Source organism: Clostridium sp. 1001275B_160808_H3, assembly GCF_015550425.1.
Taxonomy (GTDB): Bacteria; Bacillota; Clostridia; order Clostridiales; family Clostridiaceae; genus Clostridium.
Map to the genome: position 1 here is coordinate 115,343 of NZ_JADNAT010000008.1, position 50,288 is coordinate 165,630.

39 protein-coding genes, 5 tRNA genes, 1 rRNA gene, 1 pseudogene and 1 other annotated feature (1 of these 47 cut by a window edge) are annotated in these 50,288 nt (G+C 27.9%); of the genes and pseudogenes, 8 read left to right on the forward strand and 38 right to left on the reverse strand.

Annotated features, from left to right (window positions below; all coding sequences use genetic code 11):
- Together I2A75_RS07830 and I2A75_RS07835 are read left to right on the forward strand one after the other, a co-directional pair.
- Positions 1 to 307: the final stretch of a YjjG family noncanonical pyrimidine nucleotidase gene (locus I2A75_RS07830; RefSeq protein ID WP_195263922.1), read on the forward strand. It extends 383 nt beyond the left edge of the window; the window shows 307 of its 690 coding nt (coding positions 384–690); the start codon falls outside the window, past its left edge; its stop codon occupies positions 305 to 307.
- A gap of 139 nt (positions 308 to 446) precedes the next feature.
- Positions 447 to 1,097 carry a DUF305 domain-containing protein gene (locus tag I2A75_RS07835; protein ID WP_195263923.1) on the forward strand — a complete coding sequence of 217 codons (651 nt, stop codon included), beginning with the start codon at positions 447 to 449 and terminating at the stop codon, positions 1,095 to 1,097.
- Between the two features lie 62 nt (positions 1,098 to 1,159).
- Here the strand turns inward: I2A75_RS07835 and I2A75_RS07840 are convergent, their stop codons facing one another.
- The 5 genes from I2A75_RS07840 to I2A75_RS07860 all read right to left on the reverse strand — a co-directional run bounded on the left by I2A75_RS07840 (position 1,160) and on the right by I2A75_RS07860 (position 6,388).
- On the reverse strand, positions 1,160 to 2,332 hold the full coding sequence (locus I2A75_RS07840) for a serine hydrolase domain-containing protein (RefSeq protein WP_195263924.1): 1,173 nt from the start codon (positions 2,330 to 2,332) through the stop codon (positions 1,160 to 1,162).
- A gap of 120 nt (positions 2,333 to 2,452) precedes the next feature.
- Complete coding sequence (locus I2A75_RS07845; RefSeq protein ID WP_195263925.1) at positions 2,453 to 2,995, reverse strand: sigma-70 family RNA polymerase sigma factor; 543 nt, start codon at positions 2,993 to 2,995, stop codon at positions 2,453 to 2,455.
- Between the two features lie 22 nt (positions 2,996 to 3,017).
- Positions 3,018 to 3,782 (reverse strand): hypothetical protein, encoded by a 765-nt coding sequence (locus I2A75_RS07850; RefSeq protein ID WP_195263926.1) that lies wholly within the window; start codon positions 3,780 to 3,782, stop codon positions 3,018 to 3,020.
- 310 nt (positions 3,783 to 4,092) lie between these two features.
- Entirely contained in the window at positions 4,093 to 5,793 is a 1,701-nt protein-coding gene (locus tag I2A75_RS07855) for an ABC-ATPase domain-containing protein (RefSeq protein ID WP_195263927.1), read from the reverse strand.
- 10 nt (positions 5,794 to 5,803) lie between these two features.
- Positions 5,804 to 6,388 carry a DUF1836 domain-containing protein gene (locus I2A75_RS07860; RefSeq protein ID WP_195263928.1) on the reverse strand — a complete coding sequence of 195 codons (585 nt, stop codon included), beginning with the start codon at positions 6,386 to 6,388 and terminating at the stop codon, positions 5,804 to 5,806.
- Between the two features lie 210 nt (positions 6,389 to 6,598).
- Between I2A75_RS07860 and I2A75_RS07865 the strand changes: the two genes are divergently transcribed.
- Positions 6,599 to 7,246: a hemolysin III family protein gene (locus I2A75_RS07865; RefSeq protein ID WP_195263929.1), complete on the forward strand. Its 648-nt coding sequence runs from the start codon at positions 6,599 to 6,601 to the stop codon at positions 7,244 to 7,246.
- Between the two features lie 48 nt (positions 7,247 to 7,294).
- Here I2A75_RS07865 and I2A75_RS07870 read toward each other — a convergent pair whose 3' ends face one another.
- From I2A75_RS07870 to I2A75_RS07885, 4 genes are all read right to left on the reverse strand, one after another.
- Positions 7,295 to 8,059 (reverse strand): hypothetical protein, encoded by a 765-nt coding sequence (locus tag I2A75_RS07870; protein WP_195263930.1) that lies wholly within the window; start codon positions 8,057 to 8,059, stop codon positions 7,295 to 7,297.
- On the reverse strand, positions 8,059 to 8,934 hold the full coding sequence (locus I2A75_RS07875) for an ABC transporter ATP-binding protein (protein WP_195263931.1): 876 nt from the start codon (positions 8,932 to 8,934) through the stop codon (positions 8,059 to 8,061). The genes I2A75_RS07870 and I2A75_RS07875 overlap by 1 nt, the downstream gene beginning before the upstream one ends.
- 3 nt (positions 8,935 to 8,937) lie before the next feature.
- Complete coding sequence (locus I2A75_RS07880; protein WP_195263932.1) at positions 8,938 to 9,300, reverse strand: GntR family transcriptional regulator; 363 nt, start codon at positions 9,298 to 9,300, stop codon at positions 8,938 to 8,940.
- A 217-nt stretch (positions 9,301 to 9,517) separates the two neighbouring features.
- Positions 9,518 to 10,828, reverse strand: a complete 1,311-nt coding sequence (locus tag I2A75_RS07885) for a sodium-dependent transporter (RefSeq protein WP_195263933.1) — start codon at positions 10,826 to 10,828, stop codon at positions 9,518 to 9,520.
- Positions 10,829 to 11,307: 479 nt separating this feature from the next.
- On the opposite strand from I2A75_RS07885, the gene I2A75_RS07890 reads away from it, so the two are divergent.
- On the forward strand, positions 11,308 to 12,918 hold the full coding sequence (locus I2A75_RS07890; protein ID WP_195263934.1) for an ATP-binding cassette domain-containing protein: 1,611 nt from the start codon (positions 11,308 to 11,310) through the stop codon (positions 12,916 to 12,918).
- Between the two features lie 46 nt (positions 12,919 to 12,964).
- Here the strand turns inward: I2A75_RS07890 and I2A75_RS07895 are convergent, their stop codons facing one another.
- From I2A75_RS07895 to I2A75_RS07915, 5 genes are all read right to left on the reverse strand, one after another.
- Positions 12,965 to 13,423: a GNAT family N-acetyltransferase gene (locus tag I2A75_RS07895; protein WP_195263935.1), complete on the reverse strand. Its 459-nt coding sequence runs from the start codon at positions 13,421 to 13,423 to the stop codon at positions 12,965 to 12,967.
- Between the two features lie 26 nt (positions 13,424 to 13,449).
- Positions 13,450 to 14,781: an MATE family efflux transporter gene (locus I2A75_RS07900; RefSeq protein ID WP_195263936.1), complete on the reverse strand. Its 1,332-nt coding sequence runs from the start codon at positions 14,779 to 14,781 to the stop codon at positions 13,450 to 13,452.
- A 219-nt stretch (positions 14,782 to 15,000) separates the two neighbouring features.
- Positions 15,001 to 15,789 (reverse strand): Cof-type HAD-IIB family hydrolase, encoded by a 789-nt coding sequence (locus tag I2A75_RS07905; RefSeq protein ID WP_195263937.1) that lies wholly within the window; start codon positions 15,787 to 15,789, stop codon positions 15,001 to 15,003.
- 245 nt (positions 15,790 to 16,034) lie between these two features.
- Positions 16,035 to 17,762 carry a ferredoxin hydrogenase gene (locus I2A75_RS07910; RefSeq protein ID WP_195263938.1) on the reverse strand — a complete coding sequence of 576 codons (1,728 nt, stop codon included), beginning with the start codon at positions 17,760 to 17,762 and terminating at the stop codon, positions 16,035 to 16,037.
- Between the two features lie 263 nt (positions 17,763 to 18,025).
- A complete protein-coding gene (locus I2A75_RS07915; protein WP_195263939.1) occupies positions 18,026 to 18,349 on the reverse strand; it encodes a DUF1622 domain-containing protein in 324 nt (107 codons plus the stop codon).
- 142 nt (positions 18,350 to 18,491) lie between these two features.
- Between I2A75_RS07915 and I2A75_RS07920 the strand changes: the two genes are divergently transcribed.
- Both I2A75_RS07920 and I2A75_RS07925 read left to right on the forward strand, forming a co-directional pair.
- Complete coding sequence (locus tag I2A75_RS07920; protein ID WP_195263940.1) at positions 18,492 to 19,379, forward strand: phosphatidylserine decarboxylase; 888 nt, start codon at positions 18,492 to 18,494, stop codon at positions 19,377 to 19,379.
- A gap of 121 nt (positions 19,380 to 19,500) precedes the next feature.
- Positions 19,501 to 20,304, forward strand: a complete 804-nt coding sequence (locus I2A75_RS07925; protein ID WP_195263941.1) for a MurR/RpiR family transcriptional regulator — start codon at positions 19,501 to 19,503, stop codon at positions 20,302 to 20,304.
- A gap of 165 nt (positions 20,305 to 20,469) precedes the next feature.
- Here the strand turns inward: I2A75_RS07925 and I2A75_RS07930 are convergent, their stop codons facing one another.
- The 6 genes from I2A75_RS07930 to I2A75_RS07955 all read right to left on the reverse strand — a co-directional run bounded on the left by I2A75_RS07930 (position 20,470) and on the right by I2A75_RS07955 (position 27,182).
- Positions 20,470 to 21,834, reverse strand: coding sequence for a 6-phospho-beta-glucosidase (locus tag I2A75_RS07930; RefSeq protein ID WP_195263942.1), 1,365 nt, complete (start codon positions 21,832 to 21,834; stop codon positions 20,470 to 20,472).
- A 100-nt stretch (positions 21,835 to 21,934) separates the two neighbouring features.
- Positions 21,935 to 23,077 carry a DUF1887 family CARF protein gene (locus I2A75_RS07935; RefSeq protein WP_195263943.1) on the reverse strand — a complete coding sequence of 381 codons (1,143 nt, stop codon included), beginning with the start codon at positions 23,075 to 23,077 and terminating at the stop codon, positions 21,935 to 21,937.
- A gap of 136 nt (positions 23,078 to 23,213) precedes the next feature.
- Entirely contained in the window at positions 23,214 to 24,629 is a 1,416-nt protein-coding gene (locus tag I2A75_RS07940; protein ID WP_195263944.1) for an FAD-dependent protein, read from the reverse strand.
- 452 nt (positions 24,630 to 25,081) lie between these two features.
- Positions 25,082 to 25,158 (reverse strand) — tRNA-Arg (locus I2A75_RS07945).
- A gap of 82 nt (positions 25,159 to 25,240) precedes the next feature.
- Positions 25,241 to 26,125: a HAMP domain-containing sensor histidine kinase gene (locus I2A75_RS07950; protein WP_243242083.1), complete on the reverse strand. Its 885-nt coding sequence runs from the start codon at positions 26,123 to 26,125 to the stop codon at positions 25,241 to 25,243.
- 295 nt (positions 26,126 to 26,420) lie between these two features.
- Positions 26,421 to 27,182 carry a DUF1189 family protein gene (locus tag I2A75_RS07955; RefSeq protein WP_195263945.1) on the reverse strand — a complete coding sequence of 254 codons (762 nt, stop codon included), beginning with the start codon at positions 27,180 to 27,182 and terminating at the stop codon, positions 26,421 to 26,423.
- A 159-nt stretch (positions 27,183 to 27,341) separates the two neighbouring features.
- Here I2A75_RS07955 and I2A75_RS07960 point away from each other — a divergent pair, with 159 nt between their 5' ends.
- Entirely contained in the window at positions 27,342 to 28,622 is a 1,281-nt protein-coding gene (locus tag I2A75_RS07960; protein WP_195263946.1) for a L,D-transpeptidase family protein, read from the forward strand.
- 166 nt (positions 28,623 to 28,788) lie between these two features.
- Positions 28,789 to 30,135, forward strand: coding sequence for a CCA tRNA nucleotidyltransferase (locus I2A75_RS07965; RefSeq protein WP_195263947.1), 1,347 nt, complete (start codon positions 28,789 to 28,791; stop codon positions 30,133 to 30,135).
- Between the two features lie 161 nt (positions 30,136 to 30,296).
- On the opposite strand, the gene addA is transcribed toward I2A75_RS07965, so the two are convergent.
- From addA to rrf, 18 genes and pseudogenes are all read right to left on the reverse strand, one after another.
- Positions 30,297 to 34,052: a helicase-exonuclease AddAB subunit AddA gene (gene addA / locus I2A75_RS07970; RefSeq protein WP_195263948.1), complete on the reverse strand. Its 3,756-nt coding sequence runs from the start codon at positions 34,050 to 34,052 to the stop codon at positions 30,297 to 30,299.
- Positions 34,053 to 34,054: 2 nt separating this feature from the next.
- Positions 34,055 to 37,486, reverse strand: a complete 3,432-nt coding sequence (addB, locus tag I2A75_RS07975) for a helicase-exonuclease AddAB subunit AddB (RefSeq protein ID WP_195263949.1) — start codon at positions 37,484 to 37,486, stop codon at positions 34,055 to 34,057.
- A 31-nt stretch (positions 37,487 to 37,517) separates the two neighbouring features.
- Positions 37,518 to 38,048 (reverse strand): GNAT family protein, encoded by a 531-nt coding sequence (locus tag I2A75_RS07980; RefSeq protein ID WP_195263950.1) that lies wholly within the window; start codon positions 38,046 to 38,048, stop codon positions 37,518 to 37,520.
- Positions 38,049 to 38,181: 133 nt separating this feature from the next.
- Complete coding sequence (locus I2A75_RS07985; RefSeq protein WP_195263951.1) at positions 38,182 to 38,970, reverse strand: endonuclease/exonuclease/phosphatase family protein; 789 nt, start codon at positions 38,968 to 38,970, stop codon at positions 38,182 to 38,184.
- A 1-nt stretch (position 38,971) separates the two neighbouring features.
- Complete coding sequence (locus tag I2A75_RS07990; protein ID WP_195263952.1) at positions 38,972 to 40,642, reverse strand: PTS transporter subunit IIBC; 1,671 nt, start codon at positions 40,640 to 40,642, stop codon at positions 38,972 to 38,974.
- A gap of 23 nt (positions 40,643 to 40,665) precedes the next feature.
- Positions 40,666 to 42,336, reverse strand: a pseudogene (locus tag I2A75_RS07995) (alpha-glucosidase).
- 91 nt (positions 42,337 to 42,427) lie between these two features.
- Positions 42,428 to 43,372 (reverse strand): ROK family protein, encoded by a 945-nt coding sequence (locus I2A75_RS08000; RefSeq protein ID WP_195263953.1) that lies wholly within the window; start codon positions 43,370 to 43,372, stop codon positions 42,428 to 42,430.
- A 187-nt stretch (positions 43,373 to 43,559) separates the two neighbouring features.
- A complete protein-coding gene (locus I2A75_RS08005; RefSeq protein WP_195263954.1) occupies positions 43,560 to 44,567 on the reverse strand; it encodes a LacI family DNA-binding transcriptional regulator in 1,008 nt (335 codons plus the stop codon).
- 173 nt (positions 44,568 to 44,740) lie between these two features.
- Positions 44,741 to 44,831, reverse strand: a tRNA-Ser gene (locus I2A75_RS08010).
- 24 nt (positions 44,832 to 44,855) lie between these two features.
- Positions 44,856 to 44,946: transfer RNA gene (locus tag I2A75_RS08015), tRNA-Ser, on the reverse strand.
- A gap of 173 nt (positions 44,947 to 45,119) precedes the next feature.
- Positions 45,120 to 45,210: transfer RNA gene (locus I2A75_RS08020), tRNA-Ser, on the reverse strand.
- A 288-nt stretch (positions 45,211 to 45,498) separates the two neighbouring features.
- A complete protein-coding gene (gene serS / locus I2A75_RS08025) occupies positions 45,499 to 46,776 on the reverse strand; it encodes a serine--tRNA ligase (RefSeq protein WP_195263955.1) in 1,278 nt (425 codons plus the stop codon).
- A 65-nt stretch (positions 46,777 to 46,841) separates the two neighbouring features.
- Positions 46,842 to 47,041 (reverse strand) — a binding site (T-box leader).
- 89 nt (positions 47,042 to 47,130) lie between these two features.
- Positions 47,131 to 47,385, reverse strand: a complete 255-nt coding sequence (locus I2A75_RS08030) for a DUF1667 domain-containing protein (protein WP_195263956.1) — start codon at positions 47,383 to 47,385, stop codon at positions 47,131 to 47,133.
- Positions 47,378 to 48,790, reverse strand: coding sequence for an FAD-dependent oxidoreductase (locus I2A75_RS08035; RefSeq protein WP_195263957.1), 1,413 nt, complete (start codon positions 48,788 to 48,790; stop codon positions 47,378 to 47,380). Before I2A75_RS08035 ends, I2A75_RS08030 begins: the two co-directional genes overlap by 8 nt.
- Positions 48,791 to 48,810: 20 nt before the next feature.
- Positions 48,811 to 49,317, reverse strand: coding sequence for a transcription repressor NadR (locus I2A75_RS08040; protein WP_195263958.1), 507 nt, complete (start codon positions 49,315 to 49,317; stop codon positions 48,811 to 48,813).
- Positions 49,318 to 49,332: 15 nt separating this feature from the next.
- The gene (locus I2A75_RS08045; protein WP_195263959.1) at positions 49,333 to 49,836 is read right to left on the reverse strand and encodes an HDIG domain-containing metalloprotein; all 504 of its coding nucleotides are present in this window, start codon (positions 49,834 to 49,836) and stop codon (positions 49,333 to 49,335) included.
- A 124-nt stretch (positions 49,837 to 49,960) separates the two neighbouring features.
- A tRNA-Ala gene (locus I2A75_RS08050) sits at positions 49,961 to 50,036 on the reverse strand.
- Between the two features lie 11 nt (positions 50,037 to 50,047).
- Positions 50,048 to 50,164 (reverse strand): 5S ribosomal RNA (gene rrf / locus I2A75_RS08055).
- Positions 50,165 to 50,288: the final 124 nt, after the last annotated feature.

A 50,288-nucleotide genomic window follows, 5' to 3' on the forward strand; every position in this document is an offset into this window, starting at 1 on the left:
TCAAAGTAATAGAATAAGAAAATCTAGTATAGCTAAATACTTTGATGACATTGTAATATCAGAAGAAGTAGGTATATCAAAACCAACTCCTAAAATATTTGAAATTACTTTGAATAATTTAAATTATAATGATAAAAGTAAAGTCTTAATGGTAGGTGATAGTCTAACATCAGATATTCAAGGTGGAGTGAACTTTGGAATAGATACATGTTGGTACAACCCTAATAAAATTTTAAACAAAACTACACTTAAACCTACTTATGAAATCTCTGAATTATTAGACCTTTATGAAGTTTTAGGAAAATAAAAACATATAAAAGTCTTATATTTTTATGTATATATCAAATCTCATTTAAGTTAGTGTACTATGATGACTAATGTTACTCTTAGTATATATTTATTTTTTTATGAAATAATAACTAGGAATAAATCTTAGGAGGATATTTATGAAAATTTTACTTTTATCACTATTAATATCAACATCACTTACAAACGCTAGCTTAGTTTCACCAATTCAATATGTTTCTAGTGCTATTAATAGTTCCAACACTATTGAAGTAAAACAAGGATATAATGAAGAATATCAAACTATATTTAAAAATATGATGAATGCTATGAATGCTGCTCCTAATACTGGGAATGTTAATTTAGACTTTGTCTTAGAAATGATACCTCATCATGAGGGTGGCATAAATATGGCAAAAGCAATCGTTAAATTTAGTTCTAACCCAGAAGTTAAGAAAATTGCTGAAAATATCATTACTTCTCAAGAAGCTCAAATTCCAATTATGCAAGAGCTAAAAGCTAAATTTGAAAAAGAGAAACCTTCAAGCAAAGCGAACTCTGAGAAATATCTAGAAGAATATAATAAAGTGAAGGATAAGATGTTTAAGGAAATGCAAGATGTTGAAATAACCAACGATATTAATGCTAACTTTCTTCAAGAAATGATATATCACCATGAAGGGGCTATTGGCATTGCAAAAGATGTTTTAAAATATACAAAAGATCCTGAACTTAGAAAACTAGCTGAAAATATTGTAACTACACAAAGTAAAGGTGTTGAAGAAATGACAGCACTATTAAAAAAGTTTTAGGAATATTTGTTTTAAGAAATAGTAGATAAAATTGTGTTTAAACAATTTTATCTACTATTTTGTTATTCTAAAGTTGCATAAGTAGCCATTCTAAGCTTTCTAACAACTGGGGTAACTCCTGAATCACATCTTTGAATAAAATACATAAACACTATATTTTCCTTTTGATCCATAATAACATAGTTACCTGTCCATCCATCCCATCCAAATTCACCAAGACTTGCATTAGTAGCCGCTTCCTCTTTATCTATTAAAATACGCATTAAGGAACCATAACCATATCCCCTTACCCCATCACCTTGATAATTAACCTTTTGCTCTGAAGTCAATTTATCTTGTGCCATAAACTCTATTGTTTTACGTCCTAATATACGTTTTCCGTTATATACACCTTTATTAACCATCATCATAGCAAAATGGCTGTAATCATCAATAGTTGATACAAGTCCTGCTCCACCAGATTCAAATTCTACATCTTCTCCATAATACTCACCTAAATGACTAATATTAAATACGGAAAGTTCTCCTACTTCTTCATCCCATTTATAATTTTTTGCAAAACGATTTAGCTTATCTTTTGGTACAAAGAAACCTGTGTCCATCATATCTAATGGATTAAATAATTCTTCCTTCAAAAACTGTCCGTATTTCTTACCTGATACTACTTCTATTATTCCTCCTAATATATCCGCAGATAATCCATACATCCACTTTTCTCCTGGATGAAATAATAAAGGAACCTTTGCAATAGCTTTTATATATTCCATAGTATCAGGAGAATCTCCTCTTTTTCTTCTTTCTATGAAACCAGTAAATAATTTTTTCATTTGCCTTCCTGGTTCATGATTTTCATCTGGATATGGAATTCCAGAAGTCATATTAAGTAAGTCTTGAATGTTAACCTCTCTTTTTACAGGAACTAATTTCCCATCTGAAGTATATACCACTTGATTTAAAAACTCAGGTATGTACTTGCTTACAGGGTCCCACAAATCAATTTCTCCTCGTTCTACTAAAATCATTGTAGCTACTGCAGTAATTGGCTTAGTCATAGAATACATTCTAAAAATTGTATCTCTCTTCATTTGAATTTTATTTTCCTTATCAGCATATCCAAATGTGTTATGATACATCTCATTGCCATTATGTATAACCAATACATTTGCTCCAACAACATTTCCACTATCTACTTCATCTTTGATTAACTTATCCATGGTATCTTTATATGAAAACATAAAATCTCTCCCTTTATAGCATTTATTAATCTATCTTTTATTAAGTTAAAAATAAATATCCTATAGACCATTTTATAATCTATAGGATAAGTTATTAACCTAAAATATTTAACTACTTTATCATAAATTTTTATACTCTTTATCAATATTATTTCTAATTTTTTCTCTTCCTCTAGCTATTCTTTTATAAATTAAATCTTTACTTAACCCCAAATCTCCTGATATTTTTTCCACTGTCTCATCAAGTAAATATCTTTTTATAAAGATATTTTTATCTTCTTCTTTTAAACTCTTTAATAAATGAAAAAATCCATCATTATCTAGTTCTAAGCTATCTTCAAAAGAACCCTCTACTAACTCTTCTTTAATTTCTAATGATATATTGCTTTTCTTAATTATTCTTTTATAATCAATAGCCTTATATTTAGCTACTGATATTAAAAAATTTCTTAAACTTCCCTTTTCACTATCATAGCAATCTAAATTTCTCCAAAGACTTATTAAAATATCATTAAAGCATTCATCTATTTCATTCATTTCTACATAACTATTTAATATCTTATTTATTACTCCATAAATTAATTTTCCATAAGTGTTTATTAGCTCAGTTAAGGCTTTTTCATCTTTGTTTATTATACCTAAAACAATATCTGTATCATTCAAACTAATGTCCTCCTACCAAAAATTAATTTATACTCGAAAGATATTCGTGTATTTCTTTATAATCCGTATTTCTAATTAATAAATCATAAAATTTTCCATCACTTAATTCGATTAATAATTCTGTGTTAAGACTTCGCCTTGTAGTAAAGAAATATAAAAAAGCTATAATAGAAATCATGAATATAGTTATCCTTATAAAGTTAGATTTATCTGAAAGTATATAAGCAAATTTGGAAAATACATTTGATATTAAATATGCACAAAATACTTGGAATAGAAATTTTAGAACAACTTTAAATCGCTTTGATTTATATCTCTTTAAGTCTAAAAGTATTTTAAATCTATATTTTTTCTTTATCTCTTCTCCCATATCTATCTGTTTAATATCTTCTCTATTATATATCTTAACTCCTTGCATACTATTATGATAATTTGCATTCACTATTATAATTCTTTTGTTTGTACAAAAAATTAATCTATTAAAAGAGTAGCCATCACCAGTCATAAATGGAATTGGCATAACAACATTAACCGCTGTTGCTGCCATAAGCATATCAATATCCGTTCCCTTTATCACTTTTTCTACAACTTCATCTTTCTCTAAAATATTTTCCTCAACATAAATCCCAACTTCTCTAAGCTTATTCTTAGCAAGTTTTGTTCTAATATCACTCGTTATTTTACTTAATTTCCCATTTTCTATATCTGCAAAATTCATATACTCATTAATTTCTTCTTCTTTATAGTTAATTCCATTAAACTCCCTAAATATTTCCTTTTCCCTCATAAGAAACACTCCTATTTTTTTATTTATACTATATACGCAATTTAAGTGTTCATTTTGGACAAAATTTACAAAAACTCCTCTATTAAATTTTCTAAAGGGTATCACGAAACGTGATACCCTATCAAACCATTGATTTTACTTACTTAAATAAATTTCCAAAATTAAATGGAAATTTTTATCTATTATATATATGCCAAAAGTGAAGTTTTAATTAAAACTTCACTTTTCATCGGCTAATATCAAAATCTATTTTGATACAGCTTATTCTTATATGAGTATATAAATAGCATTTATATACTCATGATTCCTCTTATAATATAAGCTTTCTATATCTATTATACGCAGCCATAACTTCTTGTTTTCTTGGCATTGATAAGCTACCAGATCCCCCATATATCTTATCTATAGAAATTAATCCTTTTTTATTTATCTCTTCATATATATAATCAATCATTTCTTCAAAAGGTAATGATTTCTTCATCATATTATCTTCTGCCCACTTCATAATAGCACCAATTGAATTTAGTTGCTCATTATCTACTATTTGCTCAACAGATCTTAAATCTATATTTTCCTTATTTATAATAATTGAGCTTAGTCCCATAGTTTTGATTTTTACACCTTTATAAGTACTTTCTATAGTTCCTCTTTGTACTTTCCTATCAAAACTTATATTTATTTTTATATCTTTTTCTTCTATTCTTTTATTTATTTCGCCTCTCATTAATGACTTTGCTTCTTTAGTTACATCTTTTGCTTCATAATTATCCATTTGAATAACACAATCTGCTACATCAAAATAATCTCCAGAACTTCCTATTACTAAAACCGTAGAAATATCTTTTTGTTTATATAATGGCTTAACTATTTCTATAAATGGAGTTATAGGCTCCTTTTCTTTTGAAACTAATCTTTGCATTAAGTCATCTCTAATCATAAAATTAGTTGCAGATGTATCTTCATCAATTAATAATGTATTTGAACCACTTTCAATTGCTTCTATTATATTTGCTGCCTGTGATGTGCTTCCACTAGCATTTTCAGTTGTAAACTTTATTGTGTCTTTTCCATTTGGCAGATTATCTATAAACAATGATATATCTGTATTTTTAATACTTCTTCCATCTTCTGCTCTAACTTTAACAGATGTATTATCAGTTATAACAAATTCTCTTCCATCACCCTCGATATGATTATATACTCCAAGTTCTAATGAATTTAAAATGGTAGATTTCCCATGATATCCTCCACCCACTATTAGTGTTATTCCTTCTTTTATTCCCATCCCCTTTATTGAGCCTCTATTTGGCAAATTAAATTCTACCTCTAGGCCTTTAGGGGATTCAAATTTTTTAGCATTTTTTAATGGCTTTGAAGAAACTCCACTTTCTCTTGGAAGTATAGAGCCATTTGCTACAAAAGCAATTAATTTATTTTTCTTAAGGTTAGCTCTAATGTATTCTTGATCTTCTATTAATTTAACTCTATCCATAAGCTTATTTTTATTAATATTTGTGTATATTAATGTGCTTTCTACTATACTAGGAACAATATTGTATAATATCTTTTCTAATTCCTTAGCCAATACACTTCTTCCTCTAGCTGGGAATCCAACATAAAATCTTGCTTCTATATTATCTTTATTTATTATTATTGAAGTTCTTTCTAATATCTCTTGAGGACACTTGCTTATTGTAATTAACCCACTTTTTCCTGATCCAAATATCTTTTCACTATACTTGTTTATGTTTGAATAAAATAATCTAGTTATAAAATCCGAAACTGCAATTCTCTTATATTTTTTATCTAATAAATTTTCTGGGAAATTAGCTGTTTTTTTATCAATGATAACCCTAACTCTTGATGGAGATGCAAATGGATCTCCTTGAACATGGTCAATACATAAAATATAATTTTTAAAATCATATTCTCCTTGTAAATCCTTATATGCTTTATATCCTTTGCCATCTATTTTTCTTAATTCTTCTTTTAAAATGCTATAATCTCTCATAAACTACCTCTTATAACTTATTAAAATAATCATCTATTAACTTTTCACCCATTCTTCTATACATATTGCTCATATTAATAAATGAACTAAGCAGTAAAAAGTTTTTTTCAAATTCATCAGAATTTAACTTTCCTTCTTTTTCTATCATATTTTCAATGCTATTATATTTTATTTCAATGGAATTTTCTACGTCCTTTAAATCCTCACCATATTGCTTTAAATATACCTTATATAAATCTCTTATTGGATAATCTTCTTCATTTTCTAATGATGTAACTATCTTATTTAATGAACTCTTTATATCACTTATTGATAATGCTCCTTTTAAATTATAAATAAGACTCATCAAAACTAAATGTTCTTTACTATATTTTTTATTTTTTACAGACATTAAAAGTTTACCCTTAGCATAATTGTTAACCATAGTTTTAGTTAACGCCTTATCATCTTCATTTCTTTTAGTTTCATTAAACTTACTATCAAAAAGCTGCGTTACTTGATCCATATATAAATCTATCTCAGGTATCTCATCTAATGTTAATTGATTTTGCAAATTTAGTTCAGTAAACTTTTCTTTTAATTCATTAATATCCATATGTACCTCCATGTAGTTTTATAAACTACCTATTAATATATCTATATTTAAATATACTAGTATCAGCTAGATATTTCAAGGAATTTAATAAAATATATAAATTTTTCTAAAAATTTAAGGTATTATAGACTTTGACTTTTTTAATCTATATTATTAATATAATAATAACAATACGTAGTTTTTAAAACTACATATAAAGGGGTGTTTGTTTTGGAAAGGCATTTAAGAGAACCTATAAATAGCTTAACTCATTGGGTTGGCGCAATTTTATCACTATTTGCATTAATTGCAATGTTAACAAAAGGATTAATTAATAATGCATCTAATGTAGCAATTGTTTCTGTAGTTATATTTGGTATAAGCTTAATTTTACTATATAGTGTTTCAGCAACTTATCATGGCGTAATAACAAGTGAAAAAGTAATATTTAGACTTAGAAAATTAGATCATTCTATGATATTTATTTTAATAGCTGGCTCTTATGCACCATTTTGCTTAATTGCTCTTGGTGGTTCAAAAGGAACTGTATTTTTTACAACTATAGCGTCTATAGCTTTAGCTGGCATATTATTTAGAATGTTATGGTTTAATTGTCCAAGATGGTTACAAACATCTCTTTATATTGGCCTAGGATGGGCCGCTATATTTATGATTAAACCATTATCACAAGTACTTAGTCCAATAAGCTTATTTTTATTAGTACTTGGAGGCGTTCTTTACACTGTTGGTGGTGTTATATATGGAATAAAGCCTAAAAAACTTCAATTAGGTAAGTTTGGTTTTCATGAAATATTCCATATATTTATTATCTTAGGAAGCTTAAGTCACTTCATATGTGTTTTCACATATCTCATATAAATAAAAAAATGAAATCCTATTAATTAGGATTTCATTTTTTTATTTATACTATTTTTCTTTTATTCTCATTTTTCTTATTAATAAATATGCCACTGTAGCTAATACTACAGATATAATGCTAAAGGTTGAGATAGTCATATATACATTTCTAGGTAAAATCCCCAAAATATAAAATACCCATTCTCCAATTTTTCCTGTTAAATATGGAAAATTTAAGGCCATTATATAAAATCCCATATTAAATATTATAATTAGTAATATTGGGATAATTGATATTACAGTCTTCATTAATTTATTGCATTTATAATAAAGCATAGTTATTACAAACCCTAAAATAAATGCCATTAAATATACAGATGCTTGAAATAAAAACGTATTAAAAAGCGTTTCTATACTATTACTTTGAATCCAACCATTATTAGCATAATTAGAAATATTAATATAATCAGTGTATATCATGTCATAATTAGTTGGACAATTAACAAAAATGTTATATATTCTATTTAGAATTATATCTATAAATGACATCCCTATAGATATTGGAACCATTGATAATACTGTTCCATAAAAGTAACTCTTTCTAGATAAGTTATTTCCCTTTATAAAATAAAAATTTTCCTTAAACATATTTAATCCCACAACAAATATAAATATTGCAGAAGAAAGCTCTATTCCTGATGATGATACCGCTCCATCACTATTATAAGAAAGTATTGTAAGGAGAACGCATATCGAAATGAATACAAAATAAAACATTAATATTGAATTTTTTAAAGAGCTTAAATTATATTTAACTACTGATTTCACCTTCATTATTTAACTTCCTCCTCTCCTGTTAAATGAATAAACAATTTTTGAAGTTCAACTTTTGAAATTTCTAATCCTAATTCTACTATTTCCTTTTTACTTTCTTTAGTTAATCCTCCAATGATTGTAGCTTCCTTAAATCCAGCTATAGTTTCTATATTAATACAATTCTTGCCTGCTAAATATTTATCAACTTTATCAGCGGCACCCGATACTAAGTAAGCTTCTCCTAGTAAGCCTTCTACTTCTCTATCACCTAAAACTTTCCCATCTTTAATTATTATTACTTTTTCCAAAATCTCTGAAACTTCTTCTATAATATGAGTCGAAAGCACTATAGTCTTTGGCTTATCTATATAATTTGCAACTAGTTCTTTATAAAACATATCTCTATGATTTGCATCCAATCCTAAGACTGGCTCATCAAAAAGTAATATTTCAGCTCCTGATGATAAAGTTATTATTATTTTGCATATTGAAGAATATCCAGTAGATAAATCTTTAAATTTTTTATCAACATTAAGTCCAAACTTTTTGCTTAAATTTAATGCATATTCCATATCAAAATTATTATAAAACTCTTTTGTCCATTTAAATAAATCCTTAATTTTTAAACTTGGCGGGTATAAATCTTGCTCTGTCATAAAATAAATCTTATCATTCAACTTATCATTTTCTATAACATTCTCACCATCTATTGTAATTTTACCTTCAGTCGGAAATATTCTATTAGTTATAAGATTTAGTAAAGTTGTTTTTCCTGCACCATTTCTTCCTAATAATCCATATATCTTATTTTCCTCTATTGTTAATGAAATATTGTCTAAAACTCTATGATTTCCATACTCCTTAGTTAAATTAGATATTTTTATTAATGACATTAGCTACTCCCCCTTTTTAATCATTTCTATAATATCTGTAGTGGAAATATTAAGCTTTTTTGCTTCTTCAATTAATGAAACTATATAATTAGAATAAAACTTATCTTTTCTCTTTTGTATTAACTTTTCTTTGCTTCCACTTGAAACAAACATTCCAACACCTCTTCTTTTATAAATAATTCCTTCATCTACTAATAAATTAAAGCCTTTCGCTACAGTTGCTGGATTAATTTTGAATTTTACAGATATCTCTGTTGTTGATGGTATTACTTCATCTTCATTAAAAACTCCATTTAAAATTCCATCTTCTATTGATTGTGCTATTTGAATATATATAGGTATTTCACTAGAAAAATCTAAATTCATAGCTACCTCCTTTTAACTTTCTAATATAATATATGTGAATTATGTTATTTGGTTCATTACTCATGTAATTAACTATATATCTTTCGAGACCTGTTGTCAATACTTGGAAACTAAAAAAAAACCCTATAAATAGACTCTCTTTTATCAGTGTCTATTTATATAGGGTCCATTTTAATAAACATCATCTTCTTTATTGGATTTAAAATTTAATAATCTACTATATACCACCATACATTATTCCAAGTATTATAACTAATGCTGTTATAGTCGTAAAACCATACTTAGCAAATAATAAAAATTTATTTCCAACCTTCTTACTTGCCCCCATGTTTATTTCTTCTAAAACTTCTTCTTTATCTCTCATAAAATAGAAGACTATAAGTACTATCAAAGCTCCAAGTGGAGATATAACTATTGTTATAAAATCTGCAAAATTATTAAATAAATTCATATTTAAATTTAATGGTATTGCTAGTATAAATAATATAATTGATATTAAAATTGTAGCCTTTTTTCTACTTAATTTTGTTTGGGACATTAAAGCTTCTACTGGTCCTTCCAACATATTTATGGATGAGCTTACAGCTGCAAATATTACACTTAAGAAAAATAACATTGATAGTATTTGACCTGCTGGCATTGATTTAAATATAGTTGGTAGTGTTATAAATAACAATGGTGGTCCTGACATAGGATCTAAGCCAAATGCAAATACTGCTGGCATTATAACAAATGAAGCTAATAATGCAGATATAGTATCTAATATTGCTGTACTAATTGCTGATCTTGGTATATCCATATCCTTTTCTATATAACTACCATATACAACCATACCACATCCATTTAGTGATACTGTAAAAAATGCTTGTCCAAGAGCCATTACCCACGTATTAACTTTAAATAAGTATTCCCACTTAGGTGTTAATAAGTATTTAACTCCTTTCATAGCTCCTGGTAAAGTTAATGATCTAAAAGCTAATAATATAAAAATTATAAAAAGTAATGGCATTATTATCTTATTTGCCTTTTCTATTCCTTTTGTGATCCCTATAATTACTATAATTAGAGCTATAAATATAGCAATTGCATTCCATAATATAGTTTCCTTACTTCCTGCAAAATTATTAAAGAAGCTATCTATCTGTATCTTATTTATTTCTCCTGTTGTACTTAAAGTAAAATATTTAATAATCCAGCCTACAACTACGTTATAAAACATAAAAACTCCTGCCAATCCTACTGCTGGTATTGCTCCTATTAATATTCCACCTTTTTTGCCCTTTTTTTCAAATGCATATTTTATTCCTGTTAATGATCCTCCATGAGCTGATCTTCCAAAAGTAAATTCTGTAATAAGACCTATAGAACCAAGTAATAATACAAATATAAAGTATGGTATTAAAAATACTGCTCCTCCATTTTGTCCTAGCCTATATGGAAACATCCAAATGTTACCTAGCCCTACAGCTGCTCCAATGCAAGATATTATAAATCCTGCCCTACTTGTAAAATGTTCTCTTTTCTCCATAACCTACATTCCTCCTTATTTATATATAAAAAAACCACATAGTCTCTACTATGTGGTAAATAAACAGGAATAAAAAATACCACATAGCATTTATCTATGTGGTTAAATTATCTCTATAAATCTGAGCATAATTAATATTTATAACCATCATAGACACAAACCTTAAATCTTGCTTACGGCTTGCATCTATAATTACTTTATAAATACAAGTCCTATCTATAATAGCTATAATAATAATTCATATTAACTTTTATTTCTTTAAAGTTAATTCTTTTGCTCATTCTTATTCTCCCAAACTACATTTTAGTAAATATTAGCACCCTATTATATAAGTGTCAACCCCTATAAAGTACAATATTTAAATAATTTACTATGTTTCCATTAAATTTTCTAAATATTATTTGAGCATTAAATGAAAATATGTTGAGTTTATGATATAATAACGAAATGAATAATATTAGAAATGAGGTCGGTTTTTAGTGATAACTGTATCAAACGTAAGCTTAAGATTTGGTGGACGTAAGCTTTTTGAAGATGTAAATATAAAATTTACTCCTGGTAACTGTTATGGTGTTATCGGTGCCAATGGTGCTGGTAAAAGTACATTCTTAAAAATACTTTCTGGAGAAATTGAACCAAACACTGGTGATGTTTCTATCGCTCCAAATACAAGAATGTCTGTTTTAAAACAAGATCATTATGCATATGATGAGTTCGAAGTTTTACAAACAGTAATAATGGGAAATAAAAGATTATATGAAATAATGGAAGAAAAAGATGCTTTATATGCAAAACCTGATTTTTCTGATGAAGATGGTATAAGAGCTTCTGAATTAGAAGGTGAATTTGCTGATATGAACGGTTGGGAAGCTGAATCAGATGCTTCTTCATTACTTCAAGGCTTAGGAATCGGAACTGACATGCACTACAAAAAGATGTCAGAGCTAGTAGGTGGAGAAAAAGTTAAAGTTCTTTTAGCTCAAGCCTTATTCGGTAATCCTGGAATTCTAATTCTGGATGAGCCTACAAACCACTTAGATATACAATCAATTAACTGGTTAGAAGACTTCCTTTTAAGATTCGAAGGAACTGTTATCGTTGTATCCCACGATAGACACTTCTTAAATACAGTATGTACTGTAATGGCAGATGTTGATTTTGGCAAAATTAAATTATATGTTGGTAACTATGACTTCTGGTATGAATCAAGCCAATTAGCATTACAAATGGCTAAGGATCAAAACAAGAAGAAGGAAGAAAAAATTAAAGAATTACAAGACTTTATTGCAAGATTTAGTGCTAATGCTTCTAAGTCTAAGCAAGCAACTTCACGTAAGAAGTTATTAGATAAAATAACTTTAGATGATATTCAACCTTCAAGCAGAAGATATCCTTTCGTTGGATTTAAGCCTGAAAGAGAAGTTGGTAATGAAATTTTAACAGTTGAAGGCTTAACTAAGACTATTGACGGAGTTAAAGTTTTAGATAATGTTAGCTTTAGAGTTAATAAAGATGATAAAATAGCATTCATTGGAGACAATGATATCGCTATAACAACTTTATTTAAAATAATAAATGGCGAAATGGAACCAGATAGTGGAGAATTTAAATGGGGAATTACTATAACAAAATCTTACTTCCCTAAAGATAACAACGAATTCTTCGATAACTGTGACTTAAGCCTTGTAGATTGGTTAAGACAATACTCAGGTAACACTGTTGAAGAACAATCCGAATCTTATTTAAGAGGATTCTTAGGTAGAATGTTATTCTCTGGCGAAGAAGCATTAAAGAAGGCTAGCGTATTATCAGGGGGAGAAAAGGTTAGATGTATGTTATCTAGAATGATGCTTACAAATGCTAATGTATTAATGCTAGATCAACCTACAAACCACTTAGACCTTGAATCTATAACTGCTGTTAATAACGGACTTAAAGATTATAAGAGTGTTATAATGTTTGCTTCTCATGACCATCAATTTATTCAAACTATTGCTAATAGAATAATAGATATTAAAGAAGATGGATCAATAGTAGATAGAGCTATGACATATGATGAATACTTAGAGTTCTCAGGTAAGACTAAATAAAGATTTATATAAAAATAAGGGGCTGTTGAAAACAGCTCCTTATTTTTTATAGATTATTTATCATTCTAATTTCTCTATATTTTACTCCTGAAAATTCATATTCAAATACTTCTTTCTTCTCAAATCCATTTTTTTCATATAAATCTATTGCGATAATATTATCAACCTCAGCACTTGTGTAAAGATTCTGATGTCCATATTTATCTACAAAGAACTCTAAAAATTTCTGTACTGCTACTTTTCCTATTCCATTATTTTGATACTTAATATCTATCATAAATCTGCTCATTGACCATCCATTAAGTTCATCATCAAAATCATATAAAATAAAGCCTACAATATTATTATCTTTATAAATACCTAATGGATATAAATTAGGCTCATATGCTGCTTGCACTAAATAATACATATTGGAAGCAACAAATCTTTTCTGTTCTTCACTAATTTTTAATTCTATACATTCATTATAATTACTTCTATCAATTTCTCTAAATTCTATATTCATCTCTAATCTCTCCCTTAATACTATATTTATTTTTCTTCCTTAAACCCTCGTGCGTATTTTAAATATAACACAATACCAATTAATAAAGTACTAACTTCTGCTACGGGAATAGTAATCCAAACTCCTATTATTCCAAATAATCTCGGTAATAATAATATCAATGGAGTAACTATAATTAAGCCTCTCATAATAGAAATTATAAAGGATTCTTTTGCTTCATTAATTGATGCAAAAAATGATGTAGTTACAATATTTAATCCCATTATAAAGAAAGCAGTAAAATAAATTTTAATACCTTCATTTGCTATAGATAACAACTCTTGATTTCTCTCTTTGTTAAAAATATTAATTATCTCCTCAGAAAATACTATCCCTGATAGATAACAAAGAAGTCCAATACCTGTAGCTGTAATTAAAGCATACTTATATATAATTTTAATGTTCTTAGTTTTACCTTCTCCATAATTATTGCTTATTATAGGTTGTATTCCTTGTGCTATGCCAGTAAATATTGCAACTACTATCAAAGCAAGATTCGCTATTATTCCATAAGCGGCTACCCCTATATTATTAGCAATATTTAAAATTGTAAAATTAAATACTAGCATTATTACTCCTGACGAAAACTCTGTTATAAATGATGGAATTCCTAATGAAACTATATTTTTTATATAACCCATATTAATTTTGCATTTTACAAACTTAAAATTATTTGCCCTTTTAATAAAATGCATTGATAACACTATTAAACTGATTATTGGAGCAAGTCCTGTTGCAAATGCAGCTCCAAACATTCCAAGTTTAAAAGGAAATATAAATATATAATCTAAAATTATATTACTAAAACTTCCTAGAAGCATTGCTATCATAGATAGATTTGGATTATCGTCGTTTCTTACAAAGCATATTACTATATTATTTATTATAAACGCGCATGAAAACATTAAGATTGTTTTTAAATACATTCCAGCTAAAGGATTAACAAGATTATCAGCTCCAAGTATACTAGCAATATCATATGAAAAGAGTATCCCAACACCTGTTAAAATTAATCCGACCAACACTCCTAAAATAATTGCATGAGTAAAAATTTTATTTGCTTTTTTCTCATTATTCCTACCTCTATAAATAGAATATTTTGTTGCTGCCCCCATTCCAATCATTAATCCAAGTCCACTAACTAAACTATATACAGGTAAAACTAAGTTTAATGCAGTTAATCCAATGCTTCCTACTCCATTTGCTACAAAAAATGTATCTGCTAATATATAACATGAAAGTCCTATCATACTAATAACATTGAAAGATACATATTTTATAAAATCCTTTAAAATATCATTACTTAATTCTTTTCTCATAACTCTTCCCCCTATAAATAAAAAAGCATTAGGTGGTTCATACCCAAAGGCCTAATGGCATGAATCCCTAATGCTTGCTATGCGAATATTATGTCCGGCGACATAACTACTCAAGACTATTTAATTGAAACAATATTATTACAATTTACTGTTATTGTCAATATTTAAAAATTCTAAAATAGTTTAATTATAATATTATACCTTGTATTATCTAATATTCTATTTCTCAATCATCATTTCTATACATTCACTAACGCTCGAAACATGATTATTTGCATAACCTTTTAATTCTTCTTCTACGTGATGAAAAGTGAAGCTATTCTTAGTTAATTTAAACATAGATAAATCATTATATGAATCTCCAATTGCATAAAGCTTTTCTATATCTAATTTATTAAGTTCTAATAATTTTTTTAGTCCATTTCCTTTTGAACAATCCTTAGGAGCTATATCAACAAAGTATTGATTTCTAAAAGCTTCTAAAGCATGTCCGTATTTCTTTATTAATAATTCTTTTGCTTCTTCAGCTTTATTTATATTCATATTTTTTGCAAATAAGCTTATAATTGAGTAATTTCTTTTTTCCGAAAATACATCTTCCTTTGATATTACACCTTTGAAGTAATCCATTAAATGTTCTATTCCACTAAAGTCTTCTGGTTCTATAAGATAATTGCTTCCTTCATGTTCAAAATGAACACAAATATCTTCCTCACCTATAAAATCTCTAAATACCTCTTCTGCAACTTCATTACCGATATAATTATCATAAATTACATTATCATTACTATCTATTATTATAGATCCATTGCATGCAACTATATAATCATATTTTATTTCAGGATATTCATTAAATATTTTATGTATTCCTTCTAGGCTTCTTCCAGTTGATATTATGAACTTATGTCCCTCTTCTTTAAGTTTTAATATAGCATTTATATCTTCTTCCTTAATAGTATTATCATGTTGTACTAAAGTTCCATCTAAATCACAAGCTAAGTATTTCATCTATATACACTCCCCTAATATTTTCTACTTTCAAATTATAACATATAGTACTAATTTTAATTTTTAAGATATGAAATTTTGCACTTAATTATATTTTTCTTATTATGCTTAACATTAATTATTTTCACTACACCATTCTTTGTGAAATATAAATAATTATTTTCAAATTATATATAAGAAAATCTAAAATAAAAAGCAAAATAACACTGATATCATGTTATTTTGCTTTTTTATTTTAACTTATTTTATTTGTTATATTTTATATGAAGTAATTCGTGAGCCTTTCCATGTCCTGGTTCCCCCATAAATGTTTCATACATTTTATTTAAAGCACCATTTTCATGTGATTTTCTCTTCTTTAATACATTTTTATCTTGGTTATATAATACTGATGCTCTTACGCTTCTGATATCCATAGTTAATCTATCTGAAGCATTTACATGAGGTTGTCCACCACCATTTACACATCCACCTGGGCATGCCATTACTTCTATAAAGTGATAGTTTTTCTCATTAATTTTTCCACTCTTCATAAAATCAAATAGACTTGAAGCTCCATTTATAACTGCAACATTATAATTTTCTCCACCAATTTCAACTGTAGATTCTTTTATTCCAGCTAAGCCTCTTACTTGCTCATATTCTATATTTTCTAAATCTTTACCTTCAACAAAGTCTTTCGCTGTTCTTAGTGCAGCTTCCATAACACCACCTGTTGCTCCAAATATAGCACCTGCTCCAGTGTATTCACCCATTGCTGGATCTGCTTCACTATCCTCAAGTTTAGCAAAATCTATTTTTGCATCTTTAATCATCTTTGCTAATTCTCTTGTTGTTATTACAGCATCTATATTTCTTATACCGTCATTTTCCATTTCAGGTCTATCAGCTTCATATTTCTTAGCAGTACAAGGCATTATTGTTACTGTAAATATTCTCTTTGGATCTATATCAACAACTTGTGGGTAATAGGTTTTACTAGCTGTTCCAAATATTTGTTGTGGTGACTTAGCACTAGATAAATGATCTATAAAGTTTGGATAATAATTTTCAACTTGTCTAACCCATGCAGGACAACAAGATGTAAACATAGGGAATGGCCCACCAGTTTTAATTCTTTGAATTAACTCTGTAGCTTCTTCCATTATTGTCATATCTGCTCCAAAGTTTATATCAAATATCTTATCAAATCCAAGCTGTCTTAAAGCTGTATATACCTTACCTGTAACATCTATCCCATAACCCATCTTAAATAGTTCTCCCATAGCAGTTCTAACTGATGGTGCCATTGCGACTATAACATGTTTTTCCTCATCTGCTAATGCATCTTTTACTCTATCCATATGAGATTTTTCTGATAAAGCATCTACAGGACATGCTGCTACACATTGTCCACATAATAAACAATTAGTATCATCAAAGCACTTTAAATTTTCTGGTCCAACTATTTTTTGTCCATCTACTTCTATGAACTTTATTGATTCAGTTCCTGTCTTTGTTCTACATGCAGCTACACATCTTCCACATGTAACACACTTTGTTCTATCTAAAACTATTGATTTACTTCTATCATCTACATATTCAGATTTATCCGCAACAACAAAAGGCTTAGAAGCTCTTGCTTTAGTTTTTATTACTAATTTTAAAAATTCACAGTTTTCTCTTCTTTTGCATGGTCCACATTTGAATTCATGCTTATCTAATAATGATGAAACTGTACTTTTAACTTCTTCTTGAACTCTTTCTGTATTAGTGTTAATAACCATTCCATCTTCTGGAACAAGGCAACACGCTTTAACTAAATCTTCTTGTCCTTCAACTTCAACTAAACATACTCCACATTGTCCAACATTGCTACAATCCTCTAAAAAACATAAAGCTGGAATATCTATTCCGTTCTCTTTAGCTATTTTCATTAAGTTTTTATCATCACTCACTAGAATTTTATTTCCATTAATAGTTATGTTTTTCATTATAATTCCCCCTATAATTGAATGGTAAGTAAATTTCTTTTGTTACAATATTAACAATTTCATTTTACACCATATTTACAATAATTACTATCCTTTAATTATTATTGTTTTCTTCAACTTTCCCACTTATGATTTTACGCTAAAAATTGCACATGGACAATGTAAAATTATAACCAAAGGTGTATTCTTTTAGTTCTTTTTATTAAAATACAAATTAAATACTTAAATTTATATCATTTGATATTAATGTTTAGTATCTACTTTTAACTATGCGTATCTGCTTTCATTTCCCAATGTATAACAAAAGCTAGTATAGCTCTTAAAATTATTATTGCCGCTAATATATACATCTCATCTAAAGACCTTACAATTACTGTTTTTAATATTTCTGCCCCTAACTTAAATTCAAGTGCAAGTGTTAATGACTGCGCAAATTCTACTTTTATAGGATAATTATTTCTAGTGATTATATTTAGTATAAATTTATAAAAAGCCTTAACCGCACCAACTATTATTATCAATATTCCCATTGATTCTAAAAGATGTATGGCAAATGGAGTTACCAACTCAACAAAATGCTCTATCAAACCTATCCCCTCCAAACTTGTCTTTATTACCAATTATCTTTTATAATAAAAAATAAGTAAAGTGAATTTAAACAAATTTAGAATTTTTATTGCATTTTTATGTTAATATAATACTATAAAATATATTTATTTGAGGTACCATATGATACAAGTGTATAATAGAAAAACAAACAATTATGAAGTAGAAAAGGTCGCAGGAGGAAATTATATAAAATGGTCTTATGATTCACCTGTTGGAAAAAGCATAACAGAGCTTTTAGTTAAGAAAAAGTTATTTTCAAAGCTTTACGGAGCTTATTGCGATACTTCATTAAGCAAGAGGAAAATATCTAATTTTATAAAAGATTTTGATATAGATATGAATATAAGTTCAAGTACGATTGATGATTTTAATAATTTCAATGATTTCTTTGTGAGATCATTAAAAAAAGATGCAAGACCTATTGCATCTGATAATAACCTTCTTATTTCTCCTGGAGATGGAAGATTATTTGCATATGAAAATATTTCTATTGATAAATTAGTTCAAGTTAAAGGAATTCACTATAGTTTATCTGAGTTAATTGGAGATAATGATATTGCTAAAGAATATGAAGGCGGAGTATGTCTAGTTTTAAGACTTTGTCCAACAGACTATCATAGATTCCATTTTATTGATAATGGAATCCCTATGCAAAGCAATTTCATAAATGGTAACTATTATTCTGTTAATCCAGTTGCTCTCGAAAGAATTCCTAAACTTTATTGTCAAAACAAAAGGGAATGGAGCATATTTAAATCTGATAACTTCAACGATATTATTCATATTGAAGTTGGCGCTACTTGTGTTGGAACAATAATCCAAACATATACTCCTGGTAATAGGGTTTTAAAAGGTGAAGAAAAAGGCTATTTTAAATTTGGTGGCTCAACTACAATTCTTCTATTTAAAAAGGATACAGTTAAAATTGATGAAGATATACTAAATCAAACAGAGCTTGGATTTGAATGTAAAGTATTAATGGGAGAAGTAATAGGAAAAAGAAACTAATATATTCGTATTTTTAATAGTTTCTTATGAACTATCGAAGTAAATATTAAGGTATAAATTATAACAGGTAACTAAAGTAAAATTTCTTATATAATAAAATATATTATAGGAGTAAGTATTTATGGGGGATTTAATATATAGATTATTATTATTTTTAAATAGCAGTAAAGAAAATGATATTAATTATAATATTGCAATAACGATGCTTAGAAATATACGTTCTATTCCTGATATGTCCATAAATAAGCTAGCTGATCTTTGTTTTACATCTCCAGCTGCTATTACAAGGTTTTGTCACAAATTAGGGTATTCTAATTTGATAGAATTTAAAGAAAATATAAAAATAAATATAGGTCATTATAATGAAGGTCTTATGAAGCCTAAAGCATTGTATTATGATCTTTCAAGAGAAGATATATTAAATAATATGTCTTTAGAAATCATAAATGAAATAGAAACCTTTAAATCATTTATAGATTTAAAGGTTGTTGATAGAGTAGTTGAACTTATTTTTAATAGTAATAATGTTTGTATATTCGGAACACAATTTTCACAATTAATGGCTCAGGACCTACAGCGTAAATTAGCTAATTTGTCTAAACTTATATATCATGCTAATGATGTTCAAGAGCAGGAAAGATTAGCTGATGATTTGGATGAAAGTTCCTTAGCAATTCTAATTTCTCCTACTGGTAGATTTACTCTATATCATGAAAGACTTTGGGAAAAGATAGAGAAAAGTCCCACTACAGTAGTTGTTATTACCGAGCAACATAAACCTGAATATATAAAAAGAAGTGATTATATAATTTATCTGCCACCTAGAAATGATTCAAATGAATATGTTCAAAGTCACAGATATGACTTAAGCTATCTAATTGAATATATTTATGTTAGATACGGAAGCATGTATAAAAACATTTAATAGTAAAAAAGTAAAGGTAAAAAACTTAAGGAAATCTATTTCAGGCTAGCTTCAGTAACTAAAAAGGAACTCAATTTTTAAATTGAGTTCCTTTTTCATTACATAACTCATCAAGATGAGTTATTTCCTTAATTATTCATTATGCATTGTCCATTATAAATTGCATTAAAACTCTGCTCTTTCTACCTTTTCAATTTTTTCTATAACATCTTTAAATTGTGGTAAATAATCTTTATGAGCTAATAACATTTCATTTAATAACTTTCTTCCTCTAACATCATCAGCTACTAAAGGATTAGTTACCATAGCTAATAATGCGGTATTGTAATCTCCTGTATAAGCTGCTTCTGCTGCTAATCTTTCAAATGATTTTATTTGTGCAACTAAGCCTTGTGCAAATATTGGTAAGTCAGTAACTGTTTCTACTGGGACTGGACCATTCTTTCCTACATAACAACTTACTTCTACAGCTGACTCATCTTCGAATTGCTTTAAAGTTCCATTATTTCTAGTATTAACAGCAATTATAGTATTTTTATCATTATATATTCCATTTATAACATTACATGCGACATCTGAATAATGGGCTCCACCACGTTTAGCTAATTCTTCTGGTTTTTCTTGTAGATTAACATCTTTATACATTTCAAATAATTTCTTTTCTACTTCCATTACTACTTCTGCTCTAGTCTTTCCCTTTTTAAATTCTTCTAATTCACTATTTATCATATCTCTTGTTTTGTAATAATATCTGTGATAAGGACAAGGAATTACTCCAAATGCCTTCATTGTTGCAACATCCCAATCGAATCCCTTTATATTTGCCATTGTTTGTGTCTTTGAATCAGGTGCTGTTAATTCTTTTATAACTTCTGCTGTAACATCATTACCATCTAAATAAACTTTTTCTGCATAAACCATATGGTTTAATCCAGCAAAATCTACTGTTACTCTATCACTATTTACACCTAATATATCAGCAAATGAATATTGTAACCCAATAGGAACATTACAAACTCCTACTACCTTTTTATGAACTCCATATCTTAATAAAGCTTCAGTAACTATTCCAGCTGGATTTGTAAAGTTTATTAACCATGCATCTGGACATAATTCACTTATATCCTTAGCTATATCTAATATTACTGGTACTGTTCTTAATGCTTTAAATAATCCACCAGCCCCATTAGTTTCTTGTCCTAAAAATCCATGACTTAGTGGAATTCTTTCATCTTTAACTCTTGCAGGTAGTAACCCTACTCTTAGTTGTGTTGTTACAAAATCTGCATCTTTTAAAGCTTCTCTTCTATCTAAAGTTAAATGAATATTCATTGGCACTCCTGCTTTTTCTACCATTCTCTTTGCTAGTGCACCAACTATTTCTAACTTTTCTTTACCTTCTTCAATATCTACTAGCCAATAATCACTTACAGGCATTTCGTCATATCTCTTAATTAATCCCTCTACTAATTCAGGTGTATAACTTGATCCTCCACCTATTGTAACTATCTTTAAGCCTTTTCTATCCATGTGCCCAACCCCCATAACATTTAATATTCTTTTTTCTATATCTTAATTATATCTGCACATTTCAGAAAACAATTTCAAAATTTGAAAATCTAATTTAATTTTAATTTTTTATAACTATATTTTTTATTTCAGTTTTAAACTTTTCTTCGTTACCATTGAAAATAATAAGATTTATCCCCATTTCTTTAGCCCTTTCTTTAACTGCAGCTTTCACAGGTTCTTTTGTTGCAACTAAAATCTTATATACCTTTTCTCCACCAATTTGCTTACTATAAACATCTAGCTCATTTAGAGCATCTTCATTATATTTATCACTATCCTTACATGATATACAAATAGGAACTGAATCCTTTACTGCAACTACATCTACTTCATTTCTAACAATTTTACTCTTATCATTCCATAAGAACATAACTCCACTTCTCACTTCATCTATTTCTTTAATTTCACTAATCATAATATTAGTTGCCATCTCAAGCCAAGTTCCACTTTTAAATATAAATGATTTTAAATATTCATTTTTAAAATTAACATGAATCTCATTATTAGAATCCTTAATATAATCTATCCCATTAATTTCCTCTAACTTGTTTAATATTTTATTTAATATGCTTTTTTCCTCTTGTTCTAAAAATTCAGCTTTTATAGTAACCTTTTTAGCGTCCTGATAATCATGTATGAAAATATTTGAATCATATAACTTTTGCTTATATTTATGCCATAGCCCTAAATTTTCATATATCTTTTTAGTTAAATAAATTAAATCCTCTTTATCACAAAGACTACTTGCATCATTTAAAAGTTCTCCTCCAGATGCCTTGATAAGATTATCTAATTGCATATCTTCATATTCTTCCTTAATAACTTCAATACTCTTACCAAATGTATATAAAAATTTATTTTTTATATCTACATATATTGAATTCAATAAATTATCTTTACTTATATTCAATAATGCCAAAGAGTTTACTCTGCTACCGCCGGTTAAATTAACTAATATATTTCTATTTTTATTTTCATTTATTATTTTAATTAATTTATCAATTTCGCCTTCATTGATAATTGCCTTATTAAATTTCACATTTGGAATATAGTTTTCATAATACCTTTTTACAGAATCCATTAGAATTTCGTTATTTTTATCATATATAAACAATACTTCCTTTGGATTAAATTTTTTAGTTGCTAATATATTTGCTTGATTATGCTCATCTAATTGGTTTATTAATATATCTACATTCATATCTCTAATCCTTCTTTTTTAATTTATATATTTCTAATTTATCCAAAGGGGATAATTTTATCCTAAATAAACATATATATATTATATTCCTACAATACAAAAAGAGAGATCTCATCAAGAAACCTCTCCTTTTGTGTTAGTTAAATAAATGTCTCGCTAAATGCACTCCTGAACATGATGCCATCATTAATCCTCTCGTTAATCCTGCTCCATCTCCAATAGCATATAAATTTTTAATATTTGTTTCTAAATTCTCATTAAGTTTAACAGAATTTGAGTAAAACTTTATTTCAGGTCCATATAGTAAATTATCAGGATTCGCAAATCCCTTTACTACTTTATCCATCTCTAATATAAAATTAACTATATTAGTCATTGTTCTATATGGAATTCCCAATGTTATGTCTCCAGGCATTGCAGTTTTTAATGTTGCCTCTACTGAATTATTTTCAAGTTCTTCCTTCCAAGTTCTCTTACCATTTAATATATCTCCAAATCTTTGAACAACAACTTCTCCATTGGATAGTAGATTTGTAAGCTCAGCAACTTTATTTGCATATTCTATTGGTTTTTTAAATGGTTCAGTAAATTTATGTGAAGAAAGTATTGCAAAGTTTGTATTTATACTTTTCTTTTCCTTATAAGCGTGCCCATTTGCTAATGAAACACCATTATCATAAACTTCTGCTGCTACAAATCCATCAGGATTTTGACAGAAAGTTCTAACCTTATCTCTAAATGGAGCTACATTTCCAATAAATTTACCTTCATACATGAGTTCATTTACCTTTTGTATATCTCCTTCTGATTTCATTTCAAATCTTACACCAATGTCTACTACTCCAACTTCCTTATCTATCTTATGCTTATCGCATAAGGCAGATAAGAAATCAGCACCATTTCTTCCAACTGATATAACTACTTTATCAGCATAGTAATCTCCATTTTCAGTTACCACGCCTTTAGCCTCACCATTTTCGATTATAATATCCTTAACTATAGTTCCAAATATTATTTGCACACCGTTTTCCAATAAATAATCTTCTAATTTTCCATAAAGCTCTCTCGATTTTTCCGTTCCTAAATGTCTAATAGGAATATCCACCAAATTTATATTTTCTTTTTTTGCTTTATCCTTTATCTTCTTTATTTCATCTTTATGCTCTATTCCCGCTATATTCTTTTCTCCCCCAAATTCTAAATATATCTCATCACAATAATCAATTAAATCCTTTGTACTTTGATGTCCAATTATTTCTGGTAGATTTCCTCCAACTAAAACTTCTTCTGAATCTTTATCATATAAAGATAGCTTTGCATCAGAAAATGCTCCTGCTCCTGCAAATCCAGTAGTTATATTACAATATGGCTTACACTTAACACATTTATTTAATTTTGGTATTGGACAATATCTTTTATAAACAGATTTTCCCTTTTCAATAATTAAAATTTTCTTTTCTGGATTAATTTTTGAAAGCTCATAGGCAGTAAATATACCACTAGGTCCTGCACCCACAATTACAACATCATATTTATTTTTAATAAAATTCATTTGATAGCCCCCTTATATTGCGAACATTATTGTAAATCCATAAACAATTATACGCCATTTTATAGGAATATCAATGCTTTTTTATAATTTTAATATTTAATTTTCATATTTTTAGTAAAATTTTCTTAAAAAAATAAAAAATTGTAGTTACTACACTTATTTTTCTGATAACTACAATCTTGACTATACAAAATGTAGTTACTTTTTAAATTTTATAATAACTACATTAATCTTATTTAACTAATTCATTCTACTCTTTACTCTATATAATCATATAACATTTATCTAAATGCTAAAGAAAAATGATTTATATAATAAAGCGGATATTAAATAACTCACTTCTTTTTTGCTTATAAAAAGCTCTAAAGGGCAAAACATTTGGCAAAATTCATATTTTAATTTATTTTAAGCAAAATAAAAACCCTGTAAATATGCTATTTACAAGGCTTTTCTGGTACGGCGGAGAGGATTCGAACCCCCGACCAACTGGTTCGTAGCCAGCTACTCTATCCAACTGAGCTACCACCGCATATAAATTTTTAACAATATTTATATTATCATAACTACCTAAATAAATCAAGCAACTAATTTTTATAAAATATTATACTTTATTAATTATTATATATATCTGAAAATTCCACTTCTAGCATTTGTATTTTACTACTTTCGTCTCTTATGCAAAAATCATCTTGTTCATCTACAATCGTTATAGGTAGAGTTATTATGAACTCACAACCATATCCCTCTTCACTTTTAAGCTCAATATTTCCATCCATAGATTTTACCAAGTAATTCACTAAATCCAATCCTATCCCACTTCCTGAATTCTCTCTATCTTTTTTATTAGATAGTTGATAGAATCTATTAAAAACCTTTTCTTGATATTCCCTTGATATTCCTGGACCCTCATCTCTTATAGATATAGTGATTTTATCTCCCATAACCATTATATTTATATACACATTTGTATTAGTATATGAAAACTTAATAGAATTTGATAATAAATTCATTATAATTCTATCTATAACATCTGGATCTACTGCCATTATGCATTCTTCTTCATTCGTATCGAATATAAGTTGTATATTTTTTTGTTTAGCATATTTATCTATACAACTTATAGTACTTTCAATCATAGATATAATATCTATATTTTTTTTATGTAAAATATAGTAATTATTCTCTAGTTTTGTTGTGTCAATTAGGTTATTTACTAACTTTAACATCTTCAGACTATTTCTTTTTACTATTTTCATATATTCTAGTGCTTTTTTATCATTAAGAGAAATGCTACCATAATCTATACATTGCATAATACTTAATATTACATTTAAATGTCCTCTTAAATCATGCGAAATATTAAGCAAAAAATTTTCTTGCTTACTATTTTTATCTATTAATCCTGTTATGATACTTACTGACTCTTCATTTGTAAAATTAAAATTTCCATTTAATATAATTTCACTTATATCCATTTTATTATCTAATTTCCCCATAAATTCATTATTAATCATGATAATAGTTCCTTTCATAACAGTTTTAGACTTTGTTTAAAGATTATATACATAGTTTACCATATGCGTATTTCTCCAACAAGTGATTTTGATTTTATTTTCCAAAATATTGAATATAACGTTAACTTTACATATTTTATATAAAATTATTATTATATTAATCCATAATTAACTCTTATATTTTATAAATATTATCATTACTTAAATATTACTTATATTAAAAAAAAATCTTAACAAACAATTTAAATTTATCTGTTAAGATTTTATCATTTTCAAGCTAAATTATAATATTTCTTATTTTATTCATCGCAAGTATTAAATAAATACCTGAAATTAATATACTAAATGATCCTAATGGATAAACTAAATTAATTAACGTTGGCAATGTCATTGCATAAATACATAATTTAAAAACATCTCCATAATTTATGTTAATATTATTCATTTTACTTAGAATTACTCCTACTAATGATAGTATAAATGAATTAAATAAAAGAACTACATAAGTATATAGAAGACTAAATATAAAAATACCATATTTTAATATCCCCATAATACTTGTCGCCATTAAAATTGTTTCATTATCCATATTATTAGAAAATAATGGAATATCTCTATATTTAAATGAAAGTACTTCATCATAAGCTCTATATGATATTCCGTCTTTCAGTATGGATACTGAAACATCCTTGTGAATTACAATCTTTCTTATAGTCTCAATTTCTTCAAGTGATATATTAGTGTTAATTAAAACAAGGAACTTCCCCTTTTCTCTTTTTATAGGAGAATTTTTAAAATCTAATATTCCATCCTTCATTTCGAATTCAAATTCATCACTAGTCATCATTTGCTCAATAGAATTTTGTATTGTTGTCACACTAACAAAATTCATAATTCCTGATATACCTCCAACTAGCACACTTAATAATATAGAATATATTATTGCATGAGAAAATCTTAATCTTAATAATTCTTTATATTTTCCTACTTTAAAAATACTAATTTTAACTTTATTTATAAAGCCTATATTATCTTTCATAATTACCTCCAATTATATGGAATTTAATGCTTAATAAATATTCTATCATATGTATTCGCTTTTATAAACAGATCTTATTTTCATAAAAATTTATTTTTAAGATTAAAGTTTGAGCTTTTTGTTAATGATTAATAGTATAAGTTGTAAGGAGGTATAAGGATGTATAATACTAAATCCAAACCCAAGAATAAAATTTCTATCTTTATGATTCTATCTTTTATCGCTTTATTTATTTTATTAGGATTTGGAGCAAATATTTACTTAAGCTCTCAATATAATGAGGTAACTTCTAGCTTTTATAGAGCCTTTAATAATTGTGAGTTTTCTGATGCAAAAACTACTTTAAATAGTAAAGTTTTATCTTTAAAGAAAAAACAACTTAATTCCGATTTAAATAATTACTTTACAGATATAGTTGATAAAATATGTACTTCTTTATCTAAAAATGAAATTAGTACTAATCAAGCCTTAAGTGTACTAAATGAAATTAAAAGCTATAATGTATTAAGTTCATCTTTAGATAAATTAATTTCAGCATTAGATGATAAAGATAGTGACGGCATAACCTCAACTACTGAAGATAATTCTAATAATGAAATATCTTCTAAAAATGATGATTTTAATACCTTAAATCCAAGTAATGATGCTAATGATATTTCAGCAGATACGGATAATTATTTAAATTTAGGTATTTCAGCCTTTAATTCAAAGGATTATTCAAGAGCAATGAAATATTTTAGTCTAATCCCTAGTTCATCAGATAATGATTATGAACTAGCTCAAGAATACATAGAAAAATGTAAGTCAAATTATAAAGATTACTTACTTGAATCAGCTGATGAATTAGTTGCAAATAAATATTATACTAAAGCAATTGATTTTTTATCTGAATATGATTCAAAATTATTAGCTAAAAATGATATAACTGAAATAAAAAATAAAATTAGTTCTATAAAGTTATTTAGAGAAGAATATCAAGGAGATGATTCTGAATATACTTCGAACGCGATTCTCCAATCTATAACACTTAATAATGTAAATACCTTATCTATAAGTAGTAAAACTAATTATTTTGTTTACTTAAATTTAGATGAACAAAAAACTTACGTTTATGAAGGCTCAACTAATAACTGGGATTTAGTTAAAGAATTTGATTGTTCTACAGGGCTTCCTGGTAAGGAAACACCTAAGGGAATATTTGCAGTTACTAATAGGGGGGAATGGTTCTTCTCTGACGAGTTTGGTCAAGGCGGTAAGTATTGGGTCCAATTTATGGGTGATTATTTGTTCCACTCTCTTCCTTTTGATGAAACACAAAGTGTTATTTTAGATGATACTCTTGGTACTCCTGCCTCTCATGGATGTATAAGATTAAATGTAGAAGATGCTAAGTGGTTATATGATAATGTTGCAAATGATACCAAGATAATCATTAATTAATCTATATAAATATTTTTAAATAAGCCATATAAAAAGAGATAATTTCTCACTTTATATGGCTTATTTTATACTATTATAAATCACATAAATTATATACTTAATTTATTTATCAATTATATGATATTATGTTTATAATAATATTATCGATTTTAAAGGTAGGGTAATAATGAATATATATATTCCAAATGAAGTTAAATTTATTATAGATACTTTTTATAAAAATAATTTTGAAGCCTTTATGGTTGGCGGTTGTGTTAGAGATTCAATTTTAAATAATTCACCTAAAGACTATGATATTACCACATCTGCAAAACCAGAAGATACATTATATCTTTTTGAAAAGACAATTCCAACTGGCATAAAACATGGTACGGTAACTGTGCTTATAAACAATAATCCATATGAAGTTACAACTTATAGAACTGAAGGAAAGTACATAGATAATAGACATCCTTCATCTGTAAATTTTGTTACGGATATAAGAGAAGATTTATCTAGAAGGGATTTTACCATAAATGCCTTAGCTTATAACAAATCAGCTGGTCTTATTGATTACTTTAATGGTCTCTCTGATATTGAAAGTAAGATTATTCGTTGTGTCGGAGAAGCAGATAAAAGATTTAAAGAAGATGCGCTTAGAATGCTTCGTGCAATTAGGTTTAGCTGTCAACTAGGCTTCGATATAGAAGAAGAAACTTATAATGCCATATTAAATAATCATGAACTAATTAGTAATATAAGTTTTGAAAGAATAAGAGATGAACTTTGTAAGATATTAATTTCTGAGAATGCTTCTAAAGGATTAAGATTATTAAAAGATACAGGCCTATTAGAAATAATTCTGCCTGAAATATATAAACTAAATAACTTTACTCCAAAGTGCACAAATCATAACAATAATATATTTCAACATACTCTTAATGTAATTGATAATACATATGATAACTTAATATTAAGATTATCTGCATTATTTCATGATGTGGGGAAACTAAATACTCTTACTCGCAATGAAAATGGATTTTATTATTTTCCTAATCATAATATTGAAAGTTCAGTAATGACTAAAAAGATATTATCTAAATTAAGATTTGATAACAGTACTATAAATATAGTTTGTAAGCTAATAGAACACCATTTAGTATTGAATGTTAATTATCTACCATCAAAACCTGAAGTAAAAAAATTATTAAACATTATTGGAAATGAAAATATAGCCCTTTTATTTGATTTGCAAAGAGCTGATATTAATTCCTTAGATAATCCTAAAATATTTTTAGCTAAAGTAGACTATATAGCTAACTTAGTATCTGAAATAATAGATAATAATGAGCCTCTTAAAATTAAAGATCTTAACATAAGTGGTGAAATATTAATAAAATCCTTCAATTTAAAACCTGGTAAGCTAATTGGAGATACTTTAAACTTTTTATTGAATAAAGTCTTAGAAAATCCAGATTTAAATACTAAGGAATCATTATTAAAACTCTCTCATGATTTTATAAGCATCTTATAAACCCGTTATTTATCTTTAAGTACTATTAACTAAAACTTTTTAAGCTATGTATTTAAGAGTATATTTAACTAAAAAATACAAAAGTGGATGTATTGAATTTTCCTAGCATACTTAGCGAAGGATAGTTGGTACATCCACCTTTATAATTTTATATTACAAATTTACAAATTCATTTTTTCTTCTTTATTTAAGCCAAATAAATAAAGATAGCATTCCTTAACTTCTTTTCCTGTAATCTTTTCTACAGCATCTTTATAATATTTAATTTGTATTTTATACTTGTCTAAAATTTCACTTTCTTTTCCATGCTCAACGTAATCAGTTTTATAGTCTAATAAAATAATTTTATCTTCTTCTTCAAATATACAATCTATTATACCCTGCAACCTAACATTTTCATTCCTATACAGATCTTTTGGCAAAGTACTATCAATATTTAAGCTACTTATTTCAGTATAAAAAGGTAATTCTCGTTTAACTAATTTTCCTGCATTAAATGATCTTAAAAGTCTTTTTCCCAAATTACTCTTAAAAAAGCTTATAAAACTAATTTTTTGCACAGCTTTTATTTCTTCTTCAGTAAGTAAATTCTTATCTTTCATAGAATATATTTGAGTCTCTATTTCTTCTTTTGTATTGACTTTATTCAAATCTAGCTTTTGCATTATAAAGTGCGCTATTGTACCTCTTTCTGATGCTGATAAACCTTTTTTCTCTTGTAGGAATTTTGGTTTTAATACTTCTTTATCACTAAAAATATTTACTGTAATAACATCATCATTTTCATTATTATAAAGAGATCTTTTCAAATCAGAAACAGAAACATTACTAGGCAACTTACCTGCTAAATCATATTTATATTTATAATTTAATCTTCTTTCAATTTCTTTATCTATATGATCCACATCCGAATTAATAAACAAATCTGTTTCTTCATTTTCATCCACAGCTACTTCATTTTTTTCCACAGTTAATAAATTTTTAGTCCACATTTGTGTCTTCCATGTTGAAAAGTCATTAACTATTGAACTATTATTTGCTCCAATATATTTTTTTAGTTCTTCTCCATCTCTGTGCTTACATATAGCCATTCCAATCCAATCTAAATAACTTTTCCCCTTTAATACCTCTGATGCCGGAACAATTTCATCATCTAAAGCTGCTGACGAAGCCCATCTTGAGATTGATTTTTCTAAGTTTCTTGTAGCCCCTGTAATAATTAGTTTTTCTTTTGCTCTTGTAAATGCAACATATAGTATTCTCATTTCTTCTGAAAGAGTCTCAAATAATATTTTTTTCTTTATTGCTTCTTTAGCTAATGTACTATAAGAGTTTCTTCTTTCTAAATCAACATAGTCTGGACCTAATCCAAGATCATCATGATATAAAATAGATTTATTTAAATCCATTAAGTTAAATTGCTTACCAAAACCACATGTAAATACTACTGGAAATTCTAGTCCTTTACTCTTATGAATACTCATTATTCTAACAACATCTTCATTTTCACCCAGTATTTTTGCACTTCCCATATCCCCTGATGAATTCCTAAGCTTATTTATAAAATTAATGAAGTTAAATAATCCCTTAAAGCTAGTTTGTTCAAATTGTTTTGCTCTTTGGAATAATATTTTTAAATTTGCCTGCCTTAGCTTACCATTTGGCATAGCTCCAACATACCCATAATAAGCTGTATCCATATAAAGATACCAAATGAATTCATCTATTGGAGTATAAATTGATTTATTTCTCCATTTTCCTAAATTATTTATAAATATCTTGCATTTATTTTTAAGTTCTTCATTTACTTCATATATGTCATCAGAAACACCTTTTATTATTTCATAGAAGTATTTTTCCTTATCTAATAATCTTATATCTCCAAGCTCTTCTGCACTAAAACTTACTAAAGGTGATCTTAATACAGAAATCATAGGAACATCTTGCATTGGATTATCTATAACTTTTAATAATGACATCATTGTTCTTATTTCTATAGTTTCAAAATAACCTGTTCCTGTATCAGCATAAACAGGTATTCCTTCAGATCCAATCTCTTCTAAAAATATTTCAGACCAATTTCTAGTTGCTCTTAATAATATAACTATATCCTTATATTTTAAAGGTCTATATTCTCCAGTCTCCTTATTCAATACTTTAAATACTTTACCTGTTTTAGGATCTGGATTTAATAATTCTTTTATCCTTCTAGCAACTATCCTTGCCTCTAGTCCTATTGAATCAATATCTTCTTCCTCTTCTACTAAACCTTCACCATCATATTCTTCTACTTCAGTAGTATATTCTCCTGACTTATCAAGAATATGAAGTTCTATTGGTCCTGCTATCATTGTATTTTCATCATTATTTTCTTTGTAGCTGGCTCCAAGATTAAGAGCTTCCTCATCATTATATTCAAGTTCACCTACAGTCTTAGACATTACTTCTTTAAATACATAATTTACTCCACTAATTACTTCTTCTCTACTTCTAAAGTTCTTATATAATTGTATTTTTCTATTTAAATCACCATCTTCTAGTGGATATCTGTTATATTTATCTAAAAACAATTCAGGTTTTGCTTGCCTAAATCTATAAATACTTTGCTTAACATCTCCAACCATAAAAACATTCGGATTTTCTAATGTTTTTCTAGAAACTAAATCTATTATTGCTTCTTGAACATTATTAGAATCTTGATATTCATCAACTAAGACTTCATCAAAGTATTCTCTAAAGCCTTTTGCAACGCTAGATGGATGTATATTATCTTCTTCACCATTTTCTATAAGTATCTTTAAACATAAATGCTCTAAGTCATTAAAATCTAGAAGATTTCTTTCTCTTTTCTTTTCTTTAAATCTATTTATAAATTCTAATGTCAATTGACTTATCATTTTCATATAAGGGTATGAATTTTTTATTCCATTTAAGGCATCTTCTACTGTCATTGAAAAACTATCTTCAATCAACTTTGATGTTTTCTTTTTGATGCTATCTCTTATACCCTTGACTATTTCTAAACTTTCTTCATCTGAAACTTTATCTTTTTTAACTGATTTTAATCTAGAAAAACTTATATTATTGATAGAAGAATATAGTTCCTCTATTCCTAAACTTAGTGATTCTTCAATCGACTTAAACATATCTAAATCATCTAAGAATGTTGCTTCATATGGCTCTAAACCTTCAGTATCTCTTATTATACCTATAGCCTTTTCTAACATCTTAATATATCCATTTACTTCAATATTTATAGTTTCTTTCAATATATCTATCCATATAGTTTTATTTAAATCATCTATAGTTTCTATATTAAACTTTTCAGCATTATTGATTAACCATTTTTCTGGCCAAGGCCCACTCATTGAAAATCTATATAAATCTAGTATTATATCTTTTAATCTTTGATCATCTCTTGAGCCACTGTATGCTTCTATTAGATTTCTAAATTCTGTATTTTCACTTTCATAGTAATCCTCAAACATATCATTTATAACTTCTAATTTTAGCAATGTATTTTCTGTTTCATCAGCAATTCTAAATGTAGGATCTAAATCTATAACATGATAATAGTTTTTTATAACATCTAAACAAAATGAATGCATCGTAGTTATATTAGCTCTACTCAAAAGAGTTAATTGCCTTTGCAATACTTTTGAATTTGGATTTACCTCTAAAGCCTTTGATATTGCAGCTGCTATTCTTTCTCTCATTTCTGCTGCTGCTGCAGATGTGAATGTAACAACTAATAATCTATCTATGTCTACTGGATTGTTTTCATTAGTTATTATTCTTATTATTCTTTCTACTAAAACTGCTGTCTTTCCTGAACCAGCTGCAGCAGCTACAAGTAAGTTAGATCCTCTAGTTGTTATTGCCTTAAGCTGATCATCAGTCCACTTTGTATCTCCCATAATTAATTGCTACCTCCCTTCTCTACCTCATCTTTTATTAGTTTCCATGCCTCATCATTACTCTTCTTTAAAACTACTCTATACTTATTATTTTCTATTGATGTATCGAACTGACATACTGATGAATAATCACAATAACTACAATATGCAGTGTTATTATTTTTACAAGGCTCTATTTTTATTTCTCCACTTAACATTTCCTCGCATATTTCAGACATCTTATCATTAACATATTTTCTTAATGTATCAAATTGTTCCTCTGTTATTACTGAGCTACTTGATGTGAAGTTACCATCTTTCTTTATTGCAGCTGGTATTATTAATGAATATGAATCCATATCATTATCCATAGCCTTAACAACATTTATATCTTTAAGAAGCAATCCACTCATCTTTAATTCCTTTAATATATTATCCTTTATTTCTTCTTCAGTAAGTTGCTTTTTAGACTTTATTATTGGATCATCAATTCTAAAATATAATATAGCACCTGGCATTGCTTGCTTTTGTAATATATATTTTGAGTTTTTTATAAGAGCATCTAAATAAACTAATAATTGTATTTGAAGACCATAATAAACTTCTGTTAAATTAAACTTTTTAGCTCCTGATTTATAGTCAACTATCTTTATATATGTGTTTCCATCTAAATCTAAAGTATCAATTCTATCTACTCTACCAACTAGATATACTGTTTCATTTGATGGTAAATCTATTTTTATTGGCTCTCCATCGCTAAATCCTCCAAAGGCAAACTCATTCTTAAATACCTCAAACTTACCTTTTCTCATTTGTTCTGATATTACCATAACAGATTTAGTTATTGTTCTCTTGAATCTATCTGCAAAATACTTATATTTCTTCGTACTATTTAATATTGAATTAGAGTCACTTTCTAACCTCTTATCAACTAGTTCATTAACTATTACCTTACATCTTTCTCTATTTAAATCAGACCATGCTATTTTTTCATTTCTAACTGTATTTGTAAAATCATCTAGCACATTATGCATAAATGATCCTAAATCTGGAGCAGAGAATTCATATACTTTTCTATCCTTTGCCTTTAATCCATATTGAACATAATAAGAAAAAGGACATTGAGCATACTTTTCTATTCTAGATACATTAAATATAAGCTTTTTATTTTCTGATTGATATAATCTCTTTATTTTTTCTCTAGGAACTTTTTCAACCAAATTAGTATATGTCAATCCCTTAAACATTCTATTCGATTTATTTTTAAACTCATCATTATTTTCAAACCATTTAAAAGCTTGTGCCCAATATTCGTCTACCTTTTCCTTTTCAAATTCCATTCTAAGTGCTGAAATAAGTTCATTGAAGGTAGGTGTAGGGGCTGTTATTTTATTAAATTTATCTCTTCTATCTCTTACATTATAAATTTCACTTTCCTCTACTACATTTGGTAACACCTTTTTAATCCTTGGAATAATTATAGATGGCCTTAATGATTTACCTTCAAAATCTGCCATAGGGAAAGTTACCATTAAATACTCTGAAGGAATAGTCAGTGCTGTATAAACAATAAATTGCTCTTCGAAAGCTCTACTTTTAGTATCTGAAGCTAATCTTATTCCTATATTCCTTAATAAGTCTCTTTCTCTATCACTTATAATTCCTTCTTCTTTATTAGCAGCTGGTAATACACCATCATTTACTCCTACTAAATATAAAGCTTTTACTTCTCTACCTTTAACTCTTGATATATCACCTATATTTACTTGATCTAAAGACATAGGAATTACCCCTATCTCCTTTTCTTCAAATCCTGATATAAGTATTTTAGTAAATTCCTTTATATCTAATACTTCATCTCCTAACACTTCCACAACTTGATCTAAAATTTCTATTACAATCTCAGGAACTTGTATATATTCCTTTATTTTATCTTGTAGCCCAAATGAATTAAATTCTTCTAACCATATTTCTAAGATTTTAAATACATTTAGTTCATTTAAAAATTCATATAGATTAGTTGCAAACTCTTTTACTTTATTCTTTCCCTTTATTTTATTATGTAACTTCATTAAAGGAGCTCGTATTTCTTCCATAATTTCAAGAATTGAATTTTCTTCTTCTGAAATATCTTCTTTATCATAAAGATCTTTAGTCCACTTATAACCCTTTATTCCATTAGCTAATATATAGTTTTCTAATACATCAATATAATCTCTTTCAACATTTACTAATCCACTCTTTAAATATTTAAATACACTTTCATATGACCAATTACTTGCTAATATTTCTAGAGATGAAATAATAACTACAACTAATGGATTATTAAGTATTTCTCTTTTTTTATCTATAAAAAATGGAATGTTATATTCATTAAAAATAACTGTAGATATCTTTTCATACTCATCTATATTTCTGCATACAACAGCTATATCCTTAAATCTATACCCATTATCTCTAACCATTCTTAATATATCCTTAGCTACAACTTCAATTTCATCATAACTGTTATTTGCCTTATATATTCTTACATTATTAGCTTTTCCTTTATACTCTTTAAATGGATACGTAAAGAAATGACGTTCTAAATGTTGTAAATCTTCACTATTTAAAAATCTATATGACTGTCCCTTATTTAGATCAATCGGTTCTAAGTATGATATATTTCCTTCTTTCATAATTCTTAATATAGAGTTCTCAGTATTTTTTATAGCATCAAATATATCTGTATAATCTATATCAGCACCACCACTTAAGGAATCGCTACATAAGGTTATATTTACAACCTTTGCTTTCTTTGCGAGTACTTTTATAACCTCCAATTGTTGAGGTGTAAAAGTAGTAAATTCATCTATCCATATTTCTGCATCATCATATATATTACAATCCTTTAACCTTTTTGCTAAAAAAGTTAACTCATCATCCGAGTCAATAAATCTCCTATGAAGTACATCGTTAAAATTATTAAAAATTAATTTTAAATCATTTATTTTTTTCTTAAGCTCTTCATCATTTATTTCTTCTTCTTTTGCATTTAATATTTCCCCGGAAATATTATATTTTTTAAACTCTGTTATTATTTTCGATATTATTGATGAGAATCCCTGTTGCTTAGACATTCTATTAAAGTATTGTAATTCCTCACCTTTATCTTTTAATAACTTATAAATAAGCATATTCCTTCCTGAATCACTTATTCTAACTTCTGTTCGTCCACCACATTCTTCTGATACTCTATGAGCCATTCTCTTAAAACTTAGTACTTCGCCTCTTAGTAATCCCTTTTCTGTTACCGTATCAAGGAACTTCTTTTCTGTATCAAAAGTGTATTGCTCTGGAACTATTAAAACTAATTTATTTTCACTATCATAATTTTGTATTTTCCTTTTTATTTGTTCAAGACAAAACGTACTTTTTCCTGTTCCTGCCCTTCCAAATATAAATCTTATTCCCATAAACACACTCCTAAAAGTATTCTATCTTAAATTATTCCCCTTTTGCTTGAATAAATTCTTCCTTAAGTAACCCCATAACTATAGTATCTAAATATCTACCACCAATATAATATTTACTCCTTCTTATTCCTTCTTCCTTGAATCCACATTTCTTATAACAATTTATAGCTCTAATATTTTCTTTAACGACTTCTAATTCTATCTTATGAGCTTTTCTCTTATTAAATAGATGCTCACATAATGTCCTTATTGAGTCCTTACCGTGACCTCTTCCCCAATATCCCTTACCAATAGTTATCCCTATTGAGTATACATCTCTCGTATAACTATTTTCTTTATAATAGACGTATCCTATTAAATCAATATCTTTTGTTACTATAACTAATTCCTTTTTATTCGGTTTTGTAAAATGACGAAATTGACTTCTTATATATTCCTTAGTCATAATTCCCGTAGATAAACCATTATACTTAAGAACTTCTCTATCTGCACAAATGTCATATAAGATCTCTATATCTTCTTTTACTGGATCCCTTAAGTATATATTTTCTCCATATATCATACTGCCATCTCCCTAAGTAAAGTTTATATCATATTTTTAATTTTTGTATACTTTAATTATAAATCTATTTGTAAAAGCAAAAAAGAGAACAATAAAAAAAGAGCCCAAATTTTAATATTGAGCTCTTTTTCTTCTACATTATATCTATTTCCACTTCAACTCCGTAATGATCAGAGATAACTCTTTTATTTTCATTGTTAAATATCACGTTAGATCTTTTTACATTAACATTTTTGTTTGTAAATATTATATCTAGCCTTTTATTTTCCTTTTTACCTTCCCAGCCTGCAATTTCACCTTCAACCGTTATCCCATTATCTTTTTCAAGTGCAATACCATAAGTATCAATTAATCCTTTACTTAATAAATAATCATACCCCTGATTTCTAATTCTAGCATCATTATTAAAATCTCCCATAATAAAACTTAATCCATTGATTTTCTCTATAAGATTATCTGCTTGATATTTAAAATGTTCTGCTTCATCATTCCACCAACCTAAGTGACAACTAAAGAAATTAACTTTTTTATTATCTATACTTATAGTGCACTTAATTATTTTCCTACTTTTATAAAAAGTTTTTTCACTACTTTTTGTTATATAAAATGACTCTACATCTTCAACTTCATGTCTGGTAAGTATAGATAAACCTTCCTCATATATATCATAACCTATATGTGATAAATCCCATAAGTACCTATATTTAAATTCTCCTAATTTCTCAAGCTCTTTATTTAATAAGTAAACAAAATTATCTTCCTTTATAATTCCACTAACTATACTTTCTTCTATGCTTTGACTTACTTCTTGAAGTGCTATAACATCGTATTGCTTCTCTTTTATTACTTCTGCTAAATACTTTATTTTCTCTAATTGACTTTCTTCCATCCATGAATGGCAATTAAGTGTTAATAATTTCATTCTAAACTCCTAATATATCTTGTATGTTTGATTTTAACACATCTGCCTTTGGACCGTATATCGCTTGAACACCTTTATCTCTTAATATAAGTCCTAAAGCTCCATTCTTTTTCCATTCCTTTTCATCAGCTACTAAACTTATATCCTTAACAGTAACTCTTAATCTTGTCATACATGCATCTATATCTTCTATGTTATCCTTTTCCCCTAATAATGAAATTATTCTAACTGCTTGTAAATCATTTGCTGTATTTGGATCATTCTTAGTAGAAGATGTTGCTTCATCTTCATTTTCTGAATCTATATAGTTTCCGTTACGTCCTGGTGTTGGAATGTTGAATTTTTTAATTAATATGCTAAATATTCCATAGTTTAATCCAAAGAATACTAAACATGCAATAACAAAGTTAATTATATCTCTTATTAATCCTGCATGAACCATCATTGGAGTTCTTGTTAAGAATTCTATAAACCCAAATGCATGAACTCTTAATTGGAAAATATCAGCTAAAGCAAAACCTATACCTGTAATTAAAGCATATACTCCATATAATATAGGTGATATAAACATAAACATAAATTCTATTGGTTCTGTAACACCTGTTAAGAATACTGCTAGTCCAGCTGATAAAAATACTGTTTTATATTTGTTCTTTTTATCTGGCTCAACGTTTTTATACATTGCAAATGCTACTCCTAATAATGATGCACTTGAAAGAATTACTTGACCAGCTTTAAATCTTGCTGGAACTATGCTATTTAATACTGTATTATATTCTGAAATATTCCCTGCGTCTTTTAAATTTATTAAATCACCTATCCACGCTAACCATAATGGATCTTGTCCTGCTACTAAAGTACCTGCTGATTGCCCTGTTAATATTTGATATACCCCACCAAGCTCTGTATAATTTACCGGCACTGTTAACATATGATGCAATCCAAATGGTAATAATAAACGTTCTAATGCTCCATATACAAAAGGTGCTAAAACTGGTGCTGTATCCTTTGATTCTGCTAACCAGATTCCAAAGCTATTTAAAGCTCCTTGTATAAATGGCCAAACAAGTGATAGTGCTATAGCTGTAACTGTTGATCCTAAAATAACTACAAAAGGAACAAATCTTTTTCCATTAAAGAAATCCAACGCCTTAGGTAATTTATTATAATTATAATATTTATTATATAAGGCTGCTCCTAAGAAACCTGCAATTATACCTACAAACACTCCCATATTTAATGCTGGAGCACCTAATATCTCTGTAAAATAGTTAGCTACGACAAGCTTTGAACCAAATATTGAGTTTACTGTTGCTGTAGCATCAGCTAACATATCTGAACTTACACCAAATATAGCTCCTGTAATACGATTAATTAATATGAATGATAACAATCCAGCAAAAGCACCACCAGCTCTTTCTTTAGCCCATGATCCACCTATAGCAACTGCAAACAATACATGAAGGTTTCCAATTATAGCCCAACCTATATCCTCCATAACTCTTCCTATTGTATCTATCATTGCTATATCTGCTGACATTGCTATCAATTTTCCAATAGAAATCATAAGACCAGCTGCTGGCATAACCGCAACTACAACTAGTAGAGCCTTTCCAAATTTTTGCCAAAAATCAAATGATATTAGTTTACCTCTCTTATTTGCTTTTCCCATTATTATTCCTCTCCTTACTACTTTCAATTTAAATCTATTTTATACATTCTTGCTTCATATGGTCTTAAATCTATACTATTTAAATCATGATGTTCAGAAACTTTGTAATTTGATATTAATAAGTTCTCATACTTTAATAATTCATCCTTATAAATATATCTAGCTGACTTATTTGTTAAATTTGTTACTATAATAAACTTTTTATCATTTAACTCTCTTATATAAGCATAAATACTTTCATCCTCTTTTAATATTAATTTGTATTCACCATATATAAGTGCATTGTTGCTTTTTCTTATCTTTATCATTTTTTTATAAAAATTCAATATTGAATACTCATCATCAATTTGCTTTTAAACATTTATGTCTTTGAAATTATCATTAACTTCTATCCAAGGTTTATTATTAGAAAAGCCTGCATTCATAGAACTATTCCATTGCATTGGCGTTCTAGCATTATCTCTAGAAGTAGCCCATAAATGCTTCATACATTCTTCCTTAGTAAAACCGTTTTCTAACATTTCATTATAGGCATTTATACTTTTAACATCATTGTACTTATCTACAGATGAATATTTTACATTTGTCATTCCAATTTCTTGTCCTTGATATATAAATGGAGTCCCTTGTTGCATAAAGTACATTAATGCTAACGCTGTTGCACTTTCCATCCAATACGCCTTATCATTTCCCCAGGTGGACACTACCCTTGGTATATCATGATTTTCTATAAACAGTGCATTCCAACCTCTATTATTTAGCCCTTCTTGCCATCTAGTTAGAACTTCTTTGCATTCCTTTACATTAAAGCTCTCATTATCTTCATTGTTCCATAAATCTAGATGCTCAAATTGAAATACCATGTTGAATTTTCCCTTTTCTTCTCCTACCCACTCTTCTGCTTCTTCAGCACTTACCCCATTTGCTTCTGCTACTGTCATAACATCGTATTTTGAGAATGTATTTTCACTCAATTCCTCTAAAAAGTCATGTATTCCTTCAACATTCATATGCTTTTCAAAGCAGCTTACATATTGTTTATTTTCCATATTAGGCATGTCACTAAATTCTATATCTTTCTTAATATGACTTATGGCATCTATTCTAAATCCATCTACTCCTTTATCAAGCCACCAATTTATCATTTTATATATTTCTTTTCTTAAATTCTCATTTTCCCAATTTAAATCCGGCTGCTTTTTAGTGAATAAATGTAAGAAATATTCATCAGTCTTTTTATCATATTCCCAAGCTGATCCTTTAAAAATACTTTCCCAGTTATTAGGCTCTTTATTATTTTTTCCTTTTCTCCATATATACCAATCCCTCTTAGGATTATCTTTAGATGACTTTGATTCTATAAACCATTCATGTTCGTCGCTAGTATGATTTATTACTAAATCTATTATCAACTTCATTTCTCTCTTATGAATTTCTACTAATAGCTCATTGAAATCCTCCATAGTTCCAAAATCCGTCATTATATCTTGATAATCACTTATATCATAACCATTATCATCATTAGGTGACTTGTACATAGGACAAATCCAAATAACATCTATCCCTAAATCTTTTAAATAATCTAATTTTGATATTATTCCCTTTAAGTCACCTATTCCATCATTATTACTATCCATAAAACTTCTTGGATATATTTGATATGCCACTGCTTCTTTCCACCAAACTTGCTTCATATATTCCTCCAACTTAACTAAATCTAATTCATGCAATCGTTTGCCCAAAATAGTGTAAAAGATGTGTACAGATATTTCTGTACACATTATCCTATTTGCTTTCTAAAATAGCTAATGCTGCTGCACCTAAAACCCCTGCTTGATTACCTAATACAGCTTTTTCAACTTTACAGTGATTATAAATTGTCTTTAAGCATCTTCTTTCCATTTCATTCTCTATTTTATCAAATACAATCCTTCCAGCTTCACTTACACCGCCACCAATAACAATTTTATCTGGATCAAATGTATTTGCCAAATTAGCAACAGTTATTCCTAAATAAGATAACGCATCATTTAATATGTCTTGCGCAACCTTATCCCCTTTTTCTGCATCTAAGAATACTTCCTTAGCAGTTACTTGTTCATAATTCTTTAGCGAAGTTTCTACTTTACTATCTACAGCTTCTTTTGCTCTCTTCATAATTGCAGTTCCTGATGCAACTGCTTCTGCACATCCTGTATTACCACATCCACATCTTGGGCCACCCTTCATAACAGTAGTATGTCCAACCTCTAATGCATTTGATGTGCTTCCTCTAAATAAATTACCATTTATTATGGCTCCTCCACCTATTCCTGTACTTACAGTAATGAAAACCATATTCTTGCTTCCCTTGCCTGCTCCAAACATAAATTCACTTAATGTTGCTACATTTGCATCATTATCTAAATAAGTATCTAATTTATATCTATCTTTTATAGGTTGAACTATATTGAAATTCTTAAATGGTAAATTAGGAGTATATACTATTAATCCTTTCTCCACATCTAAAGGTCCTGGAGATCCTATTCCTATTGCTTTAACTTCATTTAAATCTGTGCCTTCTAGTACATCATCTATTGTCTTTAATAATTTTTCTAAAACTACACTTTCTCCTTTATGAGCTTCAGTTTTAACAGTAACTTCTTTTACTATAGATCCTTTTAAATCAACTAGCGCAGTGTATATTTTAGTTCCACCTAAATCAACACCAACTACATACTTTTTTTCCATTTCAATCCCCCTAGATATAAATTTTATTTTGCTTCTCTCATCACGATAGACATAGTATATCATTTTCAGAAATTGTTTACAATAATTTAATTGCTTATTTTCGTTCAAAATTTCTAATTATTTAAAATTATCTTTATTTTTCTTTAACATTTAAAGTTTTGTGCAACCGATTGCATATAATTTAAATTTATATCTTTTTTATCGATTCTCTTTCTATTAATTTAGTATCTATTATATATGAATTCTTATTATTACTTTTCTCTTCTAACTTATTTATAATTAGTTTTGTAGCATAAAATCCTAACTCTTCAGCATTAATATCTACAGATGCTAATGGAGGATTTTGATATTCTGACATTGGTATATTATTAAATCCCGCAATGGATACATCCCTTATCCCAATGTCATTTAAAGCTTCTTGAACTCCAAAAGCTAACAGATCATCTGTAGCTACTATAGCAGTTGGCTTATTGCCATCTAAAATTCTATTTATAGCATAACTCCCGTTAATTTGTGTAAATTCTTCAGCTTCATATATTAAACTACTTTTTATCTCTATTCCATTATCCATTAATGCTTGCTTATAACCTCTTAGTCTATCTCTAGAAACATTTAAATTAGCCTTTGCACCAACAAAAGCTATTTTCTTATGTCCATAATCTATTAGCATTTGCACTAAATCATACATAGCTTTTACATTATCATTATCTACCCATAATACATTTTTTACTTCATCTGGCCTTCCTATAACTACAAAAGGAAATTCTATATCATTTAGGTACTTTATTGTATCATCATTTTCCTTAGAATTTAATAGACATATTCCATCAACCAAATTGCTATCTATAAATTTTCTAAACCATTCCTTATCATCTTTTCCTTCTTGCTTGAAAGCATACATTATATAATAATTTTCTTTTTGAGCATATATGCTTATTCCCTTCATCGCTTGTACAAAGAATGGATTTGAAAATATATCCTCTGCTTCTTTTGGTAATATTACAGCTAAAATTCTTGTTCTATTATTAGCAAGTCCTCTTGCAATTATATTTGGAGTATAATTTAACTTCCTTATTGCTTCATTTACTTTTTCCTTCGTTTTATCACTTATTTTATGGCTATTAGATAATACCCTAGAAACTGTTGATGTTGCGACATTTGCTTCTCTAGCTACATCTTTAATTGTAACTTTCATCTTATCTTCCCCCTAACAAGTACTTAATAAAATTATAGTATATTTTATATATAAAATAAATCTGATTCCCAATTATTATTTAATTAAAAATATTATACAACTCATTTTTTAAAGTTTAAGAACTCTATATTTTTATAAAAATAAAAAAGCACCTAACATTGTTAGATGCTTTCTGGCGGAGAAACCGGGATTTGAACCCGGGCGCCAGTTGCCCGACCTACGCCCTTAGCAGGGGCGCCTCTTCAGCCACTTGAGTATTTCTCCACGTGCCTTCTATTGAAGTTTTTATGGCGGAGAGAGTGGGATTTGAACCCACGGTACCCGCAAAGGTACGCCGGTTTTCAAGACCGGTGCCTTAAGCCAGCTCGACCATCTCTCCATATTATGTCTTGCGACAAGTATTATTATAGCAACCACTCTATATATTGTCAATTATTATTTTAAACTTTTTTATTATTTTTATTATATAATAAATATTTAGTAAAATAATTTTTTAATGAGTTTCGCCTATATTTAATTTAAAATGCATCTAAGAAAACTTAGATGCATCTTTGGCGGAGAGAGTGGGATTTGAACCCACGGTACCCGCAAAGGTACGCCGGTTTTCAAGACCGGTGCCTTAAGCCAGCTCGACCATCTCTCCATATCTGTCTGACGACAAATATTATTATAGCAATGAGATTGCTTGTTGTCAATTATAAATTTATATATTTTTTAATTAAATAATGAATCTAATAAAAAATAAACTCTTCTTTCTTCACTATCCACTAAAATTACTCTTAATTAGCCTAATAATAATTTAAGTATCTAATAGAATTAGAAAAATTAAATATATTATAAATAAAAATAATATATTTTAGATAATTTAATCTACCTTTAGAATAAATAAAGGCTAAATACAAAATTATATATTTAGCCTTTAAAATTAAAACTATTTAATTACTTTCATGTTTCCCATGTAAGGTTGAAGTGCAGTTGGAATATTTATTGATCCATCCTCATTTAAGTTATTTTCTAAAAATGCTATTAACATTCTTGGTGGTGCAACAACTGTATTATTTAATGTATGAGCAAAATATTTTCCATCTTTAGAATTTACACGTATCTTTAAACGACGGGCTTGTGCATCGCCTAGATTTGAACAACTTCCGACTTCAAAATATTTCTTTTGTCTTGGTGACCAAGCTTCAACATCTACTGACTTAACTTTAAGGTCTGCTAAATCTCCAGAGCAACATTCTAAAGTTCTAACTGGTATATCTAAAGAGCGGAATAAATCTACAGTATTTCTCCATAACTTTTCATACCACTCCATACTTTCTTCTGGTTTACATACAACTATCATCTCTTGCTTTTCAAATTGATGAATTCTATATACTCCTCTTTCTTCTATTCCATGAGCTCCCTTTTCTTTTCTAAAACAAGGAGAATAACTTGTTAAAGTATGTGGTAATGAATCTTCAGGTAATATAGTATCTATGTACTTACCTATCATAGAATGTTCACTTGTTCCAATTAGATATAGATCTTCACCTTCAATTTTATACATCATAGCATCCATTTCAGCAAAACTCATAACACCTGTTACAACTTCACTACGAATCATGTATGGAGGAATACAATAAGTAAATCCACGATCTATCATAAAATCTCTAGCATATGAAATTATTGCTGAATGAAGTCTTGCAACATTACCCATTAAATAATAGAATCCACTTCCTGCTACTTTTCTAGCACTATCTAAATCTAATCCACTTAACTTTTCCATTATCTCTGTATGATATGGAACTTCAAAATCTGGAACATTTGGTTCTCCAAAGCGTTCAACCTCTACATTTTCACTATCATCCTTACCAATTGGAACACTTGGATCAATTATATTTGGTAAAGTTAGCATTATTGTATTAACTCTTTCAGATAATTCTGTTTCCTTAACTTCTAGCTCAAATAAGCTCTCTGAGTTTTCAGTTACCTTCTTTTTCATTTCTTCTGCTTCTTCTCTTTTTCCTTGAGCCATTAAAGCTCCAATTTGCTTTGAAAACTTATTTCTGTCAGCTCTTAAAGCTTCAGCTTGTTGTTTAGCTTCCCTAAGCTTTTTATCTAATTCTATTACCTCATCTACTAATGGAAGTTTACTATCTTGGAACTTATTTTTTATATTCTTCTTAACTATCTCTGGATTTTCTCTTACAAATTTTAAATCTAACATTATGTATACCTCCTAATAATTTATATTTATTAATTTTTTTCATAAAAAAAGAACCTTTCCCCAAAATAAGGGACGAAAGATTCCGCGTTGCCACCCTAATTAATAGCAAAATATGCTATTCTCTTAAATAAATTTAACGGTTTAAGCCGTACTGCTCATCACAGTCCCTCCAAGGTGGATTCATAACATTTTACTATCGATTTACACCAACCACCGACTCTCTTAAAATAAATATTGTTATTACTAGCCTCTTCAACAGTTTTATTTTATTATTCTTAATATATTATAAAAATATATATATGTCAATATTTTACTAAGATGATTTATATATATTATTATACTTTTATATTTTATTTATTCATCATATAAGTCCCTTGTACAAATTATATCAATTCCAGTATTAAGTATATTTTTACATATTAAACTTCCAGACTTAATTGGAACGCTAACATATATTCTTGCTAATACCTTAGATAATTCTATCCAGACTCCTTTATCAACTTTTTCGCTAGACTTAACAGGAACAACTCTATATTTGTCACTTCCTTTTACCCTAACTATAGATGTAAATATATCCTTATTATCATCTTTATTTTGCAAATTAGACATCTCCAAACTCCTTTATTCTGCTTGAAATTACTTTAGAATTTTTAGAATCATCTACTATATCAGTAACCTTCTTATCCAATTCCCTTGCAAGTATATTTACAATTTTTTCATAGCAATAAGAACCATGGCAACTTCCAAATCCAGATCCAGTCCTTCTCTTAACACCTTCTACTGTTCTTGCACCTAATGGTCTTCTTATACAATCTACTATTTCGCCTTCTGATATATTATTACATACGCATATAATCTTTCCATATCTATTATCTAGTGAAATTATCTCATTAGCTTCTTTCTTACCAAGCTCTCTAAACTTATAGACTTCTCTTCTCTTATCTATAAAATTCTTTTTTAATGTACAGCTTAAATTATTTGCAATTGTATCACAAAGCATTTTTGCAATTGCTGGAGCTATTGTAATCTTTCCATAGTGAGTACCTGTTACTCTTATATATCCCTTATCTATTTCACTATCATCTATTAACATTGAATCCTTATTATAACTTTCTCTAAATAAATTATTAATATTATTCTTTTCTAAGTTCTTTAAAAGGCTATTAGCATATATTAAATTATCCTCTAAACTAGTTTTTTCAGTACTCTTTATTCCTATTAACGAACCTGTAGTAGTTGTTGGTGTGCTTAGCACAAATGTATTTTTATCAAAGGTCTCTATTACTATCTTATTTAATTTATTTCTATAGTTATCATCTACCAATAAGTAACTCATATTCTTAAAGTACTCTTCTTCACTTTCTAACTCTTTATCTTCAACCTTTCCATTTTCCCTTATATATATCTCATGCGGAATTGTATTTATTACAACCTTACAGGTAAACTTATTCTTATTAGTTGTTACTCTAAAACCTTTAGCTAAGTTTTGTATATTTAAAACTTCTTCTTCTAACCTAAAGTTAACACCATTATCTGCTGCTACTTCAGCATAGGCAATTGCCAAGTCATAAGGTGCAACTATCCCTATATTTTCTGAATATAGACCTTTTTTTATATTAGGATTTATATTAGGTTCGATATCATATACATCTTTATCATCTATTAAATATACACCATCTATTCCTCGCCTTTTAGCTCTTTCATACATTTCTTCTAATTTTTTAACTCCATTTTCATCACTTACAACTCTTAAAGCTCCAATTTTCTTAAAAGGAACCTTAAACTTTTCACAAGTATCAAGCATTATTGAGTTCCCTATATACTCAAGTCCTGCCATTACATCATCCGATGTTTCAGATCCGTCATATACTATTGATGTATTTACAAATGATATATCATCTGCTATGTCATAATCCCTTTCTATTAAAGCAATATTAAAATTATACTTTGAAAGTTCATAAGCAACTGAACATCCTATTATTCCTCCACCCAATATAAGAATATCGTAATCCATAATCTATTTCCTCCCATAGTCTATAATAAAAATCCCTTTTCTAACAACTCTCTCTTTATTGCCTCAATATCTTCTTTACTATCTGCTGCTATTGTATGAAGATGAATACCATTTGTTAAATTTGAAAGTGGCTTTGCATTTTTTCTTTTAAATTCATTTTCAAATTTATTTAAGTCATTTAAGTTTTTTATCATCAAATTCCCTCTTATTTCTCCATAAAGAGGATGCTCAATAATAACATCTTCTATTATTCCACCATATTTAACTACTATTTCTAATTCCCTAATAGTTTTACTACTATCATGATTGACAGCAATAATAGACTTAACTTTATTAATATTTTTATTATAGATATATCCATCAGGAGTAGCTATAATATTTTTACCTGCTGCTCTTAATATGGCAATGTCTTTAACTATTATCTGCCTAGTAACACCAAATAAAGAGGCAAGCTCCGTTCCCTTAATGGCCTTGTTGCTTTCCACTAACATTTTCATAATTTCTTCTCTTCTTTCTATAGAACTCATAAATTCACCTCTTTATTAATTTTTATCATCACACCTACTTATTATATTAAGTATCTCATTTTCCTTGATTTTATCTTTATTATGATGATATCTAATAACCTGCAAAAATTCTTTATCATAATCAAACCCTTTAAGAATATCCAATCCTATCTTAGGATGATTATAATATATATCTATTTGCTTTATATTATCATATTTTTTTATTTTCCCTTTAGTAGCCTTATCTAATAATACCACTACAGATTTCTCCATCAAACTCAAATGCTTTTTACTTTTTCCCACATCATGCAAAAGTGCAGCTTTTCCTAACTTATATACGTCTATATCTATATCCAAATCATATTTCATTTTAATTGAGTCCTTGCAAACTCTTATACAGTGATGTTTATCATTATGCTTTAATTTATTAAAAATTTTAATTTCATCTTCGTTTAAAAATTCACTTATATACTTATAGTCTATCTCCTTAAATAATGATGTAAATCCCCATATAAATTGTTTTACTCTATATAAAGCCATTTCTATCACCTTACCGCTTTAATTAACTTTATTTTATATAAAAATAATAACATTATATATTTTTATTATCAATTATATATAATTTTATTAAAAACAAAAAAAGCTACGATTAATATCGTAGCTTTGGTGGAGGTAAAGGGATTCGAACCCTTGACCCCTTGCGTGCAAGGCAAGTGCTCTCCCAACTGAGCTATACCCCCATAAAAAAATAACCTGGCAATGTTCTACTCTCCCACACAGTCTCCCATGCAGTACCATCGACGCTGTAGAGCTTAACTTTCCTGTTCGGAATGGAAAGGAGTGTTTCCTCTACGCCATCATCACCAGATTTCAGAGTGTTCTCTGAAAATTGCACATGAATTAATTTTAAGCCTGTTTTTATTGGTCAAGCCCTCGACCTATTAGTATCAGTCAGCTAAATATGTTACCACACTTACACCTCTGACCTATCA

Bases quoted from the DNA above. Each gene is read 5' to 3' on its own strand.
- I2A75_RS07835 (WP_195263923.1), top strand. From the start codon at position 447: ATGAAAATTTTACTTTTATCACTATTAATATCAACATCACTTACAAAC.
- I2A75_RS07840 (WP_195263924.1), bottom strand. From the start codon at position 2,332: ATGTTTTCATATAAAGATACCATGGATAAGTTAATCAAAGATGAAGTA.
- I2A75_RS07850 (WP_195263926.1), bottom strand. From the start codon at position 3,782: ATGAGGGAAAAGGAAATATTTAGGGAGTTTAATGGAATTAACTATAAA.
- I2A75_RS07855 (WP_195263927.1), bottom strand. From the start codon at position 5,793: ATGAGAGATTATAGCATTTTAAAAGAAGAATTAAGAAAAATAGATGGC.
- I2A75_RS07860 (WP_195263928.1), bottom strand. From the start codon at position 6,388: ATGGATATTAATGAATTAAAAGAAAAGTTTACTGAACTAAATTTGCAA.
- I2A75_RS07870 (WP_195263930.1), bottom strand. From the start codon at position 8,059: ATGAAGGTGAAATCAGTAGTTAAATATAATTTAAGCTCTTTAAAAAAT.
- I2A75_RS07875 (WP_195263931.1), bottom strand. From the start codon at position 8,934: ATGTCATTAATAAAAATATCTAATTTAACTAAGGAGTATGGAAATCAT.
- I2A75_RS07880 (WP_195263932.1), bottom strand. From the start codon at position 9,300: ATGAATTTAGATTTTTCTAGTGAAATACCTATATATATTCAAATAGCA.
- I2A75_RS07885 (WP_195263933.1), bottom strand. From the start codon at position 10,828: ATGGAGAAAAGAGAACATTTTACAAGTAGGGCAGGATTTATAATATCT.
- I2A75_RS07895 (WP_195263935.1), bottom strand. From the start codon at position 13,423: ATGAATATAGAATTTAGAGAAATTGATAGAAGTAATTATAATGAATGT.
- I2A75_RS07900 (WP_195263936.1), bottom strand. From the start codon at position 14,781: ATGAGAAAAGAATTAAGTAATGATATTTTAAAGGATTTTATAAAATAT.
- I2A75_RS07905 (WP_195263937.1), bottom strand. From the start codon at position 15,789: ATGAAATACTTAGCTTGTGATTTAGATGGAACTTTAGTACAACATGAT.
- I2A75_RS07910 (WP_195263938.1), bottom strand. From the start codon at position 17,762: ATGAAAAACATAACTATTAATGGAAATAAAATTCTAGTGAGTGATGAT.
- I2A75_RS07920 (WP_195263940.1), top strand. From the start codon at position 18,492: ATGATACAAGTGTATAATAGAAAAACAAACAATTATGAAGTAGAAAAG.
- I2A75_RS07925 (WP_195263941.1), top strand. From the start codon at position 19,501: ATGGGGGATTTAATATATAGATTATTATTATTTTTAAATAGCAGTAAA.
- I2A75_RS07930 (WP_195263942.1), bottom strand. From the start codon at position 21,834: ATGGATAGAAAAGGCTTAAAGATAGTTACAATAGGTGGAGGATCAAGT.
- I2A75_RS07935 (WP_195263943.1), bottom strand. From the start codon at position 23,077: ATGAATGTAGATATATTAATAAACCAATTAGATGAGCATAATCAAGCA.
- I2A75_RS07940 (WP_195263944.1), bottom strand. From the start codon at position 24,629: ATGAATTTTATTAAAAATAAATATGATGTTGTAATTGTGGGTGCAGGA.
- I2A75_RS07950 (WP_243242083.1), bottom strand. From the start codon at position 26,125: ATGGGGAAATTAGATAATAAAATGGATATAAGTGAAATTATATTAAAT.
- I2A75_RS07955 (WP_195263945.1), bottom strand. From the start codon at position 27,182: ATGAAAGATAATATAGGCTTTATAAATAAAGTTAAAATTAGTATTTTT.
- I2A75_RS07960 (WP_195263946.1), top strand. From the start codon at position 27,342: ATGTATAATACTAAATCCAAACCCAAGAATAAAATTTCTATCTTTATG.
- I2A75_RS07965 (WP_195263947.1), top strand. From the start codon at position 28,789: ATGAATATATATATTCCAAATGAAGTTAAATTTATTATAGATACTTTT.
- addA (WP_195263948.1), bottom strand. From the start codon at position 34,052: ATGGGAGATACAAAGTGGACTGATGATCAGCTTAAGGCAATAACAACT.
- addB (WP_195263949.1), bottom strand. From the start codon at position 37,486: ATGGGAATAAGATTTATATTTGGAAGGGCAGGAACAGGAAAAAGTACG.
- I2A75_RS07980 (WP_195263950.1), bottom strand. From the start codon at position 38,048: ATGATATATGGAGAAAATATATACTTAAGGGATCCAGTAAAAGAAGAT.
- I2A75_RS07985 (WP_195263951.1), bottom strand. From the start codon at position 38,970: ATGAAATTATTAACACTTAATTGCCATTCATGGATGGAAGAAAGTCAA.
- I2A75_RS07990 (WP_195263952.1), bottom strand. From the start codon at position 40,642: ATGGGAAAAGCAAATAAGAGAGGTAAACTAATATCATTTGATTTTTGG.
- I2A75_RS08000 (WP_195263953.1), bottom strand. From the start codon at position 43,372: ATGGAAAAAAAGTATGTAGTTGGTGTTGATTTAGGTGGAACTAAAATA.
- I2A75_RS08005 (WP_195263954.1), bottom strand. From the start codon at position 44,567: ATGAAAGTTACAATTAAAGATGTAGCTAGAGAAGCAAATGTCGCAACA.
- serS (WP_195263955.1), bottom strand. From the start codon at position 46,776: ATGTTAGATTTAAAATTTGTAAGAGAAAATCCAGAGATAGTTAAGAAG.
- I2A75_RS08030 (WP_195263956.1), bottom strand. From the start codon at position 47,385: ATGTCTAATTTGCAAAATAAAGATGATAATAAGGATATATTTACATCT.
- I2A75_RS08035 (WP_195263957.1), bottom strand. From the start codon at position 48,790: ATGGATTACGATATTCTTATATTGGGTGGAGGAATAATAGGATGTTCA.
- I2A75_RS08040 (WP_195263958.1), bottom strand. From the start codon at position 49,317: ATGAGTTCTATAGAAAGAAGAGAAGAAATTATGAAAATGTTAGTGGAA.
- I2A75_RS08045 (WP_195263959.1), bottom strand. From the start codon at position 49,836: ATGGCTTTATATAGAGTAAAACAATTTATATGGGGATTTACATCATTA.